Annotated in this window: 42 protein-coding genes and 2 pseudogenes; 19 read left to right on the top strand and 25 right to left on the bottom strand. The window is 77.9% G+C overall.

Features of this window, described 5'->3' with window-relative positions; translation table 11 throughout:
• Positions 1–311 (bottom strand): annotated as a pseudogene (locus ACFY07_RS20435) (hypothetical protein); the annotation flags it as partial.
• Between the two features lie 542 nt (positions 312–853).
• Between ACFY07_RS20435 and ACFY07_RS20430 the strand changes: the two are divergent.
• A complete protein-coding gene (locus tag ACFY07_RS20430) occupies positions 854–2,047 on the top strand; it encodes an alkane 1-monooxygenase (RefSeq protein WP_390870345.1) in 1,194 nt (397 codons plus the stop codon).
• 144 nt (positions 2,048–2,191) lie between these two features.
• The gene (locus ACFY07_RS20425) at positions 2,192–2,803 is read left to right on the top strand and encodes a TetR family transcriptional regulator (RefSeq protein WP_390870343.1); all 612 of its coding nucleotides are present in this window, start codon (positions 2,192–2,194) and stop codon (positions 2,801–2,803) included.
• A 127-nt stretch (positions 2,804–2,930) separates the two neighbouring features.
• On the opposite strand, the gene ACFY07_RS20420 is transcribed toward ACFY07_RS20425, so the two are convergent.
• The 6 genes from ACFY07_RS20420 to ACFY07_RS20395 form a co-directional block, all read right to left on the bottom strand.
• A complete protein-coding gene (locus ACFY07_RS20420) occupies positions 2,931–4,499 on the bottom strand; it encodes a SpoIIE family protein phosphatase (RefSeq protein ID WP_390870361.1) in 1,569 nt (522 codons plus the stop codon).
• 182 nt (positions 4,500–4,681) lie between these two features.
• Entirely contained in the window at positions 4,682–6,589 is a 1,908-nt protein-coding gene (locus ACFY07_RS20415) for an ATP-binding protein (protein ID WP_390870341.1), read from the bottom strand.
• Entirely contained in the window at positions 6,586–7,695 is a 1,110-nt protein-coding gene (locus tag ACFY07_RS20410) for an ATP-binding SpoIIE family protein phosphatase (protein WP_390870340.1), read from the bottom strand. Before ACFY07_RS20410 ends, ACFY07_RS20415 begins: the two co-directional genes overlap by 4 nt.
• A complete protein-coding gene (locus ACFY07_RS20405) occupies positions 7,683–8,084 on the bottom strand; it encodes an ATP-binding protein (protein ID WP_390870359.1) in 402 nt (133 codons plus the stop codon). The genes ACFY07_RS20410 and ACFY07_RS20405 overlap by 13 nt, the downstream gene beginning before the upstream one ends.
• Positions 8,085–8,101: 17 nt before the next feature.
• On the bottom strand, positions 8,102–8,482 hold the full coding sequence (locus ACFY07_RS20400; RefSeq protein ID WP_390870338.1) for an STAS domain-containing protein: 381 nt from the start codon (positions 8,480–8,482) through the stop codon (positions 8,102–8,104).
• Positions 8,479–9,330, bottom strand: a complete 852-nt coding sequence (locus ACFY07_RS20395; protein ID WP_390870337.1) for an STAS domain-containing protein — start codon at positions 9,328–9,330, stop codon at positions 8,479–8,481. Before ACFY07_RS20395 ends, ACFY07_RS20400 begins: the two co-directional genes overlap by 4 nt.
• A gap of 214 nt (positions 9,331–9,544) precedes the next feature.
• On the opposite strand from ACFY07_RS20395, the gene ACFY07_RS20390 reads away from it, so the two are divergent.
• Positions 9,545–9,964, top strand: coding sequence for an ATP-binding protein (locus ACFY07_RS20390; RefSeq protein ID WP_390870335.1), 420 nt, complete (start codon positions 9,545–9,547; stop codon positions 9,962–9,964).
• A 57-nt stretch (positions 9,965–10,021) separates the two neighbouring features.
• Here ACFY07_RS20390 and ACFY07_RS20385 read toward each other — a convergent pair whose 3' ends face one another.
• Together ACFY07_RS20385 and ACFY07_RS20380 are read right to left on the bottom strand one after the other, a co-directional pair.
• Positions 10,022–10,318: an STAS domain-containing protein gene (locus tag ACFY07_RS20385; RefSeq protein ID WP_230652577.1), complete on the bottom strand. Its 297-nt coding sequence runs from the start codon at positions 10,316–10,318 to the stop codon at positions 10,022–10,024.
• A complete protein-coding gene (locus tag ACFY07_RS20380) occupies positions 10,315–14,496 on the bottom strand; it encodes a SpoIIE family protein phosphatase (protein ID WP_390870333.1) in 4,182 nt (1,393 codons plus the stop codon). Before ACFY07_RS20380 ends, ACFY07_RS20385 begins: the two co-directional genes overlap by 4 nt.
• Positions 14,497–14,854: 358 nt before the next feature.
• Between ACFY07_RS20380 and ACFY07_RS20375 the strand changes: the two genes are divergently transcribed.
• Positions 14,855–15,310, top strand: a complete 456-nt coding sequence (locus ACFY07_RS20375; protein WP_390870331.1) for an STAS domain-containing protein — start codon at positions 14,855–14,857, stop codon at positions 15,308–15,310.
• A gap of 70 nt (positions 15,311–15,380) precedes the next feature.
• On the opposite strand, the gene ACFY07_RS20370 is transcribed toward ACFY07_RS20375, so the two are convergent.
• Complete coding sequence (locus ACFY07_RS20370) at positions 15,381–16,265, bottom strand: LysR family transcriptional regulator (RefSeq protein ID WP_230652622.1); 885 nt, start codon at positions 16,263–16,265, stop codon at positions 15,381–15,383.
• A gap of 229 nt (positions 16,266–16,494) precedes the next feature.
• On the opposite strand from ACFY07_RS20370, the gene ACFY07_RS20365 reads away from it, so the two are divergent.
• The 3 genes from ACFY07_RS20365 (at position 16,495) to ACFY07_RS20355 (ending at position 20,072) form a co-directional block, all read left to right on the top strand.
• The gene (locus ACFY07_RS20365) at positions 16,495–17,412 is read left to right on the top strand and encodes an NADP-dependent oxidoreductase (protein WP_230652620.1); all 918 of its coding nucleotides are present in this window, start codon (positions 16,495–16,497) and stop codon (positions 17,410–17,412) included.
• 94 nt (positions 17,413–17,506) lie between these two features.
• Positions 17,507–19,315 (top strand): gamma-glutamyltransferase family protein, encoded by a 1,809-nt coding sequence (locus tag ACFY07_RS20360; protein WP_390870329.1) that lies wholly within the window; start codon positions 17,507–17,509, stop codon positions 19,313–19,315.
• A gap of 538 nt (positions 19,316–19,853) precedes the next feature.
• A complete protein-coding gene (locus ACFY07_RS20355) occupies positions 19,854–20,072 on the top strand; it encodes a hypothetical protein (RefSeq protein ID WP_230652571.1) in 219 nt (72 codons plus the stop codon).
• Positions 20,073–20,157: 85 nt separating this feature from the next.
• Here the strand turns inward: ACFY07_RS20355 and ACFY07_RS20350 are convergent, their stop codons facing one another.
• On the bottom strand, positions 20,158–20,604 hold the full coding sequence (locus ACFY07_RS20350; RefSeq protein WP_390870327.1) for a nuclear transport factor 2 family protein: 447 nt from the start codon (positions 20,602–20,604) through the stop codon (positions 20,158–20,160).
• A gap of 50 nt (positions 20,605–20,654) precedes the next feature.
• Between ACFY07_RS20350 and ACFY07_RS20345 the strand changes: the two genes are divergently transcribed.
• Positions 20,655–21,167 (top strand): MarR family winged helix-turn-helix transcriptional regulator, encoded by a 513-nt coding sequence (locus ACFY07_RS20345; RefSeq protein ID WP_390870325.1) that lies wholly within the window; start codon positions 20,655–20,657, stop codon positions 21,165–21,167.
• A gap of 190 nt (positions 21,168–21,357) precedes the next feature.
• The gene (locus tag ACFY07_RS20340) at positions 21,358–22,521 is read left to right on the top strand and encodes a PP2C family protein-serine/threonine phosphatase (RefSeq protein WP_390870323.1); all 1,164 of its coding nucleotides are present in this window, start codon (positions 21,358–21,360) and stop codon (positions 22,519–22,521) included.
• Positions 22,522–22,746: 225 nt separating this feature from the next.
• Here ACFY07_RS20340 and ACFY07_RS20335 read toward each other — a convergent pair whose 3' ends face one another.
• The 8 genes from ACFY07_RS20335 to ACFY07_RS20300 form a co-directional block, all read right to left on the bottom strand.
• The gene (locus tag ACFY07_RS20335) at positions 22,747–22,902 is read right to left on the bottom strand and encodes a DUF6131 family protein (RefSeq protein WP_230652566.1); all 156 of its coding nucleotides are present in this window, start codon (positions 22,900–22,902) and stop codon (positions 22,747–22,749) included.
• A gap of 90 nt (positions 22,903–22,992) precedes the next feature.
• Positions 22,993–23,535, bottom strand: coding sequence for a general stress protein (locus ACFY07_RS20330; RefSeq protein WP_390870321.1), 543 nt, complete (start codon positions 23,533–23,535; stop codon positions 22,993–22,995).
• 115 nt (positions 23,536–23,650) lie between these two features.
• Positions 23,651–23,968, bottom strand: coding sequence for a hypothetical protein (locus ACFY07_RS20325; RefSeq protein ID WP_230652564.1), 318 nt, complete (start codon positions 23,966–23,968; stop codon positions 23,651–23,653).
• Positions 23,969–24,199: 231 nt separating this feature from the next.
• Positions 24,200–24,820: an alkaline shock response membrane anchor protein AmaP gene (locus ACFY07_RS20320; protein WP_390870318.1), complete on the bottom strand. Its 621-nt coding sequence runs from the start codon at positions 24,818–24,820 to the stop codon at positions 24,200–24,202.
• 118 nt (positions 24,821–24,938) lie between these two features.
• A complete protein-coding gene (locus ACFY07_RS20315) occupies positions 24,939–25,676 on the bottom strand; it encodes a DUF6286 domain-containing protein (protein WP_390870316.1) in 738 nt (245 codons plus the stop codon).
• A 118-nt stretch (positions 25,677–25,794) separates the two neighbouring features.
• Positions 25,795–26,199, bottom strand: a complete 405-nt coding sequence (locus ACFY07_RS20310) for an Asp23/Gls24 family envelope stress response protein (RefSeq protein WP_390870314.1) — start codon at positions 26,197–26,199, stop codon at positions 25,795–25,797.
• Entirely contained in the window at positions 26,196–26,369 is a 174-nt protein-coding gene (locus ACFY07_RS20305) for a hypothetical protein (protein ID WP_230652556.1), read from the bottom strand. Before ACFY07_RS20305 ends, ACFY07_RS20310 begins: the two co-directional genes overlap by 4 nt.
• Before the next feature lie 76 nt (positions 26,370–26,445).
• Positions 26,446–26,937, bottom strand: coding sequence for an Asp23/Gls24 family envelope stress response protein (locus tag ACFY07_RS20300; RefSeq protein WP_390870312.1), 492 nt, complete (start codon positions 26,935–26,937; stop codon positions 26,446–26,448).
• Positions 26,938–27,409: 472 nt separating this feature from the next.
• On the opposite strand from ACFY07_RS20300, the gene ACFY07_RS20295 reads away from it, so the two are divergent.
• Complete coding sequence (locus tag ACFY07_RS20295; protein ID WP_390870310.1) at positions 27,410–29,596, top strand: hypothetical protein; 2,187 nt, start codon at positions 27,410–27,412, stop codon at positions 29,594–29,596.
• Between the two features lie 141 nt (positions 29,597–29,737).
• Here the strand turns inward: ACFY07_RS20295 and ACFY07_RS20290 are convergent, their stop codons facing one another.
• Entirely contained in the window at positions 29,738–30,781 is a 1,044-nt protein-coding gene (locus ACFY07_RS20290) for a zinc-dependent alcohol dehydrogenase family protein (protein ID WP_390870308.1), read from the bottom strand.
• Between the two features lie 101 nt (positions 30,782–30,882).
• Between ACFY07_RS20290 and ACFY07_RS20285 the strand changes: the two genes are divergently transcribed.
• Positions 30,883–31,836 carry a LysR family transcriptional regulator gene (locus ACFY07_RS20285; RefSeq protein WP_390870306.1) on the top strand — a complete coding sequence of 318 codons (954 nt, stop codon included), beginning with the start codon at positions 30,883–30,885 and terminating at the stop codon, positions 31,834–31,836.
• A 158-nt stretch (positions 31,837–31,994) separates the two neighbouring features.
• Here ACFY07_RS20285 and ACFY07_RS20280 read toward each other — a convergent pair whose 3' ends face one another.
• Positions 31,995–32,612 (bottom strand): hypothetical protein, encoded by a 618-nt coding sequence (locus tag ACFY07_RS20280; RefSeq protein WP_390870304.1) that lies wholly within the window; start codon positions 32,610–32,612, stop codon positions 31,995–31,997.
• A gap of 478 nt (positions 32,613–33,090) precedes the next feature.
• Between ACFY07_RS20280 and ACFY07_RS20275 the strand changes: the two genes are divergently transcribed.
• Complete coding sequence (locus ACFY07_RS20275) at positions 33,091–33,306, top strand: hypothetical protein (RefSeq protein WP_230652541.1); 216 nt, start codon at positions 33,091–33,093, stop codon at positions 33,304–33,306.
• Between the two features lie 148 nt (positions 33,307–33,454).
• On the opposite strand, the gene ACFY07_RS20270 is transcribed toward ACFY07_RS20275, so the two are convergent.
• Together ACFY07_RS20270 and ACFY07_RS20265 are read right to left on the bottom strand one after the other, a co-directional pair.
• Positions 33,455–33,799 (bottom strand): hypothetical protein, encoded by a 345-nt coding sequence (locus ACFY07_RS20270; protein WP_390870302.1) that lies wholly within the window; start codon positions 33,797–33,799, stop codon positions 33,455–33,457.
• 187 nt (positions 33,800–33,986) lie between these two features.
• The gene (locus ACFY07_RS20265) at positions 33,987–34,463 is read right to left on the bottom strand and encodes a VOC family protein (protein WP_390870300.1); all 477 of its coding nucleotides are present in this window, start codon (positions 34,461–34,463) and stop codon (positions 33,987–33,989) included.
• 361 nt (positions 34,464–34,824) lie between these two features.
• On the opposite strand from ACFY07_RS20265, the gene ACFY07_RS20260 reads away from it, so the two are divergent.
• Positions 34,825–36,537 (top strand): RecQ family ATP-dependent DNA helicase, encoded by a 1,713-nt coding sequence (locus tag ACFY07_RS20260; protein WP_390870298.1) that lies wholly within the window; start codon positions 34,825–34,827, stop codon positions 36,535–36,537.
• 250 nt (positions 36,538–36,787) lie between these two features.
• Here ACFY07_RS20260 and ACFY07_RS20255 read toward each other — a convergent pair whose 3' ends face one another.
• Complete coding sequence (locus ACFY07_RS20255; protein WP_390870297.1) at positions 36,788–37,174, bottom strand: helix-turn-helix transcriptional regulator; 387 nt, start codon at positions 37,172–37,174, stop codon at positions 36,788–36,790.
• Between the two features lie 265 nt (positions 37,175–37,439).
• On the opposite strand from ACFY07_RS20255, the gene ACFY07_RS20250 reads away from it, so the two are divergent.
• The 4 genes from ACFY07_RS20250 (at position 37,440) to ACFY07_RS20235 (ending at position 40,736) form a co-directional block, all read left to right on the top strand.
• Positions 37,440–37,904 (top strand): universal stress protein, encoded by a 465-nt coding sequence (locus ACFY07_RS20250; RefSeq protein WP_390870295.1) that lies wholly within the window; start codon positions 37,440–37,442, stop codon positions 37,902–37,904.
• Positions 37,905–37,970: 66 nt separating this feature from the next.
• Positions 37,971–38,996 (top strand): TerC family protein, encoded by a 1,026-nt coding sequence (locus ACFY07_RS20245; protein ID WP_390870293.1) that lies wholly within the window; start codon positions 37,971–37,973, stop codon positions 38,994–38,996.
• Between the two features lie 125 nt (positions 38,997–39,121).
• Positions 39,122–39,976, top strand: coding sequence for an N-acyl homoserine lactonase family protein (locus tag ACFY07_RS20240; RefSeq protein WP_390870291.1), 855 nt, complete (start codon positions 39,122–39,124; stop codon positions 39,974–39,976).
• 253 nt (positions 39,977–40,229) lie between these two features.
• Complete coding sequence (locus ACFY07_RS20235) at positions 40,230–40,736, top strand: DinB family protein (protein WP_390870289.1); 507 nt, start codon at positions 40,230–40,232, stop codon at positions 40,734–40,736.
• A 244-nt stretch (positions 40,737–40,980) separates the two neighbouring features.
• On the opposite strand, the gene ACFY07_RS20230 is transcribed toward ACFY07_RS20235, so the two are convergent.
• A complete protein-coding gene (locus tag ACFY07_RS20230) occupies positions 40,981–41,946 on the bottom strand; it encodes an SDR family NAD(P)-dependent oxidoreductase (RefSeq protein ID WP_390870287.1) in 966 nt (321 codons plus the stop codon).
• Positions 41,947–42,352: 406 nt separating this feature from the next.
• Here ACFY07_RS20230 and ACFY07_RS20225 point away from each other — a divergent pair.
• Positions 42,353–43,148, top strand: a pseudogene (locus tag ACFY07_RS20225) (SDR family oxidoreductase); the annotation flags it as partial.
• Between the two features lie 331 nt (positions 43,149–43,479).
• On the top strand, positions 43,480–44,235 hold the full coding sequence (locus tag ACFY07_RS20220; protein WP_390870286.1) for a hypothetical protein: 756 nt from the start codon (positions 43,480–43,482) through the stop codon (positions 44,233–44,235).
• Positions 44,236–44,855: the final 620 nt, after the last annotated feature.

The following is a 44,855-nucleotide window of genomic DNA, read 5'->3' as shown; positions in this document are numbered from 1 at the left end:
ATCCGGTAGCTGACGGGCTGGTAGGAGGTCCACCACTGGGGGCCCTGGATGTGCTCCTGGGGCGGGGAGACCTCGACGAAGCCGTAGCCCTTGGGACCGAGGGTGTCGGTGCACTCCTTCGCGACGGAGGTGTACGTCCACTCGAAGAGGGTGGCGGTGACGTCCTTGCTGCCGGGCGGGGTGGCCTGGGCGGCAGGGGTCAGGACGAGGCCGGTGCCCACGGTGAGGCCGAGGGCGGTGGCGGCGGTGAGGGCGCCGACCGTACGCGGTCGGCGGCGTCCGTGCGCACGCGCGCGGGTGGGGTTGTCCACGGTGTCTCCTGGTGGCTGGGGGCAGCCGTCGGGGTGGGTGGAGAGACTCGGCGGATGGGGCGGGAGTGCTTGGCCCGCAAGACCGTTCCGTTGCTTGCTGCAAGCTTCATGAAACTTGCTGGAAACTTGCTGTCTGCAGAAAGTAGGGTTCTGACCGGACGCCGTCAAGACCCCGGGCCCGACAGGTCGCCGCCGGCCCCGGCGGGGAACCCCCGCCGCCGTGCGGACGCCTGGGCGCGGCCGTCGTGGGGCGACCGTACCGGTGCGGGTCCGGCCGGCGCCTCCGCCCCGGGCGCGGGCGCCCCGCCCCCCGGATCCCGACCCTCCCGGTTCCCGCCCCGCCGTGGCCCCGCCCTACCGCCGCGCACCGGTGCCGCCCCCGTCCGCGCCGGTGCCGCGGCGCCTCGCGCTTTCTGATGCCGCATCAGCTTTTTTACAGGTGAAGCCGTATTGTCAATTCCCCGGCGCGGTGCCAGCCTTGAGGACGAGCGGGAGGGGCCCGGAGCGCCCCGACCCCCGCGGAGCCGCCGAGGAGGCACCCCATGACGTCGACCGGCCCGGCACCCGCCGGGGAGACCGCGGCCCCCTGGCGGGACCGCAAGCGGTACGCCTGGCTGCTCGGCCTGGCCGTGCCCACCCTGCCGTTCCAGGCCGGGGCCCTCGCCGCCGCCACCGGCCAGGGCCTCTGGTGGTGGTGGGGCCCCGTCTTCGCGTTCGTGCTCATCCCGGTCCTGGACCGGCTGATCGGCACCGATGCCGAGAACCCGCCCGAGGCCGCGATCCCCGTCCTGGAGCGCGACCGCTACTACCGCTGGTGCACCTACCTCTACCTGCCCCTGCAGTACGCCGCCCTCGTCTGGGCCTGCGTCCAGTGGACCCGCCCGGAGCTGTCCGCCGCCGACCGCACCGGCCTGGCCGCCACCGTCGGCGTCGTCGCCGGGGTCGCCATCAACACCGCCCACGAACTCGGCCACAAGCGCGAGTCCCTGGAGCGCCGCCTCGCACGCGTCGCCCTCGCCCAGACCTGCTACGGCCACTTCCACGTCGAGCACAACCACGGCCACCACATCCGGGTCGCCACCGCCGAGGACCCCGCCAGCTCCCGGCTCGGCGAGAGCTTCTGGGCGTTCCTCCCGCGCGCCGTCGCGGGCAGCGCCCGCTCCGCGTGGCGGCTGGAGGCCCGCCGCCTGGAGCGCCGCGGCCGGCCGGTCTGGTCCCGGGAGAACGACGTGCTCACCGCCTGGGCGATGTCCGCCGTCCTGTTCGGCGCGCTCACCGCCGCCTTCGGGCCGGCCGTCCTGCCCTACCTCGCCCTGCAGGCCGTCCTCGGCTTCTGCCTGCTGGAGAGCGTCAACTACCTGGAGCACTACGGCCTGCTGCGCGAGCGCCGCCCCGACGGCCGGTACGAGCGCGTCGCCCCCCGCCACAGCTGGAACAGCAACAACACCACCAGCAACATCTTCCTGTACCAGCTCCAGCGCCACTCCGACCACCACGCCAACCCGCTGCGCCGCTACCAGACGCTGCGCCACTTCGACGAGGCGCCGCAGCTGCCCTCCGGGTACGCCTCCATGATCGTCCTGGCGTGGGCCACGCCCCTGTGGCGCCGCGTCATGGACCCGCGCGTCCTCGCCCACTACGGCGGCGACGCCACCCGCGCCAACCTCCACCCCCGGCTGCGCCGCCGCCTCGCCGAGGCCGCCGCACCCGCCGCGGGGACGGCCGGGGCGGCCTGACCCGCCCCCCCGCCGGCCGCCGGGGCCCCGTCCCCCCGCCGGGGCCCCGGCACCCGCCTGCCCGGCACCCGCCTGCCGGGCACCCGGGCGCCCGGGACCCGCGCGCCCGGGACCCCGCCACCGCGACCTGGCAGACTCCTCCCCGTGACCGCCGAACCCCTGCACCGCGTCTACCGCCGCGAACTGCGCGAGGCCGCGCTCGACGCCGCCCGCGACGCCGTCGTGGAACGCGGCTGGGGTGCGGTCCGGATCTCCGGCGTCGCCACCCGCGTCGGCGTCTCCCGCCCCACCCTGTACCGGGAGTTCGGCAGCAGGGAGGGGCTGGGCCGGGCCCTGGTGCAGCGGGAGGCCGAGGGGTTCCTCGCCGCGGTCGCCGAGGCGCTCGCCGCCCACCCCGGACGGGTGGGGGACGCGGTCGAGGCGGCGCTGCGCGCCGTCTTCCGCCAGGCGGACGCCAACCCGCTCCTCGCCGCCGTCCTGACCGCCTCGCACACTGGAGCCGACACCGGCCTGCTGCCCCACCTGACGACCGAGCCGGACGCCGTCCTCGAACCCGCCCGCCGTCTGGTGGCCGCCTGGCTGGCCGGGCAGCGGCCCGCCCTGCCCGCCGCGGAGGCGGACGAGGCCGCGGACGTCCTGGTCCGGCTGACCCTCAGCCACCTCCTTCAGCCCTCGCCGGGCGGCGACGCGCCCGCCGCCCTCGCCCGCCTCGCGGAGCGGCTGACGGGCGGGGCGGCTGACGGGCCGACCGGCTGACGGGCCGACGGGCCGACGGGCCGACGGGCCGACGCGTCGGCGGTCCGTCAGCCGGTCGGCCGGGAGCCGGGGCCCGCGTCCGCGGCCCCGCACGGGTGCCGCCGGCCCCGGACCGGACGGGACCCCGTCAGTCGAGCCGCGCCGCCAGGATCGCGATGTCGTCGTCGTTCCCCTCGCCGAAGCGGGCCAGCATGAGGTCGCAGAGCAGTTCCAGGTCCTCCGGCCCGGCCGACGCGGCCGTGGCGAAGGCGGCCAGCCGCTCGTCCAGGTCGGTGCGCCGCTCCTCCACCAGGCCGTCGGTGACCAGCAGCAGCCTGCTGCCCGCCGCCACCGGGTACGGGACCGCCGGGGGGTGCGGCAGGCCGAGGCCCAGGAGGGGGCTGTGCGGCCGCAGGTAGCCGCCCGCGCCGTCCGGGCCGATCAGCAGCGGCGGGATGTGCCCGGCGTTCGAGACCCGGACCTCCCGCCGGTCCGGGCTCACCAGCACCAGGCACACGGTCACCGTCACCCCCGGGCGGGAGCGGACGAGGAAGGTGTCCAGCCGCTCCAGGACCGCCTCCGGCGGATGGCCCTCCATGGCGTAGGCGCGCAGGGCGTGGCGCACCTCGCCCATGACCGTGGCCGCCGACAGCGAGTGGCCCGCGACGTCGCCGATGGCCAGCAGCAGCCCGCCGGAGGTCTCCACGGCCTCGTAGAAGTCCCCGCCGATCTCGGTCTGCTCCGCCGCCGGGCGGTAGCGCACCGCCAGCTCCAGTCCGGGCACCCGCGGCAGCCGGCTCGGCAGGAAGGTGCGCTGCAGGGTCAGGGCGAGGGAGTGCTCCTCGCTGTAGGCGCGCAGCGCCTCCAGCGACAGGGCGCATGCGTGCGCCAGCTGGATCAGCAGGTTCCGGTCGTCGGAGGACCGGGCGGTGTCCGCCTGCACGGCCAGGCACAGCGGGGGCCGGTCCCGCTTGGTGCGGGCCGCGGCCACCAGCAGCTCCCCGTCCATCGGCGCACCGGGCAGCAGCGGCCGCCACACCTCCTCGGGCACCGTCGCCGTCCTCGCGCCGGTGGCGCTGCCGAGGACGAGGTCGCCCAGCCGCGCGTGCGCGTCGGCGGCGGCCGGCGCGGGGAGCGTCAGGGCGCCGGGGGTGGGGGCGACCGTGCACAGCGCCTCCTCCTGCGGGGTGAGCAGGACGGCGGCGGCGGGCTGCCCGAGCAGGACGGCGGCGCCGGCGGCGGCCGCGGCGGCCAGCGGCCGCGCGGCGGGGGCGCTGTAGACGTCGAGGGTGATCCGGTTCAGGGCGGTGACGCGGGCGGCGAGGTCCTCGGCCCGGCGGCGGGCGCGCGCGTACCGGAGCACGGCCGCGACCGTGGCCAGCAGCTCCTGCGGGTCGATGGGCTCGGCGAGGTAGGCGTCCGCGCCCCGGTCGAGGCCCTGGGTGCGGTCGGTGACGGCGATCGCGGTGGCGGACACGTGGATCACCGGCACGCCCGCGGTGCGCGGGTCCGCCTTGAGGCGCTCGCACACCTGGAAGCCGCTGAGGTCCGGCAGCCGCACGTCGACGACGGCGACCTCCGGTGCGTCGGGGCCGTCCTGCCAGGCGGCCCGCAGCCCCTCCTCCCCGTCGCCGGCCTCGACCACGCGGTGGCCGGCGCGCCTGAGCCAGGTGGTGAGGACGTACCGCTTGACGGCGTTGTCGTCGACGACCAGCACGGTCGCGGGGGCGCCGTCCGGCGCGGGCGCGTCGTTGCGGGCGGGCGCGCCCTCCCGCGTCCCGAAGGGGTCCGGCGCGTGCGCCACCGCGGTGCTCCGGGCGCCCTGCGGGCCCCGTGCATCCGGTGTGCCCGGCGTGCCCGGTGTACCCGGTGTGCGCGGCGCGTCCGGGACGTCCCCGTTCACCGCGCCTCCTTCCCGCCCCGGCCGCCGGCGCCCCCGCCCGCCTGCTCCGTGCCTGTCCGCCCCGTTCCCGTCGGACCGGTTCCTGCCCCGGACGGGCCGCCCAGAAGCACCTCGGCCAGCCGCTCGTAGGTCAGGCCGCCCTTCTGCAGCACGGCCCGGGCGTGCGCCAGCCGGTCCCGGTCGACCGCGTCGTCGGGGGCCGCGGTGACGACGACCAGGGGGACGCCGCCCACCTCCGGTCCGGCGCCCGCCAGTTCCCGGGCGGCCGCGTAGCCGTCGGTCCCGGGCATCTGGAGGTCCAGGAGCACCGCGTCCGCGCCCTCGCGCCGCACCGCCCCGGCGATGCCGGTCGCCCGGTCGAGCTCCACGACCCGGTCGGCCAGCCGTTCCAGGACCGGCCGGACGACGGCCCGGAACGCCGGGTCGTCGTCGACGCAGAGGAGCACGCCGAGCGGCCGCGGCCCGTCCGCGGTGCCCGCACCGGCAGGCTCCGCCGCGGGCACCGGGCCGTCCGCCGGCGCCGGCCCGGCGGGGGCCTCCGGCTCCGGGCGGACCGGCAGCCGGACCACCACGGTGGTGCCCCGGCCCGGTTCGCTCGCCAGCGCCAGCGTCCCGCCCAGCAGCTCGGTCAGCCGCCGCGCGTACGGCAGCCCCAGCCCGGTGCCGGACCGGCCCCGCTGGTGCGGCCCCTGCACCTGGTAGAACTCCTCGAAGACCCGCTCCTGCTGGTCGTGCGGGATGCCCACCCCCGTGTCGCGGACGGTGAACAGCATCCACTCCCGGCCGTCCGCGGACTCGGTGCCCACGTCGAGCGAGACCTCGCCCGCCTCGGTGAACTTCAGCGCGTTGGACAGCAGGTTCCGCAGGATCCGGGTGAGCATCACCTCGTCCGTGACCGGCTCGGGCACCCCGGCCGGACCGGCCACCGACAGCCGGACGCGCCCGCCCGGGGAGGAGGGGCGCATGGTCCCCTGCAGCTGCCCGAGCAGGACCCCGAGGTCCACCGGCGCCTGCTGCGGCCGCAGCTGGCCCGACTCCGCCTTGGCCACGTCCAGCAGCTCGTCCACCAGCGCCAGCAGCGTGCTGCCCGACCCCGCGATCAGCGACACCTGCTGCCGCTGGTCGGCGTCCAGCAGCGGCGACCCCGGCGCCAGCAGCAGCCGGGCAAGCCCGATCACCGAATTGATCGGCGACCGCAGCTCGTGGCTGACGGTGGCCCAGAACCGGGTCTTGGCCTCGCTCACCTCCTGCAGGCGGCGGGTCTTGTCCTCCAGCTCCGCGTAGAGCGCCACCACGCCGCTGTTGGTCTCCTCCAGCTCCTGCGACAGCTCGTTGTACAGCGCCAGGACGCCCTGGTTGGTCTCCTCCAGCTCCTGGTTGAGCAGGTGGAGCTCCTCGCGCTGCGCCCGGACGTCCTCCAGGGCGGCGATCAGGTCGTGGGTCTGGGCGCGCATCCCGGCGGAGAGGGTGTCCCCGGCGGTCGGGCCGAGCATCGCCCGCACCCGGTCCGCCCAGGCGCCGTGCGGGTCGGCGCCCGCGGGCAGGTCCTGCTCGACGGCGATGCTGCCGCCCTGCCCGGCCGGCACGTGGCGGATGCGGGGGACCAGGCGTGCGGCCGACGCCAGCGACTCCGGCGACGGGGGCGGCCCGTCCTGCCAGCGCAGCGTCACCACCAGGGTCGCCACGGCGCCGCCGCGCACGGAGAACGCCGTGGTCACGGCGGTGCACTCCAGGCGGTCGCGGCCCAGCTCGCTGAGGGCGGTGGCCAGCCGCACCTGGTCCTGCCGCTCCAGCCCCAGGGCCTCGGCGGCCACCAGGCCGCCGCGCCGCAGGAGGAAGACGTCCTGCTCGGTGGCGAGCGCCGCCACCGGCCGCCATCGCATGTCGGACGCCACGTCGCTCACCACAGCCCCTTCGCGACCACGATCCCGGCGTCGTCCCGGCGCAGGCCCGCCTGCTGGAGCAGGTGGCCGGCCAGGACGACGGGGGAGTGGCGCAGCAGGCCGCCCGGCAGTCCCGGCCCCCACCGCTCGGTCAGGCCGTCGGAGTGCATCACCAGGGCGCTGCCGGGCGGCAGCGCCGCCTCGAAGGTCCGCAGGCCCCGCATCTGGTGGCCGGCGATGCCCGGCGCGGACAGCAGGCTGCTGCGGGCGTCCGGCCGCACGAGGAAGCCGCTGATGTTGCCGACCCCGCAGTACAGCAGGCGTCCCGCCGCGGGTTCGATCCGGGCGACCGCGACGGCGCCGCCCCGGGTGCCGCGCAGCGCGGTGTGGACGTCCCGGAGGACCGCCTCCGGACGGGCCGCCCGGGACTCCCGGAAGGCGTGGACGGCGGCCTCGCCGGCGCGGGCGGCGAGCGGGCCGTGCCCCAGTCCGTCGCAGAGCAGGATCAGCACCGCCGGACGCCCGTCCCCGGCGCCGGCCGGTCCGGTGCCCGCGGCGGCGTCCGCACCGCCGGCCGGGTCGAGCTTCGCGGCCCAGGTGTCGCCGCAGACCTGCTCGCCGCTGATGGGGCGGGTGAGCCCGGCCACCGGCGGCTCGTCGGCGGGGGCGTCGAGGACGGCCTGTCCGGTCGAGGTGTCCCGCGCCCAGAACCGCGCGGCCAGCACCGTGCCGCGCCCCGGTGTCGACTGGAGGTCGAAGGCGTCCGCCATGCGGCCCACCACGCCCAGGCCGATGCCCAGGGTGCCGGCGCTCGACACGCCGTCGCGCAGGGCCGCGGCCACGTCGGCGATGCCGGGCCCGCTGTCCATGGCCACCAGCTCCACCGCCGCCCGCCCGCCCGAGCGCAGCACGCGCAGCAGCACCGAGCCGTCGACGGCGTGCCGGCCGATGTTGGTGGCGATCTCCGTGGCGGCGAGGGCCACCTCGGAGGCGCGCTGACCGTCGAGGCCGATCCGGCGGGCCAGTGCGGCGGCCGCGCCCCGCACGGCGCCGGGCAGGGCATCGTCGTCGCGGAACCAGGCCACGTCCTCGCTGCCGAGCAGTTCCGGGCCGGTCACCGGGCCCACTTGACCACCGAGACGGTGGTGCCGCGGCCGACCTCGGTCTCCAGGTGGAACTCGTCCACCAGCCGCCGGGCCCCGCTGAGCCCCAGCCCCAGGCCGCCGCCGGACGTCCAGCCGTCGGTCAGGGCGAGGTCGATGTCGGGGATGCCCGGACCCGAGTCCTCGAACGAGGCGGCGACCCCGGTCCGGCCGCCCCGGGTGACCAGGCCGGCGCTGACCGAGCCGCCGCCGCCGTACACGAGGGTGTTGCGGGCCAGCTCGCTCGCGGCGGTCACCAGCTTGGTCTGGTCCACCAGCGAGAGGCGGCACTGCAGCGCCAGCGCGCGCACGAGGTGGCGCACCCGCACCACGTCGTCGTTGCGCTCGATGGGCTGCCGCGTCGCCCCGCCCACCGGGACAAGGGTGCCGGTCACGCCGTGTCCGCGTCCGGGAGGCCCGACCTGCGCCGCAGGATGGCCAGGCCCTTCTCCAGGTCGAGGGCGGTGCGGACGCCGCCCAGGGACAGGCCCAGCTCCACGAGCGTGATCGCCACGGCGGGGCGCATGCCCACGACGACGGTCTCGGCGTCCAGCATGCGCGAGATCGAGGCGGTGGTGGCGAGCATCCGGCCGACGAAGGAGTCGACGATCTCCACGGCCGTGATGTCGATCACGACGCCGCGGGCGCCCGTCGCCACGATCCGCTCGGCCAGGTCCTCCTGGAGGTCCATGACCGTCTGGTCCTCCAGGTCCATCTGGATGGACACCAGCAGGACGTCCCCGATCCGCAGGACCGGCACACGCTCGCTCACCGGCGCTCACCGGCCTTGGCGACGACGGAGGCGCCGGTGCGGCCCAGGGCGTGCCGCAGCGCGTCGGCGAGGCTGGCCTTGGTCACGATGTCGCCGAACTCGATGCCGAGGGCGACGATCGTCTGCGCGATCTGCGGGCGGATGCCGGAGACGGTGCACTCCGCGCCCATGAGCCGGGCGGCGACGATCGTCTTCAGCAGGTGCTGGGCGACCTGGGTGTCCACCGCGGGCACGCCGGTGATGTCGATGATGGCCTGCTCGGAGCCGGTGTCCACCAGCGCCTGGAGCAGCTTCTCCATCACCACCTGGGTGCGGGCCGAGTCCAGGGTGCCGACCAGCGGGACCGCGATGACGCCGTCCCAGATCTTCACCACCGGCGTCGACAGCTCCAGCAGCTGCTCGGCCTGGGCGGAGATGATCTCCTCGCGGGTCTGCGAGTAGGTCTCCATGGTGAAGAGGCCGAACTCGTCCAGCAGCCGGCTCAGCCGCAGGTAGGCGCCGATGTCGGCGCTGGACCCGCTGGTGAGCCGCGGCTCCAGCACCTCCTTGAGCGCGAAGACGCTGACCGCGGTCTCGCCCGGGGTGAAGCCCTGGCGGGCGCGGTTGCGGGAGATCTCGGTGAGCAGCGCCCGGACCTCGGAGAAGTTCTCGTCGTGGACCCCGCCGGCGCCCCGGCGCAGCGCCTCGACCAGCGCGTCGTACAGTTCGCGCAGCTCGCGGTCGAGCTCGACGGTGCTCATCCGGTTCCGCAGGGAGGTCGACACCCGCTCGACCCAGGCCTCGGCGAGCCGTCCGCCGTCCGCGGAGAGCAGGTTCGCCAGCCGCTCGGAGAAGTCGGGTCCGACCACGTGGCGTACTCCTTAAGTCATTGACCCATGGCAACGATGGGATCCTGCGAAAGCGTACGGCATCGTTCCCGGCCTGCGGGGCGCGGCCGTGCGCGGGCCCCCGGGTCCGGGCCCGACTGTATCCCTCGTCTGCGGGCGGGTAGGGTCCCGGGCGGGGCGGTCGCGGTCGCAGAGGGGCGCGCGCACCCCCGACCGCCGTGAACGAGGGGGCGACGTGGACTCCGTACAGCCGCACACCTCCGGAGGGCCGACGCTCCGGGCGCGCTTCGACGGCTCCCCGGGCACCGTGGGGGAGGCCCGCCGCCTGGCCGCGGAGCACCTCGCCGCCGCGGGCGCCGGACCCCACGACGCCGAGCGCGTCCTGCTGGTCGTCTCCGAGCTCGTCACCAACGCCGTCCGCCACGCGCCCGGCCCCTGCGTGCTGACGGTGGACGCCGGCCCCGGCGCCGTCCGCGTCGCCGTCCAGGACACCAGCCCCGTCCGCCCCGACCCCCGGCCCGCCGACCTGAGCACGGGCACCGGCGGCTTCGGGATGCACCTGGTGGCGCAGCTCTCCCGCCGCCTCACCGTGGAGGACGCCGCCCACGGCACGGGCAAGAGCGTCGTCGCCGTGGTGGACACCGGCCCCGCCTGAGGCGCGGCCCGCGCCGCCGCGGACCCCGCACCGCCGCGCACCCGGCGGTGCCGGCCCTCAGGCGATGTCCACCGTGGTCAGCTCGGTGAGCCCGGAGACGGTCAGCACCGGCCCCAGCAGCGCCGGGGCGACCAGGTGGATGCGCTCGGCGTGGGTGAACAGCGTGATCAGCCCGGCGCTGTCGAGGTACTCGACGGCGGTCAGGTCCACGACCAGGCGGCCCGAGGCGGGCACGGCCCCGGCGACCGCGGCGGTGAACTCCCCGGCGTTGCTCATGTCGATCTCGCCCGCGGCCGTGAGGACCGGGGTCCCGTCCGGCCGTCTGCCGGTGTCGAGGCGGAGCCGAGTGGTCATCTGCCGATCCTCGTCTGCATGTCGACGGTGGTCCCGCCGTCACCGGTGTCGATGGTCACCTGCTGCATCAGTGCACGCATGAGGGTCAGTCCCCGGCCCCGGTGGGCGTTGGAGCCGGGATCGGGCGTCTTCCAGCGCCCGGAGTCGGCGACGGTCAGCCGCAGCCCGTCCGCGGTCGCGGTGGCGGTGAGCCGCACCTGCTGCCCCGGGCGGTCGCGGTGCCCGTGCTCGATGGCGTTCGCGCAGGCCTCGCCGGCCGCGACGAGCACGCCCTGCGCCTGCCGGGGCGGCAGGTCGCAGCGGGCCAGCCACTCCCGCAGCGCGCCGCGGACCTGGGCCAGCCGGCCGGACTCCGCGGGGAACGAGACCTCCAGCGGCCCCGGGTGGCGGTACAGGAGGAAGGCCACGTCGTCGTCGTACCCCTCCTCCGGGGCGAGCCGCTCCATGAGCCGCACCGCCAGCTCCTCCAGCGGGACGCCGCGGCCGCCGCCGACCGCGGCCGCCGCCTGGTCCACCCCGGCCGTCAGCGGCCGGCGCCGCCGCTCCACCAGCCCGTCGGTGTACAGCAGCAGCGTGGACCGGGCCGGCACGGTGCGCTCGGCCTCGGGCCTCGGGTGCCCCGGGCGCACGGCCAGCGGGGTCGAGCGGCCCCCCTCCAGCAGCTCGGTGCGCCCGTCCGGGTGGGCGAGGATGCCCGGGGGGTGCCCGGCGCTGGAGTACACCAGGCGCCCGCTGCCGGGGTCGAGGATGCCGCAGAAGACGGTGGTGCACAGCGCGCCGGGCACGAGCGCGGCGAACCGGTCCAGTGAGGTCAGGGTCTCCGCCGGACCGGACGCCTGCAGCAGCAGCGCGCGGCAGGCGCTGCGCAGCTGCCCCATCACCGTGGCGGCGGACAGGCCGCGCCCCACGCAGTCGCCGACGACGATCCCGATGCGGCCGTCCGGCAGCTCCACGGTGTCGTACCAGTCGCCGCCGACCTCCAGCGGGCGGGTGGCCGGCTCGTAGCGGACCGCGAACCCGGAGGGGAGCCGGTCCGGGCCGAGGATGGCCCGCTGCAGGGTGAGGGCGACCTCGCGCTGCTGGTCGGTCTGGTGGGCGCGGCGCAGCGCCTGGCCGAGGTGCCCGGCCAGCAGTCCCAGCAGCGTCGGGTCCTCGTCGCCGAAGGGGCGGGCGGGGTCGGGTTCGAGCCACAGGGACAGCAGGCCCTCGGGGTGGTCCAGGGTCACGCCGACGCCCGCCGGGTCCTCCGAGACGGCGGGGTGCAGCGGCGGGTGGCCGCGCAGGGCCTCGACCGCCCGGCGCCTCGGCTCCGGCAGGTCCTGCCACCGCAGGCCGCCGTCCGGGCCGGCCACGGCCGGCTCGCCGTCGCCGCGCCAGGTGACGGCGAGCACGGACCGGGTGTGCCACAGCCCGCCCAGGGCGTCCAGCGCCGCCCGGACGGCATCCGGCACGCTGGACGCCTGGGACAGCCGCACGCTCATCGCGGTGAGCGCCGCCTCCCGCTGCGCGGCGAACCGCTCCGCGGTGACGTCGCGGACGGTCCCCACGCGCATCTCCTCGCCGGTCTCGGGGTCCTCCACCGTGCTGAAGGTGGCCGCCACCCAGATCCGGTGCCCGTCGCGGTGCAGCACCGGGACGGTGAAGCTGCCGCGCCGGTCGCCCATCAGCTGCGCGTACGCCTCGCCGGCCCGCTCGTGGGCCTCGGGGTCGACCGACGGCGCGGGCCACCACGGGTACTGCGGGGGGTAGGGCAGGCCCTCCGGCCCGTACCCCAGGATGTCCGTGAAGGCGGTGTTGATCTCGACGACCGCGCCGCCCGAGTCGCAGACGAAGAACCCCTCCTGCAGCGACGCCACCATGGCCGCCCGCCACCCGGCGTGGTGGTTGCGCACCCGGGCCAGCTCCAGGTTGGTCCGGACCCGGGCGAGGAGGTCCTGGGCGGAGAACGGCTTGACCAGGTAGTCGTCCGCGCCCGCCTCCAGCCCCTCGATCGAGGCCTCCTCGCCGGCCCGGGCGGAGAGCAGCAGGACCGGGATCCCGGCGGTCCGCGGGTCGGCGCGCAGCGCCGCCACCAGCTCCAGGCCGCCCATGCCCGGCATCATCACGTCGCTGACGACGAGGTCGGTCCGGCCGAGGCGGGCCTCCGCCAGGGCGGCCAGGCCGTCGGTGACCGCGGTGACGCGGTAGCGGGGCTCCAGCAGCCGCGCCAGGTACTCGCGCATGTCGGCGTTGTCGTCGGCGACCAGCACCCGTGCGCCCTGCCGCCCCCCGCCGTCCTGTGCCGTGCCGTCCTGCACCGCGCCGTCCGGCCCGCCGTCGCCCTCCTGCGGGTGCCGCCCCGCCCGCGGCGGCCCCTCCGGCGGCTCCTGTGCCGCGGACGGCCGCGGCAGCCACCGCATCGCCTCCTGCACGAACGGCTCCGCGGTGGCGGAGACGGCGGCCGGGCCCGGCTCGGCCAGCCGGTCCGCCGGGAGGTGGGCGTGGCCGAAGGGCAGCCGGACGGTGAAGACCGTCCCCGCCCCCTCGACGCTGTCGGCGGTGATCGTGCCGCCGTGCAGCCCCACCAGCTCCTGCACCAGTGCGAGGCCGATGCCGCTGCCCTCCTCCGACCGGGAGCGGACGTTCGGGATGCGGTGGAAGCGCTCGAACAGCCGCGGCATCTCCTCCGCCGCGATCCCGGTACCCGTGTCCGAGACCCGCAGCACCGCCCGCCCGTCCTCCGTGCCGAGCGCGACCCGGATGGCACCGTCGAAGGTGAACTTCAGCGCATTGCTCAGCAGGTTGAGGACCACTTTCTCCCACATGCCGCGGTCCAGGTGCACCGGCTGCGGCAGCGGGGGGCAGTCCACCTCGAACGCCAGGCCGGCCCGCTCCACCGCCGAGCGGAAGACGCTGGCGAGCTCGGCGGTGAACACCGAGAGGTCCACCGGCTCGTAGCGGGCCTGCATCCGGCCCGCCTCGATGCGGGAGAAGTCGAGCAGGGTGGTGACCAGCCGGCCCATCCGCAGCCCGTTGCGGTGGATGACCTCCACCTGCTCGCGGACGTGCTCGTCGAACCCGGACAGCTCCGCGCGCAGCTCCTCCACCGGCCCCATGATCAGGGTCAGGGGGGTGCGGAACTCGTGGCTGATGTTGGAGAAGAACGCGGTCTTGGCCCGGTCCAGCTCGGCCAGCTCCTCCGCCCGGTGCTGCTGCACCTGGTAGGCCACCGCGCCGTTGACCAGCGCCGCCGTGTGCTGGGCGACCAGGTCCAGGAAGGTCCGGTACGCCTCGTCCAGGGCCCGCCCGGCGCTCGCCGCGAGGACGATCACCCCGACCGGCTCCGCACCGGTCTCGCCGGGCAGCGGCAGCACCACGGCCTCGGTCGGGGGCCGGCCCCAGCTGCCGCCGGGCAGCTCGCCGAAGCGCGCGGCCAGGTCGCCCACGGTCGCGGCCCGCCCGGTCCGCAGCACCTCCTCCAGCGGCCACCCGCCGGGCCCGCCGGGCAGCGGGACCGGGCCCGCGCCGGCCGGGCTGCTCGCGGCCAGGACCAGGCCGCCGGTGTCCTGGCTGCGCAGGTGCACCGCCGCGTACGGCACGTCGGCCGAGGCCCGCTCCAGCGCCGCGGCGACCAGCCCGCAGGCCTCCCCGACCGTGCGGGCGGTGCCCGCCTGGGCGCCCAGGTCCTGCAGGGCCGCCAGCCGCCGCTCGCCCACGACGCGCTCGGTGGTCTCGTTGACGGCGGTGAACGCACCGCGGACGGTGCCGCAGTCGTCGTGGATCGGGCTGTAGGAGTAGGTCCAGTAGGTCTCCTCCCAGTAGCCGTGGCGGTCCATCGGCAGCAGGAGGTCCTCCGACCAGGTGGCCTCGCCGGTCTCCAGCACCGACTCCAGCATCGGGCCCACGATGTGCCAGATGTCCCCCCACACCTCCGCCCCCGGCCTGGCCAGCGCGGGGTGCTTCGTCCCCAGCAGCGGCAGGTAGGCGTCGTTGTAGGCGAAGCGCAGATCCGGGGCCCACCACACGATCATCGGGAACCGGGAGGTCAGGCAGATCCGGAGGGCGGTGCGCATGCTCTCCGGCCACGACGCGGGATCACCCACCGGCGACGACGCCCACGGGTAGTCGCGCACCCGCCGCGCCATCTCGCCCTTGCCCGGGAACAGCCTGCCGGGTGACTCGGTGTGCTCCGCGCTCATGCCTCGTCCACTCCGTCTCCTGCCTCCGTGCCGGGCCCGTGTCCGGGACCGCCTGCCCCTCGCGCCGCCGGCCAACCGGTTCCCGGCGGCCTGCGCCGCAGGTGCGGGGCCGGTTCCGTAGGATAGGCCAGCCGGGCCCCGTGTCCGGCGCCTCCCCCGTCGCGGGGGCGGACCGGGCGAGGAGGACACACCCGCATGCCGACCGCGGACAGCGCAGGGCCCGGCGGGACCGCCCGCCGCCCCGCCGGACCGCCCCGCCGCCGGGCCGGGTGACCGGCCCCCGTCCGGGGCATACGCTTCCGCGCGTCACCTCCGCCCCGGCCGCCCCCCGCCCGCGCCCCGTCTAGGAGATCCCCAGGTGCCCGACTCCGACCAGCCCGACCCCCGTCCGCACGGCCCCGGCGCCCCCGGCCCGGGCCTCGGCGGCCCGGGCTCCCACGGCTTCGGCCCGGCCGACTCCGGCCTCGCCGTGACCGTGGGGGCCGCCCCCGGCGGGCCGAGCCTGGTGACCGTCGCGGGCGATCTCGACCACCACACCGCCCCCCGCCTGCAGGCCGCCCTGGCGGAGGTCGCCCTCGCCCCCGGCGCGGGCCTGGTCCTCGACCTCTCCGGCCTCACCTACTGCGACTCCATCGGCATCACCCTGCTGGTGGGGGCGCACCAGCGCGCCCGGGCCGCCGGGGCCGCCCTCGCCCTGGCCGGCCTCGACCCCGACATCAGCCGGGTCTTCCACGTCGTCGGCCTCGACCAGATCCTCTCCTTCCACGGGAGCGTCGAGGAGGCCGTCCGGGCCGTCGGCCCCGGCGCACACTGACCCCCCGCCCGGAGGACGCCGGTCCGCAGGCGGCGCCGACGCGCCGGGCAGCACCCGTGCCGGGCGGCGCTCACCACTCCCGGGCGGCCTCCCGCAGCCGGTCGCCCACGGCGGCCAGCAGGGGCGGGTGCCCGCCCCCGGCCCGGCGGGCCAGGTGCAGGGTGTTGATCGGCGGCTCCGGCGGGTCGAGCAGGGCCACCACCTCGCCGCGGGCCAGGCCCTCCGCGCACAGGTAGCGGGGCAGCACGCTCACCCCGGCGCCCGCCGCGACGGCCGCCAGCACCCCCCGCAGGTCCGGGACGACCACGGCGGCGGCCCCGGCGGGCCGGGAGCCGAAGACGCCCCGCCAGTACCGGCGCACGATCGGCAGGTCCTCGGCGTACGCCACCAGCGGGACCCCGCGCAGCGCCGCCGCGCCCTCCGAGGCCACCCGGTCCGCGCCGATCCGGGCCGCCGTGCCGGGCGACGCCACCAGCACGAACTCCTCGTCGGCCAGCGGCTCCGCCGCCACCCCGCGCACCCGCGGCCGCACGCTGGAGACCACCAGGTCGTGGCGGCCCGCCACCAGCCCCGCCAGCAGGTCGTCGGCCAGCCCGACGGAGACCCGCAGCCGCAGGCCCCGGTCCACCAGCGGCGCCAGCGCCGGCAGCACCAGGGCGGTCAGGAACTCCGCCGGACCCCCCAGGTGCACGGTACCGGCCGCCGGGTCCGCCCCGCCCCGGGAGGCGGCGACCTCCGCCAGCGCGTCCAGGGGCTGCGCCACCCGCGCCGCCAGCTCCTCCGCCGCCCCGGTCGGGGCGGCCCCGCGCGGCAGCCGCTCGAACAGCGGGTGCCCCAGGTCGCGCTCCAGTGCGCGCACCTGCGCCGTCACGGTGGGCTGGGACAGGCCCAGCCGGGCCGCGGCCGAGGTGAACGACCCCGCCCGGTAGACCTCCAGGAACGTCCGCAGCAGCATCAGGTCCACGCGCCGCCGCCCTCCTCCCGCGGCCCGGCCGCCCCCGGACGGCCCGCCATCGGATCCCCTGTGCCTCCGGGCGGCCCATCCTATTGGCCGCCGATGTGCGGGGATGCCTACGGTGGGGCACGTGACTCCGGTGGGCGGTGCCCGATCCGCCCGTTCCCGTGAAAGGCGAACCATGTCCCAGAACAGCGCGGCCCCCCAGGGCGGAACCGGCGAGAACACCATGCGGGCGATGGCCTACGAGACCTACGGCGGCAGCGAGGTCCTCGCGCCCGCCCGCCTCCCGCGCCCCAAGGTCGGTCCCGGCGAGGTCCTCGTCCGGGTGCGCTGCGCCGCCGTGAACCCCGTGGACTGGAAGCTCATGGCGGGCGGCCTCGACGGGCTCATGGACACCGTCTTCCCGGTCGTCCCCGGCTGGGACGTCGCCGGCGTCGTCGAGCAGGTCGGCATCGACACCCCCGAGTTCTCCGTCGGCGACGAGGTGGTCGCCTACGCCCGCAAGGACTACGTCCACGGCGGCACCTTCGCCGAGCTGGTGACCGTGCCCGTGCGCGCCCTCGCCGCCAAGCCCGCCTCGCTGAGCTGGGAGCAGGCCGCGGGCCTGCCGCTCGCCGGCCTCACCGCCTACCAGCTCCTCACCCGCCTCGGCACCGGCTCCGGCGACACCGTGCTCGTCCACGGCGCCGCGGGCGGCGTCGGCTCCCTGGGCGTGCAGATCGCCCGCGCCCTGGGCGCCCGCGTCATCGGCACCGCGTCCCCCGGCAACCACGACCGGCTGCGCGCCCTCGGCGCCGAGCCGGTGGCGTACGGCGAGGGCCTGCCCGACCGGGTCCGCGCCCTGGCGCCGGAGGGCGTCGACGTGGTCGCGGACTTCGTCGGCGGCGTCCTCGACGCGACCCTGGCGGTGCTCCGCGAGGGCGGCCGGCACGCCTCCATCGCGGACGACTCCGTGATCGGCGCCGGCGGCCAGTGGATGTGGGTGCGGCCCAGCGGCGAGGACCTGGCGGCCCTGGGCGCGCTCGCCGACGAGGGGAGGCTCACCGTCCCGGTCGAGCGGACCTTCCCCCTGGAGGAGCTGGCCGACGCCTTCGAGCTGAGCCGCGGCGGCCACGTCCACGGCAAGATCGTCGTCAAGGTCTGACGGCGCGGCGGGCCCGGTGCGGCGGCGCGGCCGTCACGCCGGGCCCGCCCCCCGCGGGTGCCCTCCGCCCGGCCCCCGCCGCTAGGGTGACGGCGTGTTCACGACCCGACCCACCCTGCAGGGCACCTTCGGCATGGTGTCGTCCACCCACTGGCTCGCCTCGCAGTGCGCCATGGCGGTCCTGGAGGAGGGCGGCAACGCCTTCGACGCCGCCGTCGCCGCGGGCTTCGTCCTCCACGTCGTCGAGCCCCACCTCAACGGCCCGGCGGGCGAGGTGCCGATCCTCCTCGCCCCGGCCGGCGGCCCGCCGAGGGTCCTGTGCGGGCAGGGGCCCGCCCCGGCCGGGGCCACCGTGGAGCACTACACGGGCCTCGGACTCGACCTGGTGCCCGGCACCGGCCCGCTGGCCGCCGCTGTCCCCGGCGCGTTCGACGCGTGGATGCTGCTGCTCCGCGACCACGGCACCCGCACGCTCCGCCAGGTGCTGCGGTACGCCGTCCACTACGCCGAGGCGGGCCACCCCGCCGTCGAGCGGATCGGCGCCACCGTGGAGAGCGTCCGCACGCTCTTCGAGGAGGAGTGGACCGACTCCGCCGCCCTCTGGCTGCCCGGCGGCCGGTCCCCCCGGCCCGGCGCCCTCCTGCGCAACCCCGCCCTCGCCGCGACCTGGCAGCGCCTCACCGCCGAGGCGGAGGCCGCCGCCACCGGCAGGGAGGAGCAGATCGAGGCCGCCCGCCGCGTCTGGCGGGAGGGCTTCGTCGCCGAGGCCCTCGTCCGCGCCGCCGCCCGGCCCGCCCTGGACACCTCGGGGGAGCGCCACGCCGGCACCCTCACCGGCGACGACCTGGTGTCCTACCGCGCCTCCTACGAGGAGCCGGCCACCTACGACTGGAACGGCTGGACGGTGTGCAAGGCGGGCCCCTGGAGCCAGGGCCCCGCCATGCTCCAGCAGCTCGCCCTGCTGCCCGACGGCTTCGGCCGCGACGGCACCCGGCCCGGCACCGACGCGTACGTCCACACCCTCGCCGAGGGCACCAAGCTCGCCATGGCCGACCGCGAGGCCTGGTACGGCGACGCCGCCGAGGTCCCGCTCGAGGCCCTGCTCTCCCCGGCCTACGCCGAGGCGCGGCGGGCCCTGGTGGGGGAGCGCGCCGACCTCGGCCTGCGGCCCGGCTCGCCCGACGGCCGGACGCCCCGGCTGCCCGCCCACGTCCTGCGCGCCGCCGCCGACCCCGCCGACGGCCCCGGCGCCCTGCCGTCGGGCGCGGGCGAGCCCACCGTCGCCCGCGACGGCGCCACCCGCGGCGACACCTGCCACGTCGACGTCGTGGACCGCTGGGGCAACATGGTCGCCGCCACGCCCAGCGGCGGCTGGCTGCAGTCCAGTCCCGTGGTCCCCGAACTCGGCTTCCCGCTGGGCACCCGGCTGCAGATGGCGTGGCTGGAGCCCGGCCTGCCCAACACCCTGACCCCCGGCCGCCGCCCCCGCACCACGCTCAGCCCCTCGCTGGCGCTGCGCGACGGGGAGCCCGTCATGGCCTTCGGCACGCCCGGCGGCGACCAGCAGGACCAGTGGGGCCTGCACTTCTTCCTCGCCGCCGCGCTCCTGCCGCCGGTCCGGGGCGGCCTGGACCTCCAGGGCGCCGTCGACGCGCCGGGCTGGCACACCGACGCCTTCCCCAGCTCCTTCTACCCGCGCACCACGCTGCCCGGCAGCCTGGTCGTGGAGGACCGCCTCGGGGAGGAGGCGGTCGCCGGACTGCGCCGCCGCGGCCACCGGGTCACCCTCGCCGGCCCCTGGTCCGAGGGGCGCGTGTGCGCCGTCGCCCGGGACCCGCGGACGGGCGTCCTGTCGGCGGCGGCCAACCCGCGGGGCATGCAGGGCTACGCGGTCGGCCGCTGAGCCGCCGGGCCGCTGAACCACTGAGCCGCCGGACTGCCGGACCGCCGAGTCGGTGAACCGCTGAGCCGCCGGGCCGCCGGGGCTCGGACGGCCGGTGGCGGGCGGCGGGGCGACGGGGGGCCGCGCGGCCGGGCGACCGGCGGTCGTGGGGCGGGCGGTGCGGAACGGAGGAGTCCGGAACAGGTCTCCGGGAACGGCATCCGCCCGGGCGGTCCGGCCCGAAGAAGGGGCGGAGGGGCCGGTCCTCCACCCCCCACGGCGGCCGGCCCCTCGTGCGTGCGGTCCGCGCCCCGCGTGCCCCCCGCCCGGCCCCCCGCCCCGCCCCGCCCCGTCCAGCCCCCGCCCTGCCCCGCCCTGCCCCGCCCGTGCCCCGGTCGGACGAGCCGGATGGCGGGCGCCGCCGCCGCGGGATGGGATGGAACGGTCGGCCCGTGCGCGCTGGGGCCGGCTGCCGCGACCCCCGTACCCGGCAGGCAGCGCGCAGCAGCGCCCCCGGCCGCCCGGCCCGCGGGGGCCCTCTCCGGAAGCGAGACCCAGCATGATCGTCAAGAAGCTCCACGACTCGGGCATCCGCGCCGAGCACGCCTACGCCGCCGGCTTCGCCTCCATCGGCCTGTCCCTCATCTCCTGGGCCGTCTCCATGAGCGTGGAGAAGAAGGGCGAGGAGCGGGCCGACCGCTGGGGCATCTTCATCGGCGAGTGGGCGCCCACCTTCTTCGGCCTCGGCCTCGCCCTCTCCACCTACGAGAAGAAGTAGCCCGCCCGGCGACGGCGCCCCCTCGGGCGCCCCGCGGCCCGCGCCGCCCCGCCCGGGGGCGGCGCGGGCCGGCGTCATGGCGGCGTCACCCCGCCGGGGCGCCGCCGGCGGGCTCCCCGGCGGCTCGCAGCGGCTCGTAGCAGTCGTAGTTGCGCTGGGCCGCGATCCTGCCGTCGCGGATCTCCAGGAACGTGGCGATGCGGGCCCGCAGGACGTGCCCTGCGGGCAGCGGCCCCATCGCCCCGGCGAGGACGCCCTCCCAGCGGACCTCCAGGGCGACCCGGTCGCCCGACGCGACGGCGTCCAGCACCTCGAAGCGCTGCCCCGACAGCCGCCGCAGGCCGCGCTCGGCCGCCTCGCACAGGCCGGCGACGTCGCGGACCGCCCCGTCGGGGAACAGCAGGTTGGGGAGTTCGCGGTGGACCGCGTCGGGGGTGAAGAAGCGGGCGAACTCCTCGCCCGAGGCGCCGGCGGCGACGGCGTCGTGGTGGCGGACGGCCAGGTCGATGTGGGGGTGCTGATGCGTCTCCATATGGACAACAGTAGTTGTACAACCTTGGTTGTCAAATATAGTGTCGTGCCATGGCAGCCCCCTCCGCCCCCGACGCCCCCCGGCCCGCCGACCTCGACACCGGCACCCTCTCCCTCCTCGCCGGGTTCGCCGCCGCCGACCTCGTGCAGGCGGCCCTCGCCCGCGAGGGCTTCGGCGACCTGCGCTTCTCCCACGGGTACGTCTTCCAGCAGCTCGTCGCCGCCGACCCCACCGTGGGCGACCCCACCGTCGGCGACCTCGCCGCCGCACTCGGCATGACCCAGCAGGGGGCCTCCAAGGCGGTCGCCGAACTCGAGGGCCTCGGCTACACCGAGCGCGTCCCGGACCCCCGCGACGCCCGCGTGCGGAGGGTGCGCCTCACCCCCCGCGGCAGGGCGGCCGTCGAGGCGGCCCGACGGGCGCGCGCGGACCTGGAGGACCGCCTCGCGCGGCGCTGGGGCGCGGGGCGCCTGGCGGAGGTGCGGGAGCTGCTGGCCGGGCTTCTGGAGGAGACGGGCGGCGCCGACGCGGTCCGCCGCCGCCAGGTGCTCCCGCCGCGCTGAGGGGGCCGCCGAACGGGTGCCGTCGGACCAGGTCGGGGCCGTTTCGGGGGACGGCGTGCGCTTCCCTTCGCACGTCCTGCACACTGTCGTCAGAGCCCGCCGGGCCACCCGGCCCGGTCGCACGCGGACGGCGCGGCACGCCGTCCGCCGGGCCGCCCCGTCGACACCTGCGGAAGGCCCTCCCGAACCGGTGAACACCCTCCTGTCCATCGAACGCGCACTGCGCGCCGCAGCGCCGCACAGACTCCTGGACGTGCTCCGGGACGCGCTCGCCGACCACTGCGCAGCCCTCGCCACCGACCTGCTGATGGCGGACTACGGCCTCACCGTGCTGCAGCCCGTGACGCTCCTGCCCCACACCGGCAAGGCCGTCCCCGTGCACTCCAGCGCCGCCGGCCGCGCGTTCGGGTCCCAGCAGCCCCACGCCGAGCAGCACGGGGACGGCACCTGCACCCTCCACGTCCCGGTCAGCGTCCGCGGCGACCGGATCGGGGTGCTGAGCGTCGTCCTCCCGGAGGCGCCCGGCCCGCGGACGGTGGAGGAGGTCGCCGAGATCGCCGAGATCGCCGCGCACCACGTCGCCGTCGCCGAACGGGACACCGACCTGTACCTCCAGGCCCGGCGCAGGAGCCGCCTGACCCTGGCCGCCGAGATGCAGTGGCAGCTCCTGCCCGGCCGGTCCTGCGCCCGTCCCGAGTACACCGTCGGCGCCCAGCTGGAACCGGCCTACCACGTCCGCGGCGACAACTTCGACTGGTCCGCGGACGCCGACCACCTCACCGTCGCGGTCACCAACGGCATGGGCGACGGCATCGCGGCGTCCCTGCTCACCAGCCTCGCCGTCAACGCGCTCCGCAACGCCCGGCGCGCCGGCATCCCCCTGGCGGACCAGGTGGCCCTGGCGGACCAGGCGGTCTGGGCCCAGTACCGGGGCGAGCGCTACGTCTCGGTGCTGCTCATGCGCTTCGAGCTCGCCACCGGCCGGGTGGAGGTCGTGGACGCCGGGTCGCCCCGGGCGTTCCTGGTCCGGGACGGGGAGGCGGCGCCGCTCTCCTTCGACGCGCAGCTGCCGCTCGGCATGCTGGAGGAGACCCTGTACGCGGTCCAGGAGACGCGGGTCGAGCCCGGCGACCGCCTCGTCGTCGTCAGCGACGGCGTCCACACCGCGGCCTCGGCCCAGGGGGAGCAGTACGGCGAACGGGCCCTCGCCCGCGCGGTGCTCGCGACCCGGCTGCTGCCGCCCGCCGACGTCCCGCGCGCCGTCCTGCGCGAACTGGCGGGGCACCGCGGAACGCTCCCGGTCGAGGACGACGCGGTGGTGCTCTGCCTGGACTGGCGGGGGCGCCAGGCCTGAGCCGCACGCCGGGAGGCGGCGCCCCGGGGCGGTGCGGCGCCCCGGTGCGGGGGCGACGGCGGGTGACGCACCGGCGGACGGCGGACCGGGGGACGGCGGACCGGTGGGTCGCTCCGTGCCGCGTCCGTGCGCGCCGTGCCGGTGTGCGCCCCGCCCCGGACGTGCCGGGGGGACCCGGCGGACTGCCGGGTCCCCCTCACGGGCGCGGGCCGGGGCCGCGGGCGGCTACCAGTAGTGCTTGCGGCCGCCGACGGCGCGGCCGGTCGCGCCCAGCAGCATCAGGACCACCCCGATGACGAGCAGGATGATCCCGATCGTCCACAGGATGGAGATGCCGGTCAAGAAGCCCACGACGAGCAGGATGACTCCGAGGATGATCATCGCGCCCTCCTTCTTTCCACTTCGACTCTGCTGTCCCCGCGGTGCCGGACGACCGGTGGCGCCTCCACCCGGGGCGGGACCCGGAGGACCTCACCCCGCGGGGGGCCGGCCGCCGGTGCTCGTGCCGGTACCGGTGCCGGTACCTGCCCCCGTGCCGAGGCCGACCCGTCCGAGCACGGTCCGGGCCTCCTCCGCGCGACCGCCGCGGGCGATCACGTCGTACCGCGAGGCGACCAGCGACCGGGTGGAGGAGAAGTCGCGCCGCCCGCCGGTCGCGGCGTGGCCGACGAAACCGAAGACGGCGCCCCACAGCGCGCCGATCAGGAGGCCGCCGAGGATCAGCCCGAACCAGGCCGGACCACTGGTGAACAGACCGACCAGCAGCCCGATGAACAGGCCGAACCAGGCGCCGCTGGCCGCGCCGGCAGCCGCGGCCCGCCCCCGGGTCAGCCGCCCGGTGACGTGCTCCACGAGGCGCAGGCCCGAACCCACGATGTCGAGGTTCTCCACGGGGAAGTGCTCGTCGGAGAGCCGGTCGACGGCGGCCTGCGCCTCCTCGTAGGTGCCGTAGCTCCCCACGGTGTTCCACGCGGCCGCCACGGGGTCCAGTGGGGACCGGTCCTGTGCCGTCATCTCCGATCCCTCCGCCGTCCGGTGTCCGCAGCCTGTCCGTCGGCCGCTGTCGTCCGTGATCCGCCCTCGGCCTTCCCCTGCCCCGAAGGGCAGCGGACATGCCGCTCCGGCCCTCTCAACCGTGCGTGTCGATGCCGGTCACCGCGGGATGCCCCAGCGGGGCGGTGTCCCCGGTGAACCCCGCGTCGCGCAGGGCGGCGCCCGCCACCGCCGCGGCGTCCGCCTCCGCGGAGCGGGTGTCCTCCGCCTCCACCTCCAGCCGGATGCTGAACGTGCCGTTGTCGTTGACGGTGAGGACGTCCAGGTCCTCGGCCTCGCCCAGTTCGGTCTGCTGCGGGTCCGACGGGCGCAGCCGCTCCAGCAGCGTCGTCCGTGCGTCACCGGTCAGCTCCTCCAGGAAGGTGCCGGGGATGGTGATGACGTACGTGGTCATGGCGTGCAGCTCCTCACAACTCCTCGCGACGGCGGCCCCGGACCGTGTGCGGGGCCCTGCGGTCCGTCACAGTGCCTTCCCCGAACGCGGCGGCTCACCGCCCCGGACGGCAGCGTCCCCCGGTCGGCCGGGTGCCCGCCCCTCTCCGCACGCCCCGTGTCCCCGCATCCCTGCGCCTCCGCATCCCCGCATCCCCGCGCCCCGGGGTCCCCGGGCCTCCGTCCGGCGCCGTCACTCCGCGCGCCGGGGGCCGTGCCGGGCGACGCTGAACCGGACGTCCGCGGGCAGCCGCCGCCACCCGGCGGACCGCCTGGCCCGCTCCAGGGGACCGTCGGCGAGGGCGCGGAGCGTCTCACGGGGGGAGCCCCCGGTGCCGAGGGCGAGGTCCACCCGGGCCTCGGGCCGTGCGGCCCGCCCGGACATCCGGGCCCCGGCCTGCACCACGCCCGGCAGGCCGGCGGCCTCCGCGGCGATCGCGTCGCCCAGTGCCCCGTCGCGCACCTCGACGCCCTCCTCGGGCTCCCCGCCCGGGGACGTCCCCCAGACCGGCAGCCGGCCCGGCCGCGGCCGCCGCAGCTGGGCGAGGAGCCACCCCAGGGCGAGCAGGGCGACCACGGCCAGGGCGGCGATCACGGCCGGCCACCACCACCAGCCCTGGCTGCTCCACCGCTCCCGGTCGCCCGCGCCGAGCAGGACGTCGTGCGGCCCCGTCAGCGGCCACCCGGACGGCGGTCCGAGACTCCACCGGCGGTACAGGTCCAGTCCGGCCGTCAGCACCAGCAGCCCGCCGCCGAGCAGCAGCAGGCCGGCGAGGGCCAGCAGGATGCGGTTGGTCGTGGTCCGCGGCTTCATGGGGTCGCCTCCCGGCGGTCGGGCCGCCCGGTGCGCGGATCGCCCGGTGCGGCGGGTGCGGCGGGTGCGGAGATGCGGGGGTGCGGGACGCGTGGTCCGCGGGCGGGGGCGGCGCGGTTCAGCGGGCGCGCCGGACCCGCACCGACACCCGTTCCGGTCGCACCAGGGCGAGCCGGTCGCGTTCCTCCCGCAGGGCGCCGGCGACCTCCTCCCGCACCTGCCGCGGGTCGCGGAAGCGGACGTCGGCACGTGCCTTGATGCGGCGGCGCACCCTGACCCGGGCCCGGCCGACACCGGGGACGCGCAGGGCGGCGTCCCGCAGCAGCACCTCGGCGCCGTGCCGGTCCAGCACGGCCCGCACGGGGGAGTCGCCGGTCGGCGCGCGCAGGGGGAGCAGCTTCCGCAGGCCGGGGGTGAGGGCCAGGACGAGGAGCCAGAGCCCGAGGGCGGCGGCCACCGCCGCCCCGGTGAGCATCCACACGTCCCCCGTCGTCCGGGTGGCCAGCTCGTCCGCCAGGGTCCGGCGCCACGCCGAGGCGGGCCGCCCGGCGCGCACCGCGACGACGTCGTACAGGGCCGCTCCGGCGGCCACCAGCACCACCAGGGCGACCAGTGCCGCGGGAACGCGGCGCGGCGACCACAGGCGGGGCGAGGGGGCCAGGCCCGCCGCGCCGCCGTCCCGGCCCCCGGCCCCTCCGGTGCCGGCCGGTCCGGTGCCGGCCGGTCCGGTGCCGGCCGGTTCGCCTCCGGCCGGCCGGGGACCGGCGGGGGCGGTGTCCAGCGCCGCGGGCGGCCGTGCCGTCTCCTGCTCCCGGGGGGGATCCTGCTTCCTCAGGGGGTCCTGTCCGTGCGTCATGGGGTGCCGTCCCTTCGGACGTTGCTCCGGTCGGGACGCCGTCGGCGGCGCGGCGGCCGGAGCCGGGGGACCGCGGGCCCGGGCCGGTACGGCGGGGGCGCGGCCGGGGGAGGGGAGGTCAGCGGACCCGTCCGCCGCCGCCCTTCCGGGGGACCAGGTGCTCGACGACCAGCGCGACCTCCCGCACCTCCATGCCCGTCATCCGCGACACCCGCGCCGCCACGTCGTCCCGGACCTCGCGGGAGGCCCGTGCGATGTCCACGGGGTACGGCAGGTCGAGCGAGAGCTCCAGCCGCGCCGCCCCGCCGCCGGTGGCCGCGGACGCCTGGGGTGCCGCGAGGCCGCCGCCGCCCGGTCCGGTCAGGCGGGCGAGCGACTCCCGGGCGACCCGGGCGGCGATCCGCGCCACCACCCGGTCGGGGACGACGGTCGCGCCGCGCTCCGCCGGGGGCGGCAGCCGGGGCTGCTCCGCCCGCTCCGGCGGCTCCGGCTGACCGGTCCGTCCCGGGTGCGGCGTGCTCACCGCTGCCGCCGCAGGAACGACCCGGTGTCCAGGCTGCCCTGCAGGGCCAGGCCGACGACCAGGCCCACGCCGCCCAGGACGGCCACCAGCAGGAACGCCCAGAAGCCGCCGAAGAACCCGGCGAAGCCCAGGGCCATGCCGGCCGCCAGGCCCACAGTCGCTGTGTTCATCTCGCGCACCTCTCTCGTACCGCTCCCGTCCCCGCGGGCCGCCGCACCCCCGGAGGGGCGGCGGCATGCGTGCGGGTCACTTCACCCGGCTCTCGCCGGGCTCGGGCTCGGACTCCTCCTCGTCGGGCAGGTGCACGTCGTCCACGGCGATGTTCACCTCGACGACCTCCAGCCCGGTCATCCGCTCGACGGCGGAGATCACGCTGACGCGCACGTCCCCCGCCACGTCGACGATGGACACGCCGTACTCCACGACGACGTCCAGGTCCACGGCGGCCTGACGCTCGCCGACCTCCACCTTCACGCCGCGGGTGACGCTGCTCCCCGCCCCCGGCACCCGGTCGCGCATCGAGCCGAAGGTGCGGGCCATCCCGGCGCCGAGGCTGTGGACGCCGGGGACCTCGCGGGTCGCCATCCCGGCGATCTTCGCCACCACGTTGTCGGCGATGGTGGTCCTCCCCCGGGTCTCGGCGGGGGCTCCGACGCCGGCGCGGCCCTGCAGGGTCTTGCCGCCGCCCCCCGTCTGCCCAGCCGTGGAGGCAGGGCGCTGGGCGCTGGTGTCCGTCATGGCAGTCGCCTCGATCGGTCGGTGTGCGGACACCCGTGCGATGTCCGTCATGGGATTCGACACATGCGGTGGTCCGTCCTCACGCACGGAGGCGTTGTTCGGTCACATCACCACATAGAGACAGATACCCGCATGGAACGTGACCGAACGGCGCGGCGCTGCCGCGCAGGCGGCGGTTCGGCGGCGGCAGGGCGCCCGATGCGGCGTCGGTCCCGGTCCCGGGGTGACCGCCGGGGCGTCCGCTCGTTGCACGCAGTGCACCGAGGTGCTGCCGTCGGCGGGGGAGGGGCCGCCGGCCAAGGTCCAGCGACGAGGCGGGGTGTGCGGAGCCATGGGGACGAGCGGGCACGGAAGGCTTGGGTACGGGGCCTGGGCGGGCGCGGCGGGGCCCGCCCCGGCCGGGGCGGGCACGGCCCGGGCGGGTGGGGGCGAAGAGGGGACGGCCCCGGCCGCCGTCGTCCCGGCGGCGCCGGTGCCGGGCCCGCCGCCGCGCGCGCCGGAACCGGCCGCGGGGGAACCGGCCGGGCCTCAACCGGCCGGGCCGCAGCCCGGCGCGGCGGAGCACACCGGGCCCGCACCCGGCACGGCGGTCTCCGCCGAGGCCGCGGAGGCCGCCCTGGTCGGCAACTACGCGCGGCTGGCCCGCCTCGCCTACGCCGTCCTGCCCGCCGGGCAGGACCGCCACCGGCGTGTGGTCGCCGCCCACGCCCTCGTGCAGCGCTCCCTGTCCGGCCGCGGCTTCGGGCGGCGTCCCGCCGCACCCCTGGCGGCCCTCCCGCCCGGCCCCCGCCGTGCCCCGGCCGGTGGGGACGCCCCGGCCGTCCTGCAGCCCGACGGCGACGGCAGTGGCGGCAGCGGCGGCGGGGCCGGCGGGGCCGCCCGGCAGGCGGCCGGCGCCGCCTACGGGCAGGTCCGGCTGCGGGTCCTCGCCGGGGCCCTGGCCGCGGCCGGTCCCGGGGCGGGGAGGCCCCTGCCGCTCCGCGCGTGGACCCTGCCCCGGGTCTGGGGCCTGCGCCTGTTCACCGTCGCGGGCGCCGCCGAGGAGCTCGCCCTCGACCGCGCCCTGGCGGCGGCCGAGCCCGCGGCCCGGGCCGCCTGCGCCCTGCGGGCCCTGGAGGGCATGCCCGACACCGCCGTGCGGTCGCTGCTCGCCCGGGCGGGCTGCGACGACCCGGGCCGGGCCCTGGCCCTCGCCGACCGGCTTGCCGCGGACCACCCGGAGGCCGGACCCCGGATGGCGTCCTCGCCCGAGTTCGACCCCTGCACGGTCCGGGCGCAGCCCTCGGACCTGCTGCGCCGCCGACGGCGCCGCCGCACCGCGCTGGGCGTCTCCGCGGTCCTGCTGGCCGCACTCCCCACCGCCTGGTGGGCGGTCCCGTCCTCCGCCGGCCGGCCGGCCCCGCCCGGCTCCGCCGCCGGAGGCGGACCGGGCGCGGCGGACCCGTCCGCAGCCGTACGGCTGGTCCGCGCCGCCCCCGACGCGTGGCGGACCACCGCGCGGCTCGACCTCAGCGCCTGGCCCGCCCGCGGCGACCGCACCGCGGACCGGGCGCTGACGGACCGCGCCCTGCGGGCCTGGGAGCGGCCGCTGCCGGGCACGCGGGTCTCCGCGGTGCCCGGCACCTCGACCCGCCCTCCGGCGGAGGACCCCCGCCTGCTGTTCGCCGGCGACGTCGACGGGGCGGCGGTCGTCCTGCTCCACGACGGCGGGCGGATCGCCCGCTGGACCGAGGGGTCCGGCTCCCCCGAGCTCCTCCTGGCCCGCGTCGACGGCGCCGACCTCACCACGGCCGCCGTGGTGCTGCGCCGCGGCCCCCGGGGGGCCCGGCTGCTGCTGGCGCCGTGGGTGGCGGAGGCGGCGACCCGGGACCTGCGGTACCCCGACCGGCCGGCGCGCCCGCTGGCGGGCGGCGGCGGCGTCACCGCGCCGCTGCCGTTCCGGGCGGCCGGCGGCTGCCTCGGGGAGCCCGTGCTCCAGCTGCGCTCGTCGCCGGTGGTGGCCGAGAGGCACGCCTTCCTCCTGGCGGACCTCGGCGGACCGGTCCTCGCCCACCTGACCTGGATGCCGCCGCCCGGCCGGGTGCCGCCCGCCGGTCCCCGCGAGGCCACCGGGCCGCAGGCCCTGCCCGCCTGGGCCCGCGCGGCCTGCCTGGCGCCGGTTCCGGGCGGTCCGGACGGTTCCGCCGGCCGGGTCGGTGCGGCCGCGTCGGTGAGGTCGGTGAACCTGTGGGCCTTCGCCGTCCAGCCTTTGCCGGAGAGGCGCGGCACCGCGACGTGGGTCTGCCTGCGCACCGACCGGTGGACCGGCGACGGCGCGGCCGCGACCGCGGTCCTGCTGCCCGCCTCCGGCCCCGGGCGCCGGGGGGCCGTCCGCACCGGGCAGGAGTCGGGCGGCCGGGCGTGCAGCCGGTTCGCGCCCGACGTCCTGGCCTCGGTGTGGTGGCACCCGCCCGGCGGGCGCGGCTACCTGCTGGTCGCGGGCAGCCGGCACGTGCGGCGCGTCGCCGGGAGCGGCACGCTGCGCTTCGGCGCGGCCGTGCCGCACCAGGTCCTCGCGCTGCCGGGCGGGACCGCGGGGCCGGAGCGGCTGTCGGCCCTGCTCGCCTCGGGTGCCCGCATCGGCCCCCTGCCGCCGGTCCGCCCGGCACCCACTCCCTGAGCCCCGCGCTCCCTGCGACCGGCGCTCCGAGCCCCGCTTCCGGCCCCTCCCGCGAGCCCGCCCGCGGGACCCGCCCCCGCACGGCCGCGCCGCCCTCCGGCAGGGGGGGCGGCGCGGGCCGGGCCGGGCGGGCGGCGCGGGTCAGAACGTCACGCGCACCTTGAGGGCGCTGCGGTCGTCCATGGCCCGGTAGCCGTCCGGGACGCCGTCGAGGCCGACGGTCCGGTCGAAGACGGGGGAGGGGTCGATCCTCCCGGACAGCACGTCCTCCAGCAGCTCCGGGATGTAGGCGCGGGCGGGGGCGACGCCGCCGCGCAGCCCGACGTTGCGGTTGAACATCTGGCCGATGTCGATGCCCGCGCTGCCGCCGTGCGGCACGCCGACATAGCCGACGAACCCGCCGTCGCGGGTGATCGACACGGCGGTGCGCATGGAGTCCTCCGTGCCCACCGCCTCCAGCACGGCGTGGGCGCCCTGCCCGCCGGTCAGCTCCCGCACCGCGGCCACCGCCTCCTCGCCGCGCTCGGCGACGACGTCGGTCGCGCCGAAGTCGCGCGCGATGTCGGTACGGGTCTTGTGCCGGCCCATGGCGATGATCCGCTCGGCGCCCAGGCGGCGGGCGGCCAGCACGCCGCACAGGCCGACCGCGCCGTCGCCGACCACGGCGACCGTGGAGCCCGGGCGGACCCCGGCGGCCAGCGCCGCGTGGTGCCCGGTGCTCATCACGTCGGAGAGCGCGAGCAGGGCGGTCAGCAGGCGGTCGTCGCCCAGGGCCTCGGCGGGCAGCCCGACCAGCGTGCCGTCGGCGAACGGCACGCGGACCGCCTCGCCCTGGCCGCCGTCCGAGCCGGGCTCGCCCCAGAAGCCGCCGTGCAGGCAGGAGGTCTGCAGGCCCTCGCGGCAGAAGTCGCAGACGCCGTCGGACCACACGAACGGGGCCACCACCAGGTCGCCGGGCCGCACGCCCGCCACCTCGGAGCCGACCTCCTCCACCACGCCCAGGAACTCGTGGCCGATCCGCTGCCCCGGCCGGCGCGCCGCCACCCCGCGGTAGGCCCACAGGTCGCTGCCGCAGATGCAGGCGAGGACGACCCGGACCACGGCGTCCGTGGGCTGCCGGACGGCGGCGTCGGGGACCTCCTCCACCCGGATGTCGTGAGGTCCGTGGATCACGGTGGCGCGCATGATGCATGTCCTTCGGGAGATCATCGGGAACGTGCCCACCGTCCCCCATCCCCGCACACCTGTCCAGCTACATCGTCTACCGAAACGGTTAAGCTGAACTTGTGCTCGACGTCCGCCGCCTGCTGCTCCTGCGCGACCTCGCCGACCTGGGGACCGTGACGGCCGTCGCCGACCTGCACGGCGTCACCCCCTCGGCCGTCTCCCAGCAGCTCCGGCAGCTCGAACGGGAGACCGGCGCCGCGCTCGTCGACCGCGACCGGGGGCGGGTGCTCCTCACCGCGGCCGGTGCCGCCCTCGTGGAGGACACCTGCGACGTCCTCGCCGCCCTCGAACGGGCCGAGGCGCGCCTGCGCGGCACGGGCGACGCCGTCGCGGGCCCCTTCCGCGTCTCCTGCTTCACCAGCGCCCTGCCCGTCCTGGGGGCGCCCCTGCTCGCCGAGGCGCGCGTCCGGTCTCCGCAGCTCCGGCTCCACCTCACCGAGGAGGAGCCCGAGACGAGCCTGCCGCTGCTGCGCCGCCGCCGTTGCGACCTGGCCGTCGTCTACCGGTACCTCAACCTCGGCACCGTGCCGCCCCCCGACGTCCTCACCACCCGGCTCCTCGTCGACCCCCTGCTCCTCGTCCTGCCCGAGGGCCGCGCCCGCGAGGCGGAGGGGGCGGTCGCGGACCTGGCGGCGTACGCGGACCTGCCGTGGGTGCTGGCCCCCGACGGGAGCGCCTGCCGGGAGGCCGCCCTGCACGCCTGCCGCTCCGCGGGGTTCACCCCCGACGTGCGGCACACGGCCGCGGACTTCCCCGGTGCGGTCGCCCTCGCCGCCGCGGGCGGGGCCGCCGCGCTCGTCCCCCGCTCCGCCGTGGCAGCCGTGGCCGCCCTGCCCGGCGGGTCGGCCGTCCGGCCGCTCGCCGACCCCGGCCTGGCCCGGGTCGTCGAGGCGTGCGTGCGCACCGGCACGGACACCCACCCCGCGGTCCGCGCCTGCGTCCGCATCCTCGCCGAGCTCGGACGGCGGTGCGGCGGCGGCGGGGCCCCGGCGGACCCGCCGTCGGGGACCTGACGGCCGCGGTGCGACGCCGGGCGTGCGACGCCGGGAGGGTGGCGGCGGGCGGCGACCGGACGACGGCGGGGCCGCCGGGGTCCGCACGGCCTCGCGGCGGTGCGGGCCCCGGCGGCCCCCGGCGGTCCCGGTCCGTCGGGACGGCGCGGACCGGCGGATCAGAAGCGCGGGTTCGTGGTGGCGGTGCCCACCGCCAGGCCGCCCGTGAACGCCTTGGTCTTCAGCGTCGCGTCCAGCGCGCCGGCGGCGGCCTCGGTGAGGTTCAGGCCGACGTCCGACGCGGTGGCCGAGGACGAGCCCAGGTCCACCTTCGCCTTGGAGAGGTCCAGGTCGAAGACCGGCACCCGGGTCTGCGTCCCCGCCACCCGGCCGGTCAGGTCGCCCTTGTCCAGGTCGATGACGAAGTCGCGGACCTCCAGCGAGGCGCCGTTGCGCAGGTTGACGAAGCGCAGGCCGCCGCGGTGCTCGATCGTCCCGCCGAGGGGGGAGGGCGTGAGCCGGCCGCCGGTGACGGGGAAGGACGCGGTGAGGGTGGGCTGCCCCGAGGGGAAGGCCAGGCCGGGCCGGCCCGGCCGGGTCACCACCGGCAGGATCCCGGCCTTGAGCAGGGCCCGCGCCACGGCGGGCGCGATGACGACCCGGGTGGTGCCGGACGTCACCTTCACCGAGGCCGGACCGTCCGCGGACGCCGGTGCGGCGCCCGCGCCCGCCGCCACCACCGCTGCGGCCGCCACCACCGCCGCCGACCGGACGCGGACCGCCGTACGGATGCTCATGAGGACTCCCTGGTCTCGCAACAGGACGGCCGCCGTGACCGTCACGCGCTGCTTCCGCCGCCTCCGCACCCCTGGATGCACCCCGTCCCGGACAACCTGACGGCCCGTCGCCGTCCCCGCCGCCGCACCCTCCTGCGGGCCCCGCCCCCGCGGCGCGCCCCCGGCACCCCGTACGCCGTGTCCCCGCCCCGCGTGCCCGGCCCGGGCGGCCGGGGCGCCGCCGCGCCGGGCCCGCGGGTCTGCCGATCACCCGTCCGGCCCCGCCACCCGGGCCGATGCCGTGCAGGGGTGGTGGAGTGGAGGGGCGGACCGCTCGGCGCTGACCGGTCCGCGGCGCGCCCGACCCGTGGTGCGTCCGACCGCGGGCCCGTCCCCCCACGGAGCGGGCCCGCGGGCCCGACCGGCCGTATCCGGCCGCCCCACCGCCGACCCGGGTGCCCGGCAGCGACGCGTGCCCGGGCCTGAAAGCGAGACTCCGATGCTGGTCAAGAAGCTGCACGACTCCGGTATCCGCGCCGAGCACGCCTACACCGCGGGCTTCGCCTCGATCGTCCTCTCCGTCATCTCCTGGCGCGCCTCGATGAGCGTGGAGAAGAAGGGCGAGGAGCGCGCCGACCGCTGGGGCATCTTCGTCGGGGAGTGGGCACCCACGTTCTTCGCCCTCGGCCTGGCGCTGTCGACGTACGAGAAGTGACCCGGCCGGGGCCCGCCGCCCCGGTACGCGCACCCCGCCCGGGCCCGCCGGTCTCCCGGCGGGCCCGGGCGGAGCACGGCACGGGCCCGTGGCCCCCGCCCTCGCGGTGGGGGCCACGGGCCCGGCTCACGTCCCGGCGGGAGCCGGGTCAGCCGATGCGGTGCCCGCCGTCGTGGCCGTAGCCGCCGAAGTGGCCGAAGTGGCCGAAACGGTGGTGGTGGTGGCGGTGGTGCCGGTGGCCCCAGCGCTCGTGGTGGCGGTGGTGCCGGTGGCCCCAGCGCTCGTGGTGGCGGTGGTGGCGGTGGCCCCAGCGCTCGTGGTGCCGGCCCTCGTCGTGGCCGAAGCGGCCGTCGTCACCGCGGTGCCAGCCGTCGCGGTCCTGTACGGAGTGGGCGGCGGGGGCGGCCGGGGCCGCTGCCTGGGCGGCGCCGGCGCCGCCCAGGACGACGGCGGCGGCCACGCCGAGAGCGGCGGCGAAGCGGGAAACGCGCATGGCGATCTCCTGTCGCATCAGGTGCGGGGCACCTGTACGGAATCGGACATCGCAACCGTCCCCCGCCGGACACCGGCTCAGACGGTCCCACGCGTCGAAGCCACCCGATCTGCTGGAACGCCGCCGATCGTGGAACCGCACCGCGCGGGCCGATCGTGGAGGCCCCGCCGACGGCCCGCGGACGCCGTCACCCCGTACCCCCGCGGGCCTCCTCCAGCGCCCGCACGTCCAGCTTCCCCATCCCGAGCATCGCCTTCATCACCCGTTCGGCGGCCGCCGGGTCCGGGTCGTCCAGGAGCCGGCCCAGCACCGTCGGGACGATCTGCCAGGACAGGCCGAACCGGTCCTTGAGCCAACCGCACGGCCCGTGCTCCCCGCCGTCGCCGAGCCTCTCCCAGAGCCGGTCCACCTCCTCCTGGTCCGCGCAGTCCACGAACAGCGAGACCGCCTCGTTGAACCGGTGGTGGGGGCCGCCGTTCAGCGCGGTGAACCGCTGCCCCGCCAGTTCGAACCCGACGGTCATGACCGTCCCCTCGGGCAGCGGTCCCGCCGCGCCGTACCGCCGCACCTCCGTGATCCGGGAGTCGGGGAAGACGGACGTGTAGAGCTCGGCGGCCTCCTCGGCCCTGTCCTCGAACCACAGGAACGTGGTGATCTTCTGCACGGTGCGTCCTCCTCGGCGTCGCAGGCGTGTCCCCGTACCGGGTGGACGACTGCGGCGGCCCGGACTCATCGGCCGGCCGGGCCGCCCCTGCGCGGAGCCCTCGCGTGCCCCGGCCTCCCCGCGCGGTCCGCCCGCGCGGTCCGCCCGCGCCGGACCGCCCTCCCCGTACCGCCCGCACCGGCGTGGGACCGGATCCCCGCCACCGGTCCGCACGCCCCCGTCGCCGGCCCGCGCCCCCGGCCCCCGGCCGTCCGCCCCCGCACGCCGGACGAACGCACCCATAACTTCCCCCGCCCCGGGTAACTGCCGCTCACCTGCCCCACCCCGCCCCGCCTGTCGGGGCACGTCCGCGAGGAGCGACATGGCCGCATCCGCCTCCACCTCCACCCGTCTGCGCCGACGCGCCGAGGAGGTCTTCGGCTGGGACCGGCTGCGCCCCGCCCAACTCGCCGCCATGCAGGCCGTGATGGAACGCCGCGACACCGTGGTGGTCATGCCCACCGGCGCCGGGAAGTCCGCCGTGTACCAGGTGCCGGGGCTGCTCCTGGAGGGCCCCACGCTCGTCGTCTCGCCCCTGGTCGCCCTCCAGCGCGACCAGGTGGCGGGCCTGCTGCGCCTGGACGGCCCCGAGGCCGTCGCGGTCAACTCCTCCCAGGGGCGGGCCGAGAACGACGAGGCCTGGGACCGCATCAGCGCCGGGGACGTCGACTTCCTCTTCCTCGCCCCCGAGCAGCTGGCCAAGGACGACGTGCTGGAGCAGCTCGCCGCCGCCCGGCCCGCGCTGTTCGTCGTCGACGAGGCCCAGTGCGTCTCCTCCTGGGGACACGACTTCCGCCCCGACTACCTGAGGCTCCGCCACGCGCTCGAGCGCGTCGGCCGTCCGCCGGTGCTGGCGCTCACGGCGAGCGCCGCCGCGCCCGTGCGGGCCGACATCGTCGAGCAGCTCGGCATGCGCGACGTGCACGAGGTCGTGGCGGGCTTCGACCGGCCCAACATCCACCTGGAGGTCGTCCCCTTCCGGGACGACGAGGTGAAGCGCCGCGCCGTCGTCGAACGCGCCGCCGCCGAGCCCAAGCCCGGCATCGTCTACGCCGCCACCCGCAAGGACGCCGAGGCCTACGCGGAGGAGCTGGCCGCCCTCGGGCTGGACGCCGCCCCGTACCACGCCGGGATGCGGGCGGCCGAGCGGCACGGCGTCCACGACCGGTTCCGCGACGGCTCCCTCGACGTCGTCGTGGCGACCTCCGCCTTCGGCATGGGCATCGACAAGGCCGACGTCCGGTTCGTCCTGCACGCCTCGGTGCCCGGCTCGCTGGACGCCTACTACCAGGAGATCGGCCGGGCCGGCCGCGACGGCGAGCCCGCCCGCGCGGTCCTCGCCTACCGGCCCGAGGACCTCGGCATGCAGCGCTTCTTCTCCGCGGGGCGCCCCGACCCGGACACCGTCGCCCGGGTGGCCCGCCGCATCCAGTCCCGCCGCGGCCCGGTGTCGCCGACCGACCTGCGGTCCGCCACCGGGCTGTCCGCGAGCCGCCTCACCGCCGTCGTCAACCTCCTGGAGCAGGTACGCGCCGTGCGCACCACCGACGAGGGGGAGCTGGCCGCGGTCGAGGGCTTCGGAGCCGCCCGCGCGGCCGAGGAGGCGGTCCGGCTCGGCGACGCCCGCCAGCAGCTGGAGCGCTCCCGGGTCGACATGATGCGCGGCTTCGCCGAGACCACCGGCTGCCGGCGCCGCTTCCTCCTCGGGTACTTCGGCGAGGCCCTGGACGGCCCCTGCGGCAGCTGCGACGTCTGCGAGCGGGAGGAGCTGCGGGAGGACGGGGACGCCGCGGCCGCCGAGGGCGTCCTCGCCGGGACCGCCCCCGCCGCCTCGGGCGCCTCGGGCGCCGCGGAGTCCGCCGCGCCCACCGGCCACCCCTTCGTCCCGGGCGCGCGCGTCCGCCACGGGCAGTGGGGCGACGGCGCGGTGCTCAGCGAGGAGGAGGGGCGGCTCACGGTGCTCTTCGAGACCGTCGGCTACCGTACCCTCTCGCTGCCCCTGGTGCTCCGCAACGACCTCCTCGCCGCGGTCTGACGGGCGGCCCGGGGGCGTCGGCCGCCCCCGTGGCCGGCCGGCCCATGGCGCACCCCGCCCACGGTTCCCGCCCCCCCGGCGCCGGTCGTCGGCGGAACCCGCGGCATCGGCGGGGAGATCGCCTGCCGGCCGCCGCCCGGAGCGACGTGGCGGTCGCCGGACGGCCCGGCGGCCCGGCCCGCGTCCCCGGGGGCACGGCCCGCGCCCCCGGGGACGCGGGCCGGGCCGCACGCCCCCGGGGTGCGGCCTGCTACCGCTGCGGCCCTGCGGCGTCCGTCCCGTCCGGGGCGCCCCCGCCGTCCTGCGGGTCCTCCGGGGCGGCGGCGCCCTCCCGGTGGAGGAAGGCGCCGAGCAGGTCCCCGACGGGGTGCCCGGCCTCGGCGGGGTCGCGCAGGCGCACGGTCGGGTCCACGGTGTACCGGTTGCGGCGCCCCACGCGGGTCCGGGTCAGGTAGCCCGCGGACTCCAGGTCCGCGACGATGGCCTGCGCCGAGCGCTCGGTGATGCCCGCGGCCGCGGAGACGTCCCGCAGCCTGACCTCGGGGTCCCGGGCGATGTGGAGGAGGACCCGGGCGTGGTTGGTGAGGAAGGTCCAGCGACCGCCCTCCCCGTCTCCTCCGGGGTGCGACGCGCTCACCGCTCCATCGTACGAGTCCCGCTTCGGGTGTCCGCCGCGGCGCACGCCCGCAAACATGCGAAGTATTATTCGTGTGAATATTGACGCCTTTTGTCCCGCAGGTGGACAATAGGGATATTCCTCCCTTCGTTCGTCACTCCGGGAAGGCAGGACCGCCATGGCCGCCACGTCCCCGCATCCCCCGACCGGCCATCCCGCACCGTGCGGCGCGAGGCCCCGCCCCCCGGTGGCCGCCGTGCTCACGGGGGGCTCCGCGGACCTCCGGGTGGCCGACGCCGCCGCCGCCCTGGCCGCCGCCTCCCGCGCCCCCCTGCTCCTGATCGCGGTCGTCCCGCCGGGCTTCCGGCCCTGCCGCCCCGGCCCCGGCCCCGGCACCGCGCACGACGCCCTCGCCCGCGTGCTGGCCCGGCTCGGCCGGGCGGCCGAGGAGTGCGTCCCCGTCACCGTGCCGCTGCCGTCCGGCGGGAGCCGTCTGGCCGCCGCGTCCCGGGTGCTGGAGCCCGCCGGGCGCCTCGGCGCCTCCGTGGTCGTCGCCCACCGCACCGGACCGGCCGGCGTCGACGCCCCCGCCCTCGTCGAGGCGGCCGCCCTCCGGGGCGGGCCGCAGGTCCGCACCGTCGTACCGCCCCCGTGGCGGCCTGTCCTGGGAGCCCCCGGCGGGGGCGGCACGCCCGGGCCGGTCCGCCGTGCCGGCGCCCCGGTCCGGGCACCGGCCCCGTCCGCCGCCTGACCGCTCCGGGCGGCCGGCACGGACCGGACGCGCCCGGGCGGCACGGCCCCACGGAAAGGCCCCGCCATGAACGACCTCGCCTTCACCGTCCCCCTGTGGGCCTGGGCTGCCCTCACCGCCGGCATCGCCGCGATGCTGGCGGTCGACCTCCTGGCCCACCGCGACAGCCACGTCATCGGCTTCCGCGAGGCCGCCCTCTGGAGCGCCGCCTGGATCGCCGCCGGCCTCGCCTTCGGCCTCGTCCTGTGGGCCTGGCAGGGCGGCGAGGCCGCCGGCACCTACTACGCCGGCTACCTCATCGAGAAGGCGCTGTCGATCGACAACGTCTTCGTCTTCGCCCTCGTGCTCTCCTTCTTCGCCGTCCCCGACGCCTACCACCACAAGGTGCTGTTCTGGGGCGTCCTGGGCGCACTGGCGGCCCGGCTCGTCTTCATCTTCGTCGGCGCGGAACTGCTGCACGTCTTCTTCTGGACCGCCTACCTGTTCGGCGCCTTCCTCATCTGGACCGGCTGGAGGATGGCCTTCGGCCACGACCAGGAGGTCCACCCGGACCGCAACCCGCTCGTCCGCCTCGTCCGCCGCGTCGTCCCCACGGACCCCCGGTACCACGGCGACCGCTTCTTCGTCCGCCTGAACGGCCGGCGCACCGCCACCCTGCTGCTCGTGGTCCTCGTGGCGGTCGAGGCCACCGACCTCGTCTTCGCCGTCGACTCCGTGGCCGCGGTGCTCGCCGTCACGACGAACACCTTCCTGGTCTGGGCCGCCAACGCCTTCGCCGTCCTCGGCCTGCGCAGCCTCTACTTCTGCCTCGCCGGGCTCCTGCGCCGCTTCCGGTACCTGCACTACGGGCTGGCCGTGCTGCTCGCCTTCGCCGGCGTCAAGCTCATCCTCTCCGAGACGCCGGTCGGCAAGCTCCCCGTGCCGGTCACGCTCGGCGTCATCGTCGCCGTGCTCGCCGCCTCGATCGCCTGGTCGCTCGCCGCCGGGCCCGCCGAGTCCGCCGGGCCTGCCGGGCCTGCCGAGTCCGACCGGACGCCTCCGGACCCCGCCCGTCCGGACCCCGCCGACCGGGCCGTCCACCGCCACGGGTGACCCCGTGCACGCCGGGGTCGCCGCAGACCTCCGGCAGGCCCCGGCGTGCACGGGCGCCGCGAGTCCGGCAGGGTGGGTGGACACGGTCCGGCTGCGCCGCGGACCGCCCGCACGGGAGGAGCGCGATGCGTCAGGCCCTTCCCCCGATCCCCGCGCCGGCCGTCCTCCGGGCCGGCCCGGACGTGACGGTGACCGTGTTCACCGCCGGGTGGGTGGCCGTCCGCCCCGCCCACCGGGAGTTCGGCGGGCCGGACGCGCTCGCCTTCCCCGCGATCCTCGCCGGACGCGGCCGGACGCCGTGGCTGCCGATCCACGCCTTCCTCGTCCGCCACCCCGAACGCACGGTCCTGGTCGACACCGGGGACGCCGAGCACCGCCCCCGGGGCCACTACGGGTGCGGGTCGGCACGGCAGGAGCGCTTCCACCGCGCCTTCCTGCGCATCGAGGTGCCGCCGGAGGCCGCCCTGCCCCGCCGCCTCGCGGCCGAGGGGACCGACCCCCGCGACGTCGACACGGTCGTCCTCACCCACCTCCACTCCGACCACACCGGCAACCTGCCGGCCTTCACCGGCGCGCAGGTGCTCGTGGGGGACCGCGAGGCCGGCCCGTTCCCGGGGTCCACCCGGTGCAGGCTCCCCGGCGACGGCCGGACGACGGCGACGCGGTGGACCGACGGCCCGGTGGCGGGCTTCGACCGCTCCCACGCGCTCACTCCGGACGGGACGGTGCACGCCGTGCCCCTGCCCGGCCACACCCCGGGCCACCAGGGCCTCGTCGTCCTCGGCGGGGACGCCCCGGTCGTCGTCGCGGGGGACGCGGCGTTCAGCCCCGGGCAGCTGCGCCGCGGCCGTCCGCCGGGCATCGCCGCCGACCGGCCGGCGAACCTCCGGACCCAGCGCCTGCTCGCCTCCCTCGCGGACGCCGGCGCCCGTGTCCTGCTCTCCCACCACGCCCCCGCCCCGGGTGCGGCCGCGCCCTGAGCCCGTGACGCCCGGTCGTGCGGACCTGCGGCGGCGAACGGCGCCCGCCCTGCCGCCTCGCCGCCCCGCCGCCCTGGAGCCCCGGTGACCGGCCGTCCGGGTGGCCCGTGCGGTCCGTCCATGATCGGACGGTCTCCGCCGACCTGCCGTCAGGTCCTCCCGTCCGTAAAGAATCCGGCCACAGGGGCGCGATGGAGCACAATGAGCTGCTCCTGTCACACCCGTCCCGCTCTTCGCACCCGGAGGACCGCCCGTGACCACCGAACGCATCGGACCGCCCGTGATCGCGGGGGAGCGCGAGATGCTCCGCGCCTTCCTCGACTTCCACCGGGCGACCCTCGCCATGAAGTGCGACGGCCTCTCCGACGAGGACCTGCGGCGGCGGGCCGTGCCCACCTCGGACCTGACCCTGCTCGGCCTGGTGCGGCACATGGCCGAGGTGGAGCGGGTGTGGTTCCGCCGCACGGCCGCAGGTGAGGACCTGCCCCTCGTCTGGTCCGACCAGGGCGACTTCCAGGTGGCGTTCGACGTGGCCGCGGCGACCGGCAAGGAGGCGTTCGGCGCCTGGCAGGCCGAGGTCGCGCACTCCCGCCGCATCGAGCGCGAGGCCGAGTCGCTGGACGTCACCTTCCACCAGCCGCGCTGGGGCGAGGACGTCTCCCTGCGCCTGGTCATGATGCACCTCGTCCACGAGTACGCCCGGCACTCCGGCCACGCCGACCTGCTGCGCGAGGCCGTCGACGGGACCGTCGGGGCCTGAGGGGCTGAGTGCCTGAGGGCCGGTCCGCCGGACCCCGGGAGCGGACCCGGCGGCGGACCGGTCGCGGGCCCGCTCCGTCCCGGGACCCGCTGCCGACGGCGCCACCCGCTTCCGCGCGTCCCGTGCCCCCGCCACGGACGCTCCGCCGCGGACGCCTCCTCCGGGGCGGTCCCCGCCCGCCCGGCCGCGCGGGCCGGTACCGGCCGGGGGACGGGCGGCGGACCCCGCCGGGGCCGGGGCCGCGTCACCCCGCCGCGGGAGGCTCCTGGTGCAGGCGCCGCCCGGCCCGGTCGCCGAGGGCGGTGGCCCAGCCCGGCAGCCGCGAGCGGCCCGCGGCCGCGGCGCCCGGCACGGCGTGGTCCGGGCGGTCCCCGGGGCGCGGCAGCGTCCGCGCCGCCAGGCCGAGCAGGCGGGTGGTGGTCGCGGGCGCCACGCCGTGCAGCCGCACGGCGGCCTTCGCGGCCGGGGTCAGGACGAGTTCGGCGCGCCCCCGCTCGGCGGCCCACAGGATCGCCCGCGCGGCCCGCCCGGCGTCCATCGACAGCAAGGGCATCGAGGCGGCCGCGGCGAACCACGAGTACTCGGCCCCCGGCCGCCCGTGGAAGCGGGCGGCGGTGTGGGAGCCGGTGCGCATGAGGCCCGGCAGCACGGTCGTCACCCGCACGCCGTCCTGCGCCAGTTCCGCGTGCAGCCCCTCCGACAGCCCGGCCGAGGCGAACTTCGCCGCCACGTACGGCAGCAGGTGCGGCACCGCGATGCGGCCGCCCACCGACGAGACGTTCACCAGGGTGCCCCGGCCCGCCCGCAGGTCCGGCAGGGCCGCCAGGGTCAGCCGCAGCGGCGCGAAGAGCATGGTCTCCATCGCCTCCCGGAAGTCCTCCTCGCGCAGGGCGCCGAGCGGGCCCACCTGGATCACGCCGGCGTTGTTGACCAGCACGTCGAGGCGGCCGAAGTACCGGTGGACGGTGTCCAGCAGGAGCTTCGGCGCCTCGGGGTCGGTCAGGTCGCAGGCGACCGAGGCCGCCTCGGCGCCCCACGCCCGCAGCTCCGCCTCGGCCGCGGCGAGCTCCTCGGCGCCGCGGGCGCAGAGCACGACGCGGCAGCCGCGTCCGGCGAGTTCGCGGGCCAGCTGCAGTCCCAGGCCGCGCGACGAGCCGGTGACCAGGGCGGTGCGGCCGCGGAGGCGGCCCTTCCGGCGGGGTGCTGTCATGAGCCGCTCCGGGGTCTCTGCGGCCGGGCCGGTCCCGGCCGGTGGCGGGCGGGGCGGCGCCCGGGGCGCCCGGCCCCGCTCCAGGGGACGGCTGCCCACCTGCGGGCGGCCCACACGGGGGAGTCCGTCCCCGGCCGGGCGGCGCGCCGCGGCCGCCACCGGCCCTGGCCCGCCCCCGGCCCGGCCGCGGGTCCGTCCGGGCGTCGGGCCGTCCCGGGCCGTTGGCGGCGGGAACGGCCGGGCAGGTGCACGACCGGACCGCGCCCTGCCGGTCCCGTACCGCAGTCCGCCCCTGAGGAGCCCCACGACGGCCCGTGACCGGTCCACCCCCCAGGCCCCCCGCGACCGGCACCCGCGGCCCGACCTCCCCCGGCGGGACCGGCCGCACCCGGGCCTGAGCACGGAGATGGCCCCGGAGCCCGGCCACGGCGAGCGCACCCACCGGGGGACCGGCCGCCCGGGGGGCCGCTGCGCCCCGGCCACCGGCGGCGGCTCCGGCATCGGCCGCGCCGTCGCGCTCGCCTGCGCCCGGGAGGGGGCCGACGCCGCGACCGCGTACCCGGCGGACGGGGAGAAGGACGCACAGGAGACCGTCCGCCTGGTGGAGGGCGCCGGGCGCCGGGCGCCGGCGGTCCCGTGCGACCTGCGGCAGCGAGGGGGAGCGCACCGGCCTCGTGGAGCGTGTCGTCGCCGGATCGGGCGGCCCCGACGTCCTGGTCAACGACGCCGCCCTCCGGACGGCGCGGCCGGACGGCCTCGCCGCCCTCACCACCGGGCGGTCCGACCGGGTCATGGAGACCGGCGTCCACGCGATGTTCCGGCTCTGCCGGGCCGCCCTCCCGCACCTGGGGCCGGGCGACTGCATCATCGACACCGCCTCCGTGCAGGCGCACCGGCCCGGCCCCCACCTCCTGGAGCACGCCACCACCAGGGGCGCCGCCGTCACCTTCACCCACGGCCCCGCCCGGCAGCCCGCCCCGGAGGGGGTCCGCGTCGACGCCGTCGCGCCCGGACCGGTGCGGACCCCGCTCATCCCCGCGGCCATGCCCGCCGGCAAGGTCGCGGAGTTCGGGAGGCAGGCGCCGATCGGACGGCCTGCGCAGCCCGCCGAGACGGCCCCCGCTCACGTCTTCCCCGCCTCGCAGGAGGCGGGCTGCACCGCCGGCGAGGTCGTCAACGCCACCGGCGGCACGCCCCTGCCGCAGCGACTCCGCCACGGCGGCGCGGCACGGGGCCCGCCCTGCCGCGCACCGAGCGGGGACGGGTCGCCGGTCCGCGGGAGGGCTCCTAGGCTGGGGGGAGGCGGGCCCGTCCGTCGCCCGGCCCGCCCGGCACCGGGTCCGTGCGGCCGGGTGCGCCTGCCGCGGGGCCGCTCCAGGGGACGGACGAGGGAGTGGCGTGATGAGGAAGGCCCGCCAGGACACCGGGCCCGCAGCCGGGCCTGCCGCCGCCGACCGGTCGGGCGCCGACCGGGCCCCTGCCGGCAGGCCCGGGGGGCGCCTCCCGGCGCTGCTTGACAGTCCCGTCGTCGGGATGGCGCCGTGGATCGTCTTCTCGGTCCTGGTGGGCCCGGGGCGGTTCGAGACCGCGGTCGTCCTGTCCCTGGTGCTGGCGCTCGTGATCGTCGTGGGCGGCCACCTCCGGCACTCCGGCCGGACGTGGAAGCTGCTGGAGCTCTGCGACGTCGCCTTCTTCGCAGTCCTCGCCGTGATCGGGCTTTTCGCCTCCGCCGGCACCCACCGCTGGCTGGAGACGTACGCGGGCGAGCTCTCCAACCTGGCCCTCGCCGCCATCGCCTGCGGCTCCATCGCCGTCCGCCGGCCGTTCACCCTCCCGTACGCCCGCGAGGAGACCCCGCGGGAGCTCTGGGACGACCCGGTCTTCGTGCGGACCAACTACGTGGTCACCGGGGCCTGGGCCGCGGCCTTCCTTGTCGCGGCCGCCGCCGGCGCGTACGGCGACCTGGTGCTGCACGACCCGAACGAGCTGTGGACGGGCTGGATCATCCAGATCGGCGCCATCCTCGCCGCCCTCCGCTTCACCACGTGGTACCCCGACGTGGTGCGCGCACGGGCGCGCCGGGAGGCGGGTGTCCCCGCGCCGCCCGCGCCGCCCCTGGCCGACCTGCTGCTGCCGCTGACGGGCTACCTCGTCCCGGTGGGGGTGGTCGTCCTCGCCCTCGGCGCGGGGCCCGCCTGGCTGGGCGCCGCCCTCGTCCTCCTCGGGGTCCTGCTCTCACGCGTCCTCGGCAGGCGACGGCGTCAGGGGGACACCGGCGGGGCCGGCTGAGCGGCCGGAACGCCCCTGCACGGCTTCCCCGCCGCCCCGGGGCCGCCCGGGGCGGCACGCGCACGGTCCGTGCGAGCCGCTCCCGGGTCCGCGGCCCTTCCCGGGTCCGGCGGGCCGTCCAGGCGGACGCCCTGCAGTCCCGTTTCCGCTGCCGCCCGGACGAAGTCCTCTCCGCCGGACGCCGGACGCCGCGAGGCGGTGAGGCGGTGAGACCGCGAGGCGGTGAAGCGGTGAGACCGCGAGGCGGTGAGGAGATGAGGCGGCGGGGCGTCCGCGCCCCACCGCCCCGCCGGGTCCGGCGGCGGGGGTGCGGCGCTGCCGTCCGCACCCCGCGCCGGGACTGCCGCCCCGCCCGGTTCAGGGCCCTCCCTGCTCCTTCTGGCGACGGACCGCCTCCGGGTCGCCGGACGCGGCGCGGGGGAGTGCGGAGCCCCCGGGCGGGTCGACCTCCAGCGGTGGCCGGTGGCCGGTGGCCGGTGCGTGCCACCTCCTCGCCGGGCTGGAGGCCCGGGACCGGCCCCTCGGCGATCTCGGGCTGCTGCTCGTCCGACCCGGTGGTGTTCGGGGTCCCGCCGCTGCCGACCGGCGCCGGGTCGCCCGCCGCGCTGCCGCCGGCCGGC

This window comes from Streptomyces sp. NPDC001380 (genome assembly GCF_042895785.1).
Lineage (GTDB): Bacteria > Actinomycetota > Actinomycetes > Streptomycetales > Streptomycetaceae > Peterkaempfera.
This window is presented reverse-complemented; position numbering and strand designations above follow the sequence as displayed.

What these genes read in the sequence shown, in the direction of transcription:
- ACFY07_RS20430 (WP_390870345.1), top strand. Translation starts at nt 854, where the DNA reads ATGACGTCGACCGGCCCGGCACCCGCCGGGGAGACCGCGGCCCCCTGG.
- ACFY07_RS20385 (WP_230652577.1), bottom strand. Translation starts at nt 10,318, where the DNA reads ATGACCACTCGGCTCCGCCTCGACACCGGCAGACGGCCGGACGGGACC.
- ACFY07_RS20380 (WP_390870333.1), bottom strand. Translation starts at nt 14,496, where the DNA reads ATGAGCGCGGAGCACACCGAGTCACCCGGCAGGCTGTTCCCGGGCAAG.
- ACFY07_RS20370 (WP_230652622.1), bottom strand. Translation starts at nt 16,265, where the DNA reads ATGCTGCTGCGGACGTTCCTGGAGGTCTACCGGGCGGGGTCGTTCACC.
- ACFY07_RS20365 (WP_230652620.1), top strand. Translation starts at nt 16,495, where the DNA reads ATGCGGGCGATGGCCTACGAGACCTACGGCGGCAGCGAGGTCCTCGCG.
- ACFY07_RS20355 (WP_230652571.1), top strand. Translation starts at nt 19,854, where the DNA reads ATGATCGTCAAGAAGCTCCACGACTCGGGCATCCGCGCCGAGCACGCC.
- ACFY07_RS20350 (WP_390870327.1), bottom strand. Translation starts at nt 20,604, where the DNA reads ATGGAGACGCATCAGCACCCCCACATCGACCTGGCCGTCCGCCACCAC.
- ACFY07_RS20345 (WP_390870325.1), top strand. Translation starts at nt 20,655, where the DNA reads ATGGCAGCCCCCTCCGCCCCCGACGCCCCCCGGCCCGCCGACCTCGAC.
- ACFY07_RS20335 (WP_230652566.1), bottom strand. Translation starts at nt 22,902, where the DNA reads ATGATCATCCTCGGAGTCATCCTGCTCGTCGTGGGCTTCTTGACCGGC.
- ACFY07_RS20330 (WP_390870321.1), bottom strand. Translation starts at nt 23,535, where the DNA reads ATGACGGCACAGGACCGGTCCCCACTGGACCCCGTGGCGGCCGCGTGG.
- ACFY07_RS20325 (WP_230652564.1), bottom strand. Translation starts at nt 23,968, where the DNA reads ATGACCACGTACGTCATCACCATCCCCGGCACCTTCCTGGAGGAGCTG.
- ACFY07_RS20320 (WP_390870318.1), bottom strand. Translation starts at nt 24,820, where the DNA reads ATGAAGCCGCGGACCACGACCAACCGCATCCTGCTGGCCCTCGCCGGC.
- ACFY07_RS20315 (WP_390870316.1), bottom strand. Translation starts at nt 25,676, where the DNA reads ATGACGCACGGACAGGACCCCCTGAGGAAGCAGGATCCCCCCCGGGAG.
- ACFY07_RS20305 (WP_230652556.1), bottom strand. Translation starts at nt 26,369, where the DNA reads ATGAACACAGCGACTGTGGGCCTGGCGGCCGGCATGGCCCTGGGCTTC.
- ACFY07_RS20300 (WP_390870312.1), bottom strand. Translation starts at nt 26,937, where the DNA reads ATGACGGACACCAGCGCCCAGCGCCCTGCCTCCACGGCTGGGCAGACG.
- ACFY07_RS20290 (WP_390870308.1), bottom strand. Translation starts at nt 30,781, where the DNA reads ATGCGCGCCACCGTGATCCACGGACCTCACGACATCCGGGTGGAGGAG.
- ACFY07_RS20280 (WP_390870304.1), bottom strand. Translation starts at nt 32,612, where the DNA reads ATGAGCATCCGTACGGCGGTCCGCGTCCGGTCGGCGGCGGTGGTGGCG.
- ACFY07_RS20275 (WP_230652541.1), top strand. Translation starts at nt 33,091, where the DNA reads ATGCTGGTCAAGAAGCTGCACGACTCCGGTATCCGCGCCGAGCACGCC.
- ACFY07_RS20270 (WP_390870302.1), bottom strand. Translation starts at nt 33,799, where the DNA reads ATGCGCGTTTCCCGCTTCGCCGCCGCTCTCGGCGTGGCCGCCGCCGTC.
- ACFY07_RS20260 (WP_390870298.1), top strand. Translation starts at nt 34,825, where the DNA reads ATGGCCGCATCCGCCTCCACCTCCACCCGTCTGCGCCGACGCGCCGAG.
- ACFY07_RS20245 (WP_390870293.1), top strand. Translation starts at nt 37,971, where the DNA reads ATGAACGACCTCGCCTTCACCGTCCCCCTGTGGGCCTGGGCTGCCCTC.
- ACFY07_RS20240 (WP_390870291.1), top strand. Translation starts at nt 39,122, where the DNA reads ATGCGTCAGGCCCTTCCCCCGATCCCCGCGCCGGCCGTCCTCCGGGCC.
- ACFY07_RS20230 (WP_390870287.1), bottom strand. Translation starts at nt 41,946, where the DNA reads ATGACAGCACCCCGCCGGAAGGGCCGCCTCCGCGGCCGCACCGCCCTG.
- ACFY07_RS20220 (WP_390870286.1), top strand. Translation starts at nt 43,480, where the DNA reads ATGGCGCCGTGGATCGTCTTCTCGGTCCTGGTGGGCCCGGGGCGGTTC.